Source organism: Clostridium sp. UBA4395 (genome assembly GCF_002390995.1).
GTDB lineage: Bacteria > Bacillota > Clostridia > Clostridiales > Clostridiaceae > Clostridium_J > Clostridium_J sulfidigenes.
Window position 1 is genome coordinate 57,672 of sequence record NZ_DGRF01000050.1, and the last position, 57,671, is coordinate 115,342.

Annotated in this window: 62 protein-coding genes and 1 riboswitch (2 of these 63 cut by a window edge); of the genes, 2 read left to right on the forward strand and 60 right to left on the reverse strand. The window is 31.5% G+C overall.

Annotation, left to right across the window (positions count from 1 at the left end; all coding sequences use genetic code 11):
* The 59 genes from B2694_RS08545 to B2694_RS08835 all read right to left on the reverse strand — a co-directional run.
* Positions 1 to 845, reverse strand: partial view of a fused FliR family export protein/FlhB family type III secretion system protein gene (locus tag B2694_RS08545; protein WP_346885372.1) — the 5' portion only. 991 nt of this gene lie to the left of the window's left edge; only the first 845 of its 1,836 coding nucleotides appear in the window; it begins with the start codon at positions 843 to 845; the stop codon falls past the left edge of the window.
* A gap of 11 nt (positions 846 to 856) precedes the next feature.
* The gene (locus B2694_RS08550; protein ID WP_035129252.1) at positions 857 to 1,126 is read right to left on the reverse strand and encodes a flagellar biosynthetic protein FliQ; all 270 of its coding nucleotides are present in this window, start codon (positions 1,124 to 1,126) and stop codon (positions 857 to 859) included.
* Positions 1,127 to 1,140: 14 nt separating this feature from the next.
* Entirely contained in the window at positions 1,141 to 1,962 is an 822-nt protein-coding gene (gene fliP / locus B2694_RS08555; protein ID WP_035129251.1) for a flagellar type III secretion system pore protein FliP, read from the reverse strand.
* A gap of 32 nt (positions 1,963 to 1,994) precedes the next feature.
* Positions 1,995 to 2,336: a flagellar biosynthetic protein FliO gene (locus B2694_RS08560; protein WP_346885373.1), complete on the reverse strand. Its 342-nt coding sequence runs from the start codon at positions 2,334 to 2,336 to the stop codon at positions 1,995 to 1,997.
* Between the two features lie 7 nt (positions 2,337 to 2,343).
* A complete protein-coding gene (locus B2694_RS08565; protein WP_346885374.1) occupies positions 2,344 to 2,841 on the reverse strand; it encodes a flagellar basal body-associated FliL family protein in 498 nt (165 codons plus the stop codon).
* A 1-nt stretch (position 2,842) separates the two neighbouring features.
* Positions 2,843 to 3,559, reverse strand: a complete 717-nt coding sequence (locus tag B2694_RS08570; RefSeq protein WP_346885375.1) for an OmpA family protein — start codon at positions 3,557 to 3,559, stop codon at positions 2,843 to 2,845.
* Between the two features lie 10 nt (positions 3,560 to 3,569).
* Entirely contained in the window at positions 3,570 to 4,361 is a 792-nt protein-coding gene (locus B2694_RS08575; RefSeq protein WP_346847893.1) for a motility protein A, read from the reverse strand.
* Entirely contained in the window at positions 4,348 to 4,563 is a 216-nt protein-coding gene (locus B2694_RS08580; protein WP_346847892.1) for a flagellar FlbD family protein, read from the reverse strand. Before B2694_RS08580 ends, B2694_RS08575 begins: the two co-directional genes overlap by 14 nt.
* A gap of 101 nt (positions 4,564 to 4,664) precedes the next feature.
* The gene (locus B2694_RS08585; RefSeq protein WP_346877380.1) at positions 4,665 to 5,723 is read right to left on the reverse strand and encodes a flagellar hook-basal body complex protein; all 1,059 of its coding nucleotides are present in this window, start codon (positions 5,721 to 5,723) and stop codon (positions 4,665 to 4,667) included.
* Positions 5,724 to 5,766: 43 nt separating this feature from the next.
* Positions 5,767 to 6,468 carry a flagellar hook capping FlgD N-terminal domain-containing protein gene (locus B2694_RS08590; protein ID WP_346877379.1) on the reverse strand — a complete coding sequence of 234 codons (702 nt, stop codon included), beginning with the start codon at positions 6,466 to 6,468 and terminating at the stop codon, positions 5,767 to 5,769.
* A gap of 11 nt (positions 6,469 to 6,479) precedes the next feature.
* Positions 6,480 to 7,808: a flagellar hook-length control protein FliK gene (locus tag B2694_RS08595; protein ID WP_346885467.1), complete on the reverse strand. Its 1,329-nt coding sequence runs from the start codon at positions 7,806 to 7,808 to the stop codon at positions 6,480 to 6,482.
* A 5-nt stretch (positions 7,809 to 7,813) separates the two neighbouring features.
* A complete protein-coding gene (gene fliJ / locus B2694_RS08600; protein WP_346877378.1) occupies positions 7,814 to 8,254 on the reverse strand; it encodes a flagellar export protein FliJ in 441 nt (146 codons plus the stop codon).
* A gap of 14 nt (positions 8,255 to 8,268) precedes the next feature.
* The gene (fliI, locus tag B2694_RS08605) at positions 8,269 to 9,576 is read right to left on the reverse strand and encodes a flagellar protein export ATPase FliI (protein ID WP_346885376.1); all 1,308 of its coding nucleotides are present in this window, start codon (positions 9,574 to 9,576) and stop codon (positions 8,269 to 8,271) included.
* Positions 9,577 to 9,590: 14 nt separating this feature from the next.
* Positions 9,591 to 10,358 carry a hypothetical protein gene (locus B2694_RS08610; protein ID WP_346885377.1) on the reverse strand — a complete coding sequence of 256 codons (768 nt, stop codon included), beginning with the start codon at positions 10,356 to 10,358 and terminating at the stop codon, positions 9,591 to 9,593.
* Entirely contained in the window at positions 10,342 to 11,355 is a 1,014-nt protein-coding gene (fliG, locus tag B2694_RS08615) for a flagellar motor switch protein FliG (RefSeq protein ID WP_346885378.1), read from the reverse strand. Before fliG ends, B2694_RS08610 begins: the two co-directional genes overlap by 17 nt.
* A gap of 2 nt (positions 11,356 to 11,357) precedes the next feature.
* A complete protein-coding gene (fliF, locus tag B2694_RS08620) occupies positions 11,358 to 12,929 on the reverse strand; it encodes a flagellar basal-body MS-ring/collar protein FliF (RefSeq protein ID WP_346885379.1) in 1,572 nt (523 codons plus the stop codon).
* A 16-nt stretch (positions 12,930 to 12,945) separates the two neighbouring features.
* Positions 12,946 to 13,266: a flagellar hook-basal body complex protein FliE gene (gene fliE, locus B2694_RS08625; RefSeq protein ID WP_346847884.1), complete on the reverse strand. Its 321-nt coding sequence runs from the start codon at positions 13,264 to 13,266 to the stop codon at positions 12,946 to 12,948.
* A gap of 19 nt (positions 13,267 to 13,285) precedes the next feature.
* Positions 13,286 to 13,717 carry a flagellar basal body rod protein FlgC gene (flgC, locus tag B2694_RS08630; RefSeq protein ID WP_084178021.1) on the reverse strand — a complete coding sequence of 144 codons (432 nt, stop codon included), beginning with the start codon at positions 13,715 to 13,717 and terminating at the stop codon, positions 13,286 to 13,288.
* A 2-nt stretch (positions 13,718 to 13,719) separates the two neighbouring features.
* Positions 13,720 to 14,100, reverse strand: coding sequence for a flagellar basal body rod protein FlgB (gene flgB / locus B2694_RS08635; RefSeq protein ID WP_346877372.1), 381 nt, complete (start codon positions 14,098 to 14,100; stop codon positions 13,720 to 13,722).
* Between the two features lie 414 nt (positions 14,101 to 14,514).
* Positions 14,515 to 14,597, reverse strand: a riboswitch (cyclic di-GMP riboswitch).
* A 113-nt stretch (positions 14,598 to 14,710) separates the two neighbouring features.
* Positions 14,711 to 15,556 (reverse strand): flagellin, encoded by an 846-nt coding sequence (locus B2694_RS08640; protein ID WP_346885380.1) that lies wholly within the window; start codon positions 15,554 to 15,556, stop codon positions 14,711 to 14,713.
* Positions 15,557 to 15,690: 134 nt separating this feature from the next.
* On the reverse strand, positions 15,691 to 17,436 hold the full coding sequence (locus B2694_RS08645) for a methyl-accepting chemotaxis protein (protein ID WP_346885381.1): 1,746 nt from the start codon (positions 17,434 to 17,436) through the stop codon (positions 15,691 to 15,693).
* A gap of 162 nt (positions 17,437 to 17,598) precedes the next feature.
* Positions 17,599 to 18,417, reverse strand: coding sequence for an EFR1 family ferrodoxin (locus tag B2694_RS08650; RefSeq protein WP_414632726.1), 819 nt, complete (start codon positions 18,415 to 18,417; stop codon positions 17,599 to 17,601).
* A gap of 88 nt (positions 18,418 to 18,505) precedes the next feature.
* Positions 18,506 to 19,204 carry an acylneuraminate cytidylyltransferase family protein gene (locus tag B2694_RS08655; protein ID WP_346885382.1) on the reverse strand — a complete coding sequence of 233 codons (699 nt, stop codon included), beginning with the start codon at positions 19,202 to 19,204 and terminating at the stop codon, positions 18,506 to 18,508.
* 15 nt (positions 19,205 to 19,219) lie between these two features.
* Positions 19,220 to 20,389 carry a UDP-N-acetylglucosamine 2-epimerase gene (neuC, locus tag B2694_RS08660; protein WP_346885383.1) on the reverse strand — a complete coding sequence of 390 codons (1,170 nt, stop codon included), beginning with the start codon at positions 20,387 to 20,389 and terminating at the stop codon, positions 19,220 to 19,222.
* Entirely contained in the window at positions 20,383 to 21,381 is a 999-nt protein-coding gene (gene neuB, locus B2694_RS08665; protein ID WP_346885384.1) for an N-acetylneuraminate synthase, read from the reverse strand. The genes neuC and neuB overlap by 7 nt, the downstream gene beginning before the upstream one ends.
* Positions 21,374 to 22,009 (reverse strand): acetyltransferase, encoded by a 636-nt coding sequence (locus B2694_RS08670; protein WP_346885385.1) that lies wholly within the window; start codon positions 22,007 to 22,009, stop codon positions 21,374 to 21,376. The genes neuB and B2694_RS08670 overlap by 8 nt, the downstream gene beginning before the upstream one ends.
* Positions 22,009 to 23,061: a nucleotidyltransferase family protein gene (locus B2694_RS08675; RefSeq protein ID WP_346885386.1), complete on the reverse strand. Its 1,053-nt coding sequence runs from the start codon at positions 23,059 to 23,061 to the stop codon at positions 22,009 to 22,011. The genes B2694_RS08670 and B2694_RS08675 overlap by 1 nt, the downstream gene beginning before the upstream one ends.
* 29 nt (positions 23,062 to 23,090) lie before the next feature.
* Positions 23,091 to 24,254, reverse strand: a complete 1,164-nt coding sequence (locus tag B2694_RS08680; RefSeq protein ID WP_346885387.1) for a LegC family aminotransferase — start codon at positions 24,252 to 24,254, stop codon at positions 23,091 to 23,093.
* An 18-nt stretch (positions 24,255 to 24,272) separates the two neighbouring features.
* Positions 24,273 to 25,262 carry an NAD-dependent 4,6-dehydratase LegB gene (locus B2694_RS08685; RefSeq protein WP_346885388.1) on the reverse strand — a complete coding sequence of 330 codons (990 nt, stop codon included), beginning with the start codon at positions 25,260 to 25,262 and terminating at the stop codon, positions 24,273 to 24,275.
* Positions 25,263 to 25,275: 13 nt separating this feature from the next.
* Positions 25,276 to 25,575, reverse strand: a complete 300-nt coding sequence (locus B2694_RS08690; RefSeq protein WP_346877359.1) for a hypothetical protein — start codon at positions 25,573 to 25,575, stop codon at positions 25,276 to 25,278.
* Positions 25,565 to 27,376, reverse strand: a complete 1,812-nt coding sequence (locus B2694_RS08695; protein WP_346885389.1) for a motility associated factor glycosyltransferase family protein — start codon at positions 27,374 to 27,376, stop codon at positions 25,565 to 25,567. Before B2694_RS08695 ends, B2694_RS08690 begins: the two co-directional genes overlap by 11 nt.
* Before the next feature lie 121 nt (positions 27,377 to 27,497).
* On the reverse strand, positions 27,498 to 28,343 hold the full coding sequence (locus B2694_RS08700) for a flagellin (protein WP_346885390.1): 846 nt from the start codon (positions 28,341 to 28,343) through the stop codon (positions 27,498 to 27,500).
* A 188-nt stretch (positions 28,344 to 28,531) separates the two neighbouring features.
* On the reverse strand, positions 28,532 to 28,861 hold the full coding sequence (locus B2694_RS08705) for a hypothetical protein (RefSeq protein ID WP_346885391.1): 330 nt from the start codon (positions 28,859 to 28,861) through the stop codon (positions 28,532 to 28,534).
* Between the two features lie 6 nt (positions 28,862 to 28,867).
* Positions 28,868 to 30,895 (reverse strand): flagellar filament capping protein FliD, encoded by a 2,028-nt coding sequence (gene fliD / locus B2694_RS08710; protein WP_346885392.1) that lies wholly within the window; start codon positions 30,893 to 30,895, stop codon positions 28,868 to 28,870.
* Between the two features lie 12 nt (positions 30,896 to 30,907).
* Positions 30,908 to 31,297 (reverse strand): flagellar export chaperone FliS, encoded by a 390-nt coding sequence (gene fliS / locus B2694_RS08715; protein ID WP_346869900.1) that lies wholly within the window; start codon positions 31,295 to 31,297, stop codon positions 30,908 to 30,910.
* 15 nt (positions 31,298 to 31,312) lie between these two features.
* Positions 31,313 to 31,660, reverse strand: a complete 348-nt coding sequence (locus B2694_RS08720) for a flagellar protein FlaG (RefSeq protein ID WP_346885393.1) — start codon at positions 31,658 to 31,660, stop codon at positions 31,313 to 31,315.
* A 212-nt stretch (positions 31,661 to 31,872) separates the two neighbouring features.
* Positions 31,873 to 32,088, reverse strand: coding sequence for a carbon storage regulator CsrA (csrA, locus tag B2694_RS08725; RefSeq protein WP_147519768.1), 216 nt, complete (start codon positions 32,086 to 32,088; stop codon positions 31,873 to 31,875).
* Positions 32,089 to 32,092: 4 nt separating this feature from the next.
* A complete protein-coding gene (fliW, locus tag B2694_RS08730) occupies positions 32,093 to 32,497 on the reverse strand; it encodes a flagellar assembly protein FliW (protein ID WP_346885394.1) in 405 nt (134 codons plus the stop codon).
* Between the two features lie 316 nt (positions 32,498 to 32,813).
* The gene (gene flgL / locus B2694_RS08735; protein WP_346885395.1) at positions 32,814 to 33,749 is read right to left on the reverse strand and encodes a flagellar hook-associated protein FlgL; all 936 of its coding nucleotides are present in this window, start codon (positions 33,747 to 33,749) and stop codon (positions 32,814 to 32,816) included.
* A 27-nt stretch (positions 33,750 to 33,776) separates the two neighbouring features.
* The gene (gene flgK, locus B2694_RS08740; protein ID WP_346885396.1) at positions 33,777 to 35,465 is read right to left on the reverse strand and encodes a flagellar hook-associated protein FlgK; all 1,689 of its coding nucleotides are present in this window, start codon (positions 35,463 to 35,465) and stop codon (positions 33,777 to 33,779) included.
* A gap of 10 nt (positions 35,466 to 35,475) precedes the next feature.
* Entirely contained in the window at positions 35,476 to 35,886 is a 411-nt protein-coding gene (locus tag B2694_RS08745) for a flagellar protein FlgN (RefSeq protein WP_346877350.1), read from the reverse strand.
* A complete protein-coding gene (flgM, locus tag B2694_RS08750; protein WP_346885397.1) occupies positions 35,887 to 36,174 on the reverse strand; it encodes a flagellar biosynthesis anti-sigma factor FlgM in 288 nt (95 codons plus the stop codon).
* A 121-nt stretch (positions 36,175 to 36,295) separates the two neighbouring features.
* Positions 36,296 to 37,480: a flagellar motor switch phosphatase FliY gene (gene fliY, locus B2694_RS08755; RefSeq protein WP_346885398.1), complete on the reverse strand. Its 1,185-nt coding sequence runs from the start codon at positions 37,478 to 37,480 to the stop codon at positions 36,296 to 36,298.
* Positions 37,473 to 38,468 carry a flagellar motor switch protein FliM gene (gene fliM / locus B2694_RS08760; RefSeq protein WP_346877349.1) on the reverse strand — a complete coding sequence of 332 codons (996 nt, stop codon included), beginning with the start codon at positions 38,466 to 38,468 and terminating at the stop codon, positions 37,473 to 37,475. The genes fliY and fliM overlap by 8 nt, the downstream gene beginning before the upstream one ends.
* Positions 38,469 to 38,494: 26 nt before the next feature.
* Positions 38,495 to 38,893, reverse strand: a complete 399-nt coding sequence (locus tag B2694_RS08765) for a chemotaxis protein CheW (protein ID WP_346885399.1) — start codon at positions 38,891 to 38,893, stop codon at positions 38,495 to 38,497.
* A gap of 16 nt (positions 38,894 to 38,909) precedes the next feature.
* Positions 38,910 to 39,269, reverse strand: coding sequence for a response regulator (locus tag B2694_RS08770; protein WP_346869891.1), 360 nt, complete (start codon positions 39,267 to 39,269; stop codon positions 38,910 to 38,912).
* 17 nt (positions 39,270 to 39,286) lie between these two features.
* Positions 39,287 to 39,880: a chemotaxis protein CheC gene (locus B2694_RS08775; protein ID WP_346885400.1), complete on the reverse strand. Its 594-nt coding sequence runs from the start codon at positions 39,878 to 39,880 to the stop codon at positions 39,287 to 39,289.
* Positions 39,881 to 39,890: 10 nt separating this feature from the next.
* Positions 39,891 to 42,047 (reverse strand): chemotaxis protein CheA, encoded by a 2,157-nt coding sequence (locus tag B2694_RS08780; RefSeq protein ID WP_346885401.1) that lies wholly within the window; start codon positions 42,045 to 42,047, stop codon positions 39,891 to 39,893.
* 11 nt (positions 42,048 to 42,058) lie between these two features.
* The gene (locus B2694_RS08785; RefSeq protein WP_346885402.1) at positions 42,059 to 42,823 is read right to left on the reverse strand and encodes a protein-glutamate O-methyltransferase CheR; all 765 of its coding nucleotides are present in this window, start codon (positions 42,821 to 42,823) and stop codon (positions 42,059 to 42,061) included.
* Positions 42,823 to 43,950 carry a chemotaxis response regulator protein-glutamate methylesterase gene (locus B2694_RS08790; protein WP_346885403.1) on the reverse strand — a complete coding sequence of 376 codons (1,128 nt, stop codon included), beginning with the start codon at positions 43,948 to 43,950 and terminating at the stop codon, positions 42,823 to 42,825. Before B2694_RS08790 ends, B2694_RS08785 begins: the two co-directional genes overlap by 1 nt.
* Before the next feature lie 25 nt (positions 43,951 to 43,975).
* A complete protein-coding gene (locus B2694_RS08795) occupies positions 43,976 to 44,464 on the reverse strand; it encodes a chemotaxis protein CheD (RefSeq protein WP_346885404.1) in 489 nt (162 codons plus the stop codon).
* A 3-nt stretch (positions 44,465 to 44,467) separates the two neighbouring features.
* The gene (locus B2694_RS08800; protein ID WP_346867717.1) at positions 44,468 to 44,926 is read right to left on the reverse strand and encodes a chemotaxis protein CheW; all 459 of its coding nucleotides are present in this window, start codon (positions 44,924 to 44,926) and stop codon (positions 44,468 to 44,470) included.
* An 11-nt stretch (positions 44,927 to 44,937) separates the two neighbouring features.
* Positions 44,938 to 46,701, reverse strand: coding sequence for a FapA family protein (locus B2694_RS08805; RefSeq protein ID WP_346885405.1), 1,764 nt, complete (start codon positions 46,699 to 46,701; stop codon positions 44,938 to 44,940).
* Positions 46,702 to 46,794: 93 nt separating this feature from the next.
* Positions 46,795 to 47,616 (reverse strand): aminotransferase class IV, encoded by an 822-nt coding sequence (locus tag B2694_RS08810; RefSeq protein WP_346885406.1) that lies wholly within the window; start codon positions 47,614 to 47,616, stop codon positions 46,795 to 46,797.
* A 2-nt stretch (positions 47,617 to 47,618) separates the two neighbouring features.
* Complete coding sequence (locus B2694_RS08815; RefSeq protein WP_346885469.1) at positions 47,619 to 48,257, reverse strand: HAD-IB family hydrolase; 639 nt, start codon at positions 48,255 to 48,257, stop codon at positions 47,619 to 47,621.
* Positions 48,258 to 48,397: 140 nt separating this feature from the next.
* The gene (locus B2694_RS08820; RefSeq protein ID WP_346847848.1) at positions 48,398 to 48,790 is read right to left on the reverse strand and encodes a DUF1292 domain-containing protein; all 393 of its coding nucleotides are present in this window, start codon (positions 48,788 to 48,790) and stop codon (positions 48,398 to 48,400) included.
* Positions 48,791 to 48,964: 174 nt separating this feature from the next.
* Positions 48,965 to 52,477: a pyruvate:ferredoxin (flavodoxin) oxidoreductase gene (nifJ, locus tag B2694_RS08825; protein ID WP_346885407.1), complete on the reverse strand. Its 3,513-nt coding sequence runs from the start codon at positions 52,475 to 52,477 to the stop codon at positions 48,965 to 48,967.
* Between the two features lie 224 nt (positions 52,478 to 52,701).
* Complete coding sequence (locus B2694_RS08830) at positions 52,702 to 54,102, reverse strand: MBL fold metallo-hydrolase (RefSeq protein ID WP_346885408.1); 1,401 nt, start codon at positions 54,100 to 54,102, stop codon at positions 52,702 to 52,704.
* Between the two features lie 192 nt (positions 54,103 to 54,294).
* Positions 54,295 to 55,368: an undecaprenyldiphospho-muramoylpentapeptide beta-N-acetylglucosaminyltransferase gene (locus B2694_RS08835; protein ID WP_346885409.1), complete on the reverse strand. Its 1,074-nt coding sequence runs from the start codon at positions 55,366 to 55,368 to the stop codon at positions 54,295 to 54,297.
* Positions 55,369 to 55,742: 374 nt separating this feature from the next.
* Between B2694_RS08835 and B2694_RS08840 the strand changes: the two genes are divergently transcribed.
* Together B2694_RS08840 and B2694_RS08845 are read left to right on the forward strand one after the other, a co-directional pair.
* Positions 55,743 to 55,946 (forward strand): small, acid-soluble spore protein, alpha/beta type, encoded by a 204-nt coding sequence (locus tag B2694_RS08840; protein WP_150845036.1) that lies wholly within the window; start codon positions 55,743 to 55,745, stop codon positions 55,944 to 55,946.
* 128 nt (positions 55,947 to 56,074) lie between these two features.
* Positions 56,075 to 56,266, forward strand: a complete 192-nt coding sequence (locus tag B2694_RS08845; protein WP_035129176.1) for an alpha/beta-type small acid-soluble spore protein — start codon at positions 56,075 to 56,077, stop codon at positions 56,264 to 56,266.
* A gap of 148 nt (positions 56,267 to 56,414) precedes the next feature.
* Here the strand turns inward: B2694_RS08845 and recJ are convergent, their stop codons facing one another.
* On the reverse strand, positions 56,415 to 57,671 hold the 3' portion of the coding sequence (gene recJ, locus B2694_RS08850) for a single-stranded-DNA-specific exonuclease RecJ (RefSeq protein WP_346885410.1). Its footprint extends 519 nt past the window's final position; the window shows 1,257 of its 1,776 coding nt (coding positions 520-1,776); the start codon falls outside the window, past its right edge; the stop codon is at positions 56,415 to 56,417.

Below are 57,671 nucleotides of genomic sequence, written 5' to 3' on the forward strand. Positions count from 1 at the left end.
TTCTTAGCATCTTGAAGCTTTTTAGGAGTAGGTTTTTCCGTTTTATCTCCACTATCATTAGATGCGGAAATTAATATAAAGGGCATCATAGTGAATATTTCCGAGAATATATGCTTAATAGCACCAAAATTTGAAGCTATAATTTTCATAATTAAAGGAATAGAAATTACAAAGGTTGCAAGTCCAACAAAAATCTTGATTGGCATTCCTAGTATCATAGCATTAAGCTGAGGCATAACTCTTGATACCAATCCCAATACAATTTCCGTCATAAGTATTATAAGCATTATTGGCACTGCAATCTTAATCCCAATAGTAAAAAATTCAAATACAACTTGAATAATATATCCCAAAATTTCTTTATTAAAGGTTACAGTCCCTACAGGAACTGAAGTAAAACTATCTATAAGACACTGCACTAAAATAAGATGTCCATCAACTAACATAAATACAGCAAGACAAATCCAGTACATCAACCTTCCCATTACTGATATGTTTTCACCTGCAACTGGGTCAAATAGGCTCATCATAGAAAAGCCCATGGAAAAATCCATAATTTGTCCTGCCATTTGTACAACACTAAACAGTAAATTTACTATATATCCTAGACATATTCCTATAATTACTTCTTTACCTATAAGCACTATTAAAACAAACATATTACTTATTTCTGGTAATGCTTCAGTACTGATTATGGGAGATAAAATCATGGATATAATAAGTCCTACACCAATCTTTGCTATATTTGGTGTTCCTGTTGGGAAAAAGGTTGGCACTGTAAAAATCAAGGATGTTATCCTCATAAACACCATTAAAAAAGCTATAAACATTAAAATATCTACCAACGTTATCCCACCTAAGCTCCTATATTAGAAATTATTGAAAAAATTCTTTGAGTAAAACCTATCACTGTGTTTCCTATAAATGTGGCAGTAATTATTCCCACTATTGCCACAGCTATTATTTTAGGTACAAAGGTTAAAGTTTGTTCTTGTATCTGAGTTGTGGCTTGAAATATACTTATCAAAAGACCTACTGCCGTAGCTGTAAGTAGTATTGGTCCAGCTGCCATTAAAGCTGTCTTCACCATATCCTGTAATATTGCAACCACCATAGTCTGTGTCATATTACATCACCTCTCTAAAATCCTAGTATTAAGGATTGACTTAACAAATTCCATCCATCTACTAATACAAATAAAAGTAATTTAAATGGCAGAGAAATCATAGCTGGCGGTAACATAAACATACCCATAGACATAAGAACACTAGCTGTTACAATGTCCACCAATATAAATGGTATAAATAACAAAAATCCTATTTCAAAGGCTGTTCTTAACTCACTTATAACAAAGGCTGGTACAATTGTATAAAGTGGAACATCATCATAATTATAAGTTTCCTTACCATCTGCATCCTTTTCTACTTTAACAGCGTCCTCTACCTTTCCAGCTTCAAGAAACAACTTTAAATCTTTTACTCTAGTTTGCTTTAACATAAATTCCCTCATGGGCTTTATCCCTTTATCTATAGCAACATCCATTGTTATTTCTTCCTTCATATAAGGCTGAACTGCCTTTTCATTAATTTCTGAAAAGGTAGGTGCCATTACAAAGAACGTTAAAAATAAGGACAACCCAACAATTATTTGTTTTGGCAGTGATGTAGCTCCTATAGCACTCTTAAAGAAAGAAAGTACTGTTACAATTCTTATAAATCCTGTGGTCATTATAAGGATTGATGGAAGTATTGTAAGTACTGTTAGTACTAGTAATAATTTTATATTGTCCACATATTCAGTAGGAGTTTTTGCATCACCATCACCAAAGGATATATTTATATCTGGAATTGGCATGGTATCTCCAGTAGCATAAGCTACTTTACTACTAATTGAAATAACACAAAACACCAGTAGTATTAGCGTTATGGGTTTTATAAACTTTTTTAGATCAAATTTTTTCATATGTATTATCCCTTTATTCCTAAAATAATATTTTACTTTCTCCATTTAAGATACTTGTCTTTAAAAATTTGTTTTAACTCACTACTATTCTTAAATTTAATCATTTCAATTTCTTCATAATCTTCCCCTGCAACTTCTTCTACAATTTCTATTTTTCCTTGAGCTGAAGTTACTAAATAAAATTTATCTCTTATCTTTACAATGAGAAGAGAGTTATCCTTACTAATGGTTAGTCTCTCTACTACTCTCATTGTAGATTTTCTGTTTACGTGACTATATTTCTCAACAGTCTTCCCTAGCCAAAGAATTAATCCTATAACTAATGGGAAAAATATTACAAGTTTTAATAAGGTTAAAATCAATTGACTATCCATATGTCACCTATTGAACAATTATATCTGTGAAGTAAATATTGGTTATCTTACCACTATTTAAAAGCTCATTTGCCTTTACGACTATCTCTTCTTTTAATAAAGCATCTCCCTCTGTTTTGAAATCCGTAGATTTCTTAGCTCTTAATACCTTATTTATACAGTCTCTTATTTGTGGAATCTTTGCTGTAAGTTCTTCTTGCAAATCCTTATTCTCTAAATTCGAACCTAAGGAAATTTTCACCTTTACAAATTTAGACTTTCCCTCATCACTTAAATTTACTAAGAACTCGTCTAAATTTAAGGTAGCTTCCTTTTCTACTACATTACTTTCACTAGTGCCATTACTATTTTTACCTACATTCTTTGTTGCAATGGTATATCCAACAAATACAGCTCCACTTATAAGTGCAAATATTACTATAGCGGTTACTATAACTAGAACCAATTTAGAACTTCCGCCCTTTTCTTTTTCTAACTCATTACCTTTGCTATTTTTTTTGTTCATTTTACTGCTCCTTTACATTAGTTACAACTATAATATTAACTCTTCTATTTTTAGCTCGACCTTCATCTGTATCATTTTTAGCTATAGGTCTATACTCTCCACACCCCTGAGCTGAAAACCTTTGAGGATTTAAAATCTTTTTACTACCAAGAAAATAATCCAGTACGCTTAATGCTCTAGCAGAAGATAGGTGCCAGTTATTTGGCATAGCTGGTGTGTTAATTGGTACATTGTCTGTATGACCTTCAATTATAATCTTGTTATCTACCTTTCCAATTAAGTCACTAACCTTGTCTAATACGTTTTTACTATCTGACCTTAGTTCTGCCTTTCCAGTATCAAAAAGCACCGAATCCTTCATCTGGATATTAAGACCTTTTTCATCTTCATATATTTGAACATCATTCTCTAAATCATTTTCCTTAATATAAGTTAATACATCCTCTAAAATTTCCAAGTCTTCATTTTCTTGAATGTCTTCCACTGTAAGCTGTGGCTTTCCAACTATAGGTACATCACCACTACTTGAGTTAAATTCAAGTATGGACCTATCAGCCTTACCACTAAAAGCACTTTGCATGGCTACAGCTATCTGCTGAAATTTTTGTGAGTCTATAGTTGATAGTGAATAAAGTAAAACAAAGAAGGTTAATAGCAAAGTAACAGTATCTGCATAAGTAGCTAACCACCCATCAGTTTTTATGTCTTTCTTGGCCATAATTATTCACCTACTCTCCTTGATTAACACTACTTAAATACTTTACTCTATCCTCTGGTGATAAATATACTATCATTTTATCTTCAATTACCCTTGGGTTTACTCCTGATTGTATAGAAAGTACTCCTTCAATCATCATTTCCATTTGGTTTACTTCCTTAGATGTTTTATAATTTAGCTTTCCTGCTATAGGAAGTACAACTAAGTTAGCAAGCATTGATCCATAAAAAGTTGTAATAAGAGCCTTACCCATACCTGATGCTAAGTTGTCTGCATCTGATAGGTTAGCAAGCATTTGAATAAGTCCAATCAATGTTCCAATCATACCCATGGCTGGAGCATATGCTCCCCAAGTTGTGAACATAGATGCTGCATCTTCATGTCTTTTTTCTAATTCTTTAATTTCTAAAGTCATAACTTCTCTAATAGATTCAGGTTCAATACCGTCAACTATCATATTTAAGCCTTTTTTAACAAACTCGTTACTAATCTCTTGTATATCCTCTTCTAAAGAAAGTAGTCCATCTCTTCTAGCTTTTTTAGATAAATTAACAAATAGCGCAATATTATCTACCTTAGATGTTCCATCTTCTTTGAAAGCTTGTGCTGCAACCTTGATAAATCTTTTTATTTCATTCATTGGATAAGACATTAAAAGTGCACCGAAGGACCCTCCTACTGTTATAGCTAAGGACGGTACATCAAAGAATAGCTTTAACGATCCTCCATTTAGCATTCCATAAAATACAAGAACAATTGCAATCACAAAACCTATAGCTGTTAACATATCATTCTTCTTCATTACTTTCCTCCAACCGTACATTTGCCCAGTATTTTCGTCTAAATTCTATAACCTTATCAACTATTTCTTTAGAACTTTCTTTAACTAAATACTTTTTTCCATTGACTAAGGTAATTACTGTCTCTGGGATTTCTTCAATTTTTTCAATGTGATTACTATTAAGAATAAATTTGTTTCCATTTAAGGGATTAACCTCTATCATATTCTCCTATACCTCCTATGATATAGTAAATTTACTTAAGCTAAGATCAATATAAGCACCGTCTTAGCCTAAGAAAAATCACATTTACATATTTAAATAGATTATCTTTTTAAATTTACAAGTTCTTGTAATATTTCGTCTGCAGTTGTGATGATTTTACCGCAAGCTTGGAAAGAACGAGTTGCAACTATCATATCTGTAAACTGTGCAGATAAATCAACATTTGACATCTCTAAAAATCCATTTAAAACTTGTCCATAAGCTTTACCATTGTCTTCTCTTGCACCTAAAGCAGCTTTATCAGTATATTTACCAACTCTAGCTAATGGATTTCCTGAGTTTGCTGAAGGAGAATACATATTATTTCCCTTTTGCTCAAGACCTTCATTGTTGGTAAATGACGCCATAGCAACTTGTCCAAGAACAGTGGTACTACCATCAGCAAGAACAGCCTTAATTAATCCATCATTTTCTATAGAGAAACCTTGAATTCTAACATCTTCCCTTCTTCCTGTTGGATTTCCACCAGCATCTACTTCTGGATTTCCATCTTTATCAGTTACCAGCTTAGAAACAGTCTCTGGTATTTTAAGTGCTACTAATTCATTTTGATTAGCATTTAAGTTTTCAGATTCTCCATCTACATAATTAACTATTCCACCTAATGGAGATGTTGCTGTTCCATCACTTATAGCATAACCCATAATTCTATATCCATTAGAATTTAGAAGATTTCCCTTACTATCTACCTTAAATGAACCATCTCTTGTATAAAAACTCTCTAAAGTTGTAGATTCCATACTTTGATCTGGATTAACTGTTATTGTGCCATTTTCTTTTCCTTTAGCTACTATAAAATATCCTGTTCCATCTACAGCTACATCATAAGGTCTTCCTGTTGGTTGCAGACTTCCTTGAGCCATATTTGTTACTATACTTTGTATAGAAACTCCCATACCAACTCTAGAAGGGTTAACTCCTCCTAAGTTTAATCCTGGACCTGATGCTCCCTTATAACTTTGATACATACTATCTTGAAAAGTAACTGAAGATGATTTAAAGGAAGTAGTTCCTGAGTTAGCCACGTTATTTCCTATTACATCTAACTTTTTTTGATTTGCTCCTAAACCTGATATCCCTGAGTACATTGAATTTAGCATATTATACTATCCCTCCGATTCTCTATTTTTTAATATAATTTTATTAACCTTTTACTCCAATTACAGAGTCAAATAAGTAATCTCTAATTTCTATTTTTCCATCAACTTCAACTTCAACCTTAAGCTTGATACCTTCTGCATCCCTATATACTTCTAGCACTTTACCTGTAATACTCTTAGGCTTTACTGGCTTTTCTTCTTCCTTGCCATCTCCCTTAGGCTTTTCTACAGATGTATCTGCTGGCAGTGCTATTTCAACAATTTTACCCATCAATGTTACTGCATTAGAGAAGGTTAAGTTATCCATATTTGGATCTCCTGAATCAATGACATCTGTAACTTGACTATATTCATAATCTGTATACTTTCCATCTACACCTTCCACAGTAACATAAACGTCTCCCTTATGTTTATACACAGCTCTAACTACGCCACACTGAGGTACTCCATTAGCATCTAATGCATCTAAAGCTACAAATTTTCCAGTTAATCCTTGTGCAGAAGAAAGAGTCATTGTAGAATTTAATGAACTCATCTGTTCAAGGGTTGTAAATTGAGCTAACTGTGAGACATATGCAGTAGTATCTTGTGATTGAGTTGGGTCCTGATTAGAAAGCTCAGCAGCTAATATTTTAAAGAAAGAATTTTTGTCAAGTTCTGCCCCTGGTTTTACAATAGGTGTACCATTTTTAGTTTTGTTCCCTTCAACCCAAGGTGCTGTTGTATTATTAGTTGATATTGCCATTTCATCATCTCCTAAACTAGTAAATCTATCTCATTAGAGGCTTTCACATTAGCTTCAGATATAACATCCTCTTCAACTATATTCACCTCTGAACCTTGTCTACCCTTTTCACTACCTCTTTGTCCACCATTTTCATATGCTTTGCCTTGGCTGTTTTCATGAGCAAAATAGGTAGTATCCTCTTCATAAAGTCCTATATCTACTGATTGTATTTTTATGTTGTTTCCATTTAACTTTTCATTTATGTCCTTAAGTCCTAAAGCTAACATCTCTACAGTTTCTTTTGATGTAGCCTTAATCATTGCCTTTAAAGCACCTTGTTCCATACTTACAGATATAGATATTTCACCTAACTCTTTAGGATAAATCTTTACAGTTAAATCCTTAACCCCATTTTTATCCATGTATGATAAAGCTTTTATCACATCATTATTAAGATCACTCTTTGTAATAGCTATAGGCTTTTCACTAGATACTTCTCCTGATTTTTGTACACTATTTTCAAAGTATGACATAAAATCAGCAGCTCTTGTAACCTTTGAATCCTTCTCTTCACCATTAATTACTTTATTCAAAATAGCTGTTTCTTTTGAAAACTTACTATCTTTACTACTACTTTCTTCATTATCTTCTACTACAGCTACTACACTACTTTTTTCTATAACATTAGTTTCCAGTTCTATTCTTCTAGGTATATTTAAAGGCTCATCTTCTTTATTATCATCCTTCATTGAAACTATTTTTTGTAACTGACTTATTAGATCATCATTATCTATACCTTCTTCTGCTGTTAATAGTTTCATAAGACTTTCACTACTATTGTCTAGATCAGTAATATCTTCATTAATTAAAGTTAATAACTCTGTAAGTTTATTTTTCATGTCACTATTAATTGATGCTTCCCTTAATAATTCTAATAGCCCATTTGCACTTTTTTCACTTCCTAAAAGGTCTAATAAAGGTTGTAGTTCCACTTTACCTTCATTTCCACTAATAAGATCAGAAGAAACCATTTCAGCCTTAGAAGGATCCTTCTTATTCAAAAGAGCTATTATTAGATTTATTAGTGACTGCATATCTTCTGAGGTACTTAGCTTTTCACCTTCATGAACTTCCTCAGAGCTCAATATGTAATCCTTTGAAGGCTCTTTAACTTTTTCTTGCTTAATAGAATTTACTGATTTAGTTTTAGAGCTTTCATTATCTGTACTGTAGTTTTTAAGTTCCTTGGAAAATTCCTTATTAGAATATCCTTTATTTCCTTCAGGCTTTTTAACTTTATCACTAGTACTACTGCCTTTATACAGGTCATTTCCAACACTAAATTGTGCCATTTCCATCAAATTTATCGCCTCCCACACTCACGTATAAATCCATAAAGTGCAAATTCATCATTTTGAATTTGTTCTATTCGATTTTCTTCTTTTATAAATGCTGCCTGATCCTTATCTTTTAATATGCCTACAATCTTTTTATTTACTTGAGCAGTAACTAATTCTTTCCTAGTGAGCTTCACTCTTTCTTCATCAGTTTTAAGCTTTTCTTGTGTAATATCAATAGTACTATTTAATAGATTTAAATAATGATGCTGAATTTTTCTTTCAGTTACACTCATGTTATTATTCACAGTAGAGTATCTTTGGAAGCTATCCTCTAGACTTTTAAGTTCTTCTTCTACCCTGTTCTTATCCCTAAGGGCCTCCATAAAAACTATTTTTTTACCATCTTCTTCTTTTTCTCTTAAGTCCAATAACCTTTGTAATTTAAACTTATAAGTTTGTCCCAAAATTTACACCACCTTTATTTAAACATATTAATAAGCATGTCTTTACTAGCTTCAATTTCGCAACCTTCTTTTATTTCTTGAGTTAAAAATCCATTTATACTATCTATATACTCAATGGCCATATCTATTTTAGAATTACTTCCCTTTACATAAGCTCCTAGATTTATTAAATCTTCTGCTTCTTTATAAGAGGCCATTAAATCTCTAGCAAGTGAGGCAGCCTTTATATGGATTTCCTCTGCAATTTCTGGCATAAGTCTAGATACACTTTTAAGTACATCTATGGCTGGATAATGATTTTTAGTAGCTAACTCACGGCTTAATACAATATGTCCATCTAAAATACCTCTTACCGCATCTGCAATTGGTTCATTAAAGTCATCTCCATCAACAAGGACGGTATAAAAAGCTGTAATAGATCCTTTATCAGACATACCGCTACGCTCAAGAAGTTTAGGTAACATTGCAAAAACCGAAGGAGTATATCCTTTAGTAGCTGGAGGCTCTCCTATAGCAAGACCAATTTCCCTTTGCGCCATAGCAAAACGTGTCACAGAATCCATCATAAGAATAACCTTTAATCCTTTATCTCTAAAGTATTCCGCAATGGCTGTAGCAGTAAATGCACCCTTTAGCCTAACAAGAGCTGGTTGATCAGATGTAGCACATACTACTACAGATTTCTTTAACCCTTCTGGACCTAGATCTTTTTCTATAAAATCTAAAACCTCTCTACCTCTTTCTCCTATTAGGGATATTACATTTACATCAGCCTTAGCTTCTCTAGCAATCATTCCCAGAGTAGTACTTTTTCCTACCCCTGAACCAGCAAAGATACCAATCCTTTGTCCTTCACCGCAAGTAAGAAATCCATCAATGGCTCTTACCCCTGTAGGAAGAACTTCTTTAATCCTTCTTCTCTTCAATGGGTCTGGTGGCATAGCTTCCAAGGGATAGTTCCTATAAAGATACAATTCCTTTTCATCTAAAGGATTCCCAATTCCATCTAAAACTCTTCCTAAAAGTTCATCTGAACACTTTATACTTAACTGCTTTCCTGTCCTCTCGACTCTACATCCAGGAGATATTCCTATTAGATTTCCAAGGGGCATAAGAATTAAATTCCCATCTTTAAAACCTACTACTTCACAGACTATAGTTTTATTTTCCTCATTATATATGTGGAAAATTTCCCCTACAAAACCCTTAACTCCTTTTACTTCAATGGTAAGACCTATTATGTTTTTAACTACGCCTTCCATATGATTAAAATTTGTTTTACTAATACTTTTTTCAATGTCTCCTATATTCAAATTAATCATAATACCATCTTCCTCTATGCTTCCATGAGAATTTCCTTTAGCTTCTCTATGCTCCCCTTAATAGTAAAGGTGGTTTTTCCATCATCCTTTTCAACAACTAAGGTTCCATAATCTAAATAATTATCCTGTAAAACCACTACTTCTCCTCTGATGCCCATACTATGCTTGAATTCTTCTATCTTTGTCTCTATTTCTTCTAAATAGTTAGGCGCTACCCTTATAATTATCATCTTGGCATTTTTCTCTTCAGATAGGATGTTGAAAAGTAATCCATTTAGTGCTTCCTTACTTTCAAGCTCCTTTTTAAGCATATTTTCTACGGCATTTACAATAATTTTTCTAATGCCCATTTCCTTAGACTTAAGAAATTTATCATACTCTTCCTTAGCTTGATAAAGAATAAAATTTGCATTTTGAATTATTTCTTCACCTTTTTTTACTCCTTCATCATAAGCCTTGTCATAGCCCTCTTTATAACCAATACTATTGCCTTCTTCATAACCCTTATTAAATCCATCTTCCTTGGCTTCATATAGGAGCTCTTCTACTTTTTCCTTTGCATCTGCAAGAATAGCTTCGCCTTCTTTATGGGCATTTTTAACTATTTCTTCACCTTTTTTCTTTAGTTTTAGATACTCCTCCATGCTCCTAGGATTAGTATCATCAAGGTCTATAGTCTCCTCTACTATTGGAGCTGGCTCTATATAAAAGTCTGTATCTATTGCCTTGGTTCCATTTTCACATACATTAACACTTTTTATTACCCTATAAGATGAGTGCATCGTCTCCACCTCTTACAATTGTTATTTCTCCAGCTTCATCTAGTCTTCTAATTAACGCAACAATTTTTTGCTGAGCTTTTTCAACATCCATAAGTCTTACAGGTCCTAAGAATTCCATATCTTCTTTCAATGTCGCTGCTGCACGTTTTGAAAGGTTTCTTGATATAGTTTCTATTACTTGTTCTGAAGTACCCTTTAGAGCCATACATAGCTCTTTATTATCAACTTCACGTAAAATTCTTTGAATTTCCACATCATTGATAGTAATAATATCCTCAAATACAAACATAGATTCCTTAACTTTATCTGCAAGTTCCATATCTTCCCTTTCAAGACCTTCTGTAATGTTTTTCTCTGTAGTCCTATCAACTTGGTTAAGTATATTAACTAAAGATTGAACTCCTCCTATAACACTACTTTCACTAGTAACCACTGAAGATAGCTTACTATTTAATACCTCTTCAATTTCCTTCACTACCACCGGATATATATTATTCATAGTGGCAACTCTAAAAGCAACTTCACTCTGCAATTCAGATGGAAGTGCAGACATTATCTGTCCTGCTTTGTCCGGCTGTAGATGACAAAGTATTAATGCTATAGTCTGAGGATGTTCTCCTGAAATTACATTCATAAGCTGAGTTGCATCAGCTTTTCTAGCAATAGAAAAAGGTCTAAACTGCTGTGAAAACTCTGTAACTCTCTCTAGAATATCGTTGGCCTTTTGAGTTCCTAAAGCTTTTGATAAAACACTTCTAGCATACTCTACTCCACCTTCAAGAATATAATCCTTAGCCTTATTTAATTCCATAAACTCATCTAAAATAGCTTGTCTGTCTTCAGCTTTAACCGAAGACATATTAGCAATCTCATAGGTTATCTTTTGTATATCTCTTTCATTTAATCTTTTTATTATTGCTGCAGATGCATCTGGTCCCAAAGAGATAAATAATATTGCTGCCTTTTGAATACCTGTAAATTTTTCTGTTTTAGCCATTACTATCTCCCTTCTTCATCAGTCATCCATGATTTTATAATATCCGCTACCTGTTCAGGTTTCTTTTCTGCATATTTTTTAACTTCTTTCATGATCTTTTCTCTTTCAGTTTCTGCTTCTAAATCTAAATCTTTGTATAAATCCGCCACTGTTTCTAAAGTTTCATCTCCTATAACTACATCTAGCCCTTCTATAGCCTCTTCATCTTCTTCTTCATCTTCTTTTCTCTTACTTCTAATAATAGAAACAACTACAATAATAAGTATAAGTGCTATAACTGCTCCTACTCCTAAAGCAATAAGCTTAATCCTTCTAGATTTTGCTTCGGCTTCCTTCATAGCCTTAATTTCTTCTTCAGCTTGTGTTTTATAATCATCATTAAAGGCTAAACTTTCAACTGAAATTCCATCACCTCGTGCCTCATTAAAACCAATGGCATCAGATATTAAATTTTTTATAGTATTCTTAGTTGCATTATCTATATCTCCATTTACAACTACAGATGTGGTAATTCTCTCCAATTGACCTGGTGCCTTCACAACTGTTTCTTCACTCTTAGTATTATTAAAATTTCTTGTTTCTTCCGAATAACCTGCTTTTTCAGTATCTTTTTCTGCATCTTGCTCATTAGTCATATTATTATCTACAGTACTTCCTGAAGTATTTTCAGTACCCTTACTATTGTCTTTAATAATATGCTCACTTACTACTGCGGATCCCTTTGGATCATATGTAACATTATTCTGCTTTACAGCGTCAAAATTGAGCTGTGCATTTACAGATACTTTTACATTATCTTTATATATCGGTTCTAATACATTTAAGATTTTCTTTTCATATTCTTTCTCAACTTTTTTAGTTGAATCAATTTGATTTTCTGTACTAGTAGCCTGGGTTCCTTTTTCATTATCAAACAAACCTTCCGTTAATAACTTTAGATTGTCTGATACTATTGTAACGTCTTCCTTATCTAAGTTTTCCACACTACCTGTTACTAAGTGTACAATAGCTTTAACTTGCTCTGGTGAAAGTTCATTTCCTGGCACTAACTTTACCGTTACTGAAGCACTAGCAGGAGTTGGTTTAGTTACAAAGGCTGAGTTGTTTGGTAAAACTAAGTTTACTTTTGCAGCCTCAACTTCTTCAAAACCCTTTATAGTTCTTTCAAGTTCTCCAGAAAGTGCTCTTTGATACATTATTCTTGATTCTTCATCTGTAGCCCCAATGCTACCCTTATCAAAAAGTTCGAAGCCTTGGCTTCCTTCTGTTATTTGAACCTCTGACAGCATTTCCATTCTCAGTTTATCCACTTGAGACTTTTCAACTAAAATAGAATTTCCTTCTATTTTGTACTTAGTTCCTTTGCCCTCTAGATTGGCTATAATCTTTCCTGAATCTTGGGAATCCATATTTGAAAATAAAACTGTATACTTTGGTTTAAGTGATACATAAAGTAGTGTTCCTACTGCTATAAAAGTCACCACCGCAATTATCACTAAAGCTATCTTTCTAGTTTTCGACATGGAATTCCACTTATCTTTTATCTTCTTCATTAGCTCCGATAGCTTACTCATCTAATCCTTACCCCCATTATACTTGCATATTATTAAATTCCTTATAAGCATCAACTAGCTTATTTCTTATTTGAATAGCAAGCTCTAGGGACATAGATGCCTCTTCTGTAGCTAATACTACTTCATGGATACTTTTTTCTCCTGCAATATATCCTGTTACATTGTTATCTGCTTCAACTTGTAGATCGTTGACTTTTTGCAATTCATCCTTTATAACAGCTGCAAATCCTGTGCCACTTGAAGTGCTATTCTCTTCAGTATCCTTTTCTTTTACCCCATAAATTTCCCTTAGCTCATTTTGAAAAATTGTTGCATTTGGTATGTAATTGTTCATCATAAAGTACTACTCCCATCTTTTATTTACCTATTTCTAAAGTTTTTAAAAACATACTTTTTTGTGCGTTCATTGCATTGACATTGGCTTCATAAGCTCTACTTGATGCTATTAACTCCACCATTTCATTGGAGATATTTACATTTGGCATAGTTACAAATCCTTCTTCATCCGCATCTGGATGACTTGGATTATATACTTTAATAAGTTCTGATTCATCATCTACAATGCCAACTGCTTTAACTCCATTTAACTTGTCCTCTACTTTTCCATTGCTTTTATTGTAGGCTTCCTTTAAGTTCTCTTGAAACATAGCAATCTTTCTTACATAAGGTTTCCCATCTTTTCCTCTAGTAGTTCCTGCATTAACAATATTAGAAGAGATAGTATCCATTCTTAATCTTTCTGCAGTAAGACCACTAGCTGAAATTCTCATTCCTCTAAATGCCTCCACTTTTAGTTCCCTCCTTTTATAACTCTACTTGTACTATTTAGCTTTCCACTGGCAAATCTAACTAAAGATTCATACATCATAGTATTAGCAGCTTGACTTGTCATTTCTGTTTCAATATCCACGTTATTACCATCTTCCCGCATAGATGCACTGTCATCTCTTTTAACTTGTACATCTTTGCTTCCAATACCTATATGTTTTTCATTTGTAGTTTTTAAATTACCATTAGCTGTTGACTCTTCCATAACCTGTTCGAAGGGAACATAATATCTCTTATAGTTTTTTATATTTACATTTGCAATATTATTAGCAATAACCTTATTAGCCTCAACAGTTACATTCATAGATTTTTTTAGCAATCCATATACTTCATTTTGTGACATTTTATACCTCCATTTTCCACTTAAACATACTTAATGTTTATAAATTAGACATAAATACTTAAATCCCTTCTTTTTTTTGTTAGTTATACGATTTTTTATTTATTTTATACACTTTAAACTTACTTTAAATAGAAATAAATCTACAAAATTCATCATTAGTAAAAAATAGTATGGTAAAGATTGAATAATAATGGTTACATGTAATCTTATGTAAAATACTCATTGTAAAACATGAACCTGGGTAATCATTTACAATATGGTATATTTTATAAAGCCAATTGCAACTTTTATATGAAAAACTATAAATTTTATATAAAAAAAGCTACTCAAAAAGAGTAGCTTTTAATTACAACAAGGTTAAAATAAAAATATTATTTACTTCTATAATACCTAAAACAAAAAGTATACTTACTCTTTGGCAACTGGCTGGCATACCCTTAGGCTTAGCCCCTATAGCTTTGCGTCACTAACTTTCGTCAATTTTGCCTATTTAATTTTTTCACATATCTGCATTATATACTATATTTTTCTTCCATTCAACCTTTTAAACGTAAATTATTTACTTTTTACTTAAAATTCCTTATTTACTACACGAAATTACTTTTTTTCTCTACCTATTAGGATATACATTGCTCAATATTTGTAGAATATCCTGTGGAAATTCATTACTTTGAGCCATCATAGCCATACCTGATTCCACTAAAATTGAGTTTTTAGCATATTCAACCATTTCTAGTGCTATATCAGTACCAGTAATTTCTCCTTCTGCTCCTTCAACCTTACCTACTATTTCACTGGTATAATCTGCAGTAGACTCCATTCTATTACTTAGAGCTCCATACTTTCCTCTTCCAGAATTAAGCTTATCTATAGCATAATCTAAGCGTTCTAATCCATCATTCATATTCTCCACACTTATTTTATTGCTACCATCAGCATTCACAAGTCCTAATCCTGTAGATGTGAAATTATATGTTGGCAGTTTAGTTACATAATCACTAGTTGCTCCAATAAGTAGATCTACTGTATCTCCTGGATTATTTTTATCGGCTAATAGCTTTACACCATTCATCTCCGTATTATTAGCAGTATAAGTTATATGTTCTAGATTCTCATCTATTTCCTTTTGAATAACTGCTCTATCTTCCGGCGTAGTTGCTCCTCCAGCTTGAACCATAAGTTCTCTAGCCCTTTGTAAGGCTTCACTTATACTTTGCATACCACCATCCATGGTTTGCATAAGACTTACACTATCTTGAATATTTCTAGTGGCCATTTGAAGACCTCTAATCTCTAACTTCAACTTATCACTCTTAGCCTTAGCATTAGGATCATCTCTATATGTCTGTATCTTATTACCTGAACTAATACTACCATAAGCCTTAGACTGAGCTACTAAATTTTTAGTATAGCTATTAAATATCCTCATAGCGGACATATTTCTACTTAATCTCATTATCTCACTCCCTATGGGGGCAAACCCCACTAAACTTTTTATATTCTTATTATCGAAGTATAGTGTATATACTTTAGTTAATAAATATGAGCTATATTGAAAAAAATTCCATGGGGTCTGACCCCGTGGAATATTTATACTGTAAATTTATTGATAATACCTTGTAGTTCATCTATAATATTTACCAATCCTTCACTACCATTGGCTATTTCTTCGATACTTGCTGATTGTTCTTCTATAGCTGCTGAAGATTCCTCAGTTCCTGCTGCATTTTCTTCTGCTATAGCAGATAGATTTTGCATTAAGTCTACAAGCTTTTCTTTATTTTCATTCATTTTTTCTGATGATTCATTAAGCTTATCTATAACATTATTAGTTATTTCTATAGAATTTGATATTCTATGAAATTTTTCTTCAGTTTTTTCTACACTTTCAGATTGGGAATCAATTATCCCTTTTACTTCTTTCATTCTATTTACTGCATTTTCAGATTTTAATTTTAACTCTTCTATTACAGTTTTGATTTCTCCTGTAAAATTATTAGATTCTTCAGCAAGTTTTCTTATCTCTTCTGCTACTACGGCAAAACCTCTTCCATGCTCTCCTGCTCTTGCTGCTTCAATAGCTGCATTCAAAGCAAGTAGATTTGTTTGTTCCGATATAGACTGAATCATTGTACTTGCCTTTTCTATCTTTTCTGCACTTTCGTTATTACTTAATATAATCTCATACACCTGTTTAGAAGCATTATTACTTTCTCCCGTTTTTAATACTAAATCTTTTAATATAATAAAACCTTCTTCTTTTTCCTTTTCTATATCCTTTGCTGCGTTATTTAATTCCTCTGTATATTCTTTATTCTCTTCTAATAAACTACCCATTTCTTCTACACTTAAAGCTGCTTCTCCTGTATCTTGAGCTTGGCTACTTGCTCCACTAGCTATATTTTCTATAGTTCTTGATATCTCTTCAGAAGCTATGGCTGATTGTTCTGCTGTTGCTGTTAGTTCCTGGGAAGTTGCCACTACCTTTTCTGCACCTTCTGAAGTTTTTATAACAAAGTCTCTTACATTGTCCTCCATAACCTTCAGAGAATTTGCCATAATTCCTATTTCATTTTTCTTTTTCATATATTTTAATGTTTCATCTTTTTCATTAAACTTAAAATCTAAATTTGACTGTTTTTTTATAGTATTAGTTAAAGCAACTATAGGTTTTGTAATTGATGCCCCTAAGCTATAGCTTATAGCAACAGATATAAGTAGTCCAATAACAATTACTATAACTACCGATTTTATGGTAGATAATACCCCTTCATTATATATATCCAAAATAGATTCTACAGATTTACCAACATAATAAATACCAATGACTTCATTATTATCACCAAAAATAGGTGCATATTTTGTCATATACTTTTCACCTAAAATATCAGCTTCTCCAAAGTATTCATTCCCCTTTGAAATCTCTTCATAGGTTTTACCACTAGCATCCAATTTTGTTCCAATAATTCGTTCCCCTTTATCATCTCTAATTGTGGTCAAAACTCTCACATAATCCTCACCAGACTTAGCAAAGACAGTAGCAAGTATATCCATACCTTCCGCTAATTCGTCAATAAACTCATAGTCACCATCAATTGGCTTACCATTAGAGTCTATAAGTTTCCCATCATCATTAAGACTTAATGTACCAAACTGTTCCTCAAGATAAATCTCAAGCATATTATAACCTGAACCTATTGCATCTTCTGATTGTTTGTTTATAATATTTTTAGTAACCTTAAATGACTTAAAAAGACCCATAAACATCATAGACAACGAAATAATTATAATAATAGTAAGAATAATAGTAGTTATTTTCCATTTTAAGCTTTTCATAAGTTTAATCCCCTCTGTCACAAAATTTTAGCAATATATAATTAAAATTAATAATATTATCGATATTTAATATAATAACTTTATGTTTTTTTAAAAACTTTATCACATATAAAAAGCATTAACAGCTATTATTAGCCATTAATGCTTTTTTCAATTATCTGTTTACAAAAATAATTCTGGTTCTTTTCTATGTATAAAATTTATTTCTAATTCTTCTTTATGCTTTAAATATCCAATATCATCAAAATACTTTGCTTGTACAGGACATTTTTTAATACATGCACAACATTTAATGCAAATTCCATTAACTTTAGTCACATCTTCAAGCTCAACAGAGCCCATGGGACAAACACTAGCACAAAGTTTACAATCTATACAACTATCCTTAGTTTTGGGCTTCACCTTTCTTATATCAATAGGCTCTCCCTTTTCATCCCTAGGCATATAATAATTTTTATAGGGCTTTTCTCCATTAATAAATAGACCCTGTCCACCTTCTTCAGCAACAATTTTACTATATATTTTATCAGCAAAATCCCTAACTATATCCATATCCTTTTCATCAGGTCTATTCTTAGCCAAGGTTTTAGAAAAAGAATGCTGTCCTATAAATCCAGCCCCTGCAATAACCCTAAAGCCATCTAGTTCTAATATATCACTTAACTCTATTAAAGCATCATCATAATTTCTATTTCCATAAACCACTACTGCAATAGCCAATGCACCATTACCTTTAATAGAATTTAAATACTTTAAAAGCACATTAGGTACTCGCCCTGCATAAACTGGAACTCCCACAATAACAATATCATCCTTTGAAAAAGATACAGATTTCTCCCTTATCTTTGGTAAAGTAAATTCAATATTATTTATGCTTTCCTTTAGGTTCATGGCTTCCGAAAGTCCTTTTTCTATACCAGATATTACCTTTTTGGTTGTATCTGTAGCACTAAAATATAATGTATTTAGTTTATAATGCAAAATTATCACCTCTTAATGAATGATATACTAGTATGAAGATTCCATAGTATTATATTGAGTTACGTTTAACCCAGCAAAATTAGCTTAATTAAAGATCTTGAGTCATAATATATTCCGCAATTCTAAAATCTAGCTCTGTATCAATATCTATTGAGCTTTTTCTACTCATAATGTATGCTTTACTTTTCTTTCCGTAGAAATCCCTTTCGCTTAAATATTTTTCAACATTAGATATATATATTGAACCATTTATACGATAATACTTTTTGTCATCTTGCCTTCGAGTTGCACTGTTTTTATTTATAAAACCTTCTAAAGATAAACTATCACTCAATGTATTATATATACTTAAAGAATGTTCAGCTTCACAAACACTTACTACAGAATCTAATTTATTTTCTATTAATAAATCTACTGATTTTTTTATGTCTGAAGCTTTTCTTAACGGTGAAGTAGGTTGTAACAACATAAAATAATCATATACTTTCCCTAACTCCTTTAATCTTTGAATGGTATACACAATCATATCTGTACTACTAGCTATGTCACTAGCTAATTCATCTGGTCTTAAAAATGGTATACTTGCTCCATATCTTTTAGATATACTTGCATACTCTTCTGAATCAGTAGAAACAACTATATCGGTAAATATATCACTTTCAATAGCTGCTTCAATGGTATATGCTATTAATGGCTTATCATTTAATAATTTAATATTTTTATGTCTTAGTCCCTTAGAACCGCTTCTTGCAGGTATTATTGCTAAGATTCTTTTATTACTATACATTTATACCTTTACCTTTCACATCATATTTATATCGTAAAAAGTTTTTTTTAACTCTATCTCTTTGCTTAACGCTTTTTTTATTTCATATAGTATTTTGTTAGATGTATCTCCATCTCCATATGGATTTTCAATCTTTGATATTTTATCTTTAAATTCTTTACTTAGTCCTCTTTTTATTGCTTTAATAATATCACTTTTAATAGGGTCACAATTGATTACTGTTTTAGCTTGCAATCTTCCCTTTTGTCTATCACCAATATTTATAGTAGGGATATTAAAGGAAGGAGCTTCTATAATTCCACTAGATGAATTTCCTATTACCATACTACAATACTTCATAGCACTTAAATATTTTAGTTGTCCCATAGAAACAAAACCAATATATTTCTCTGGGTTTTTAGATATAAATTCATCTATCTTTCTATTTATTTTTCTCCCCTCATTATCAGAATTAGCTTTTGTAATTATAAATTTCATATCATCAAATTCTTCTAAAGCACCTAACAACTCTGTAATCTGTATCTCTGCTAATCCCTGTTCTAGTGTAACTGGATGAAATGTAACAAGGGCAAATTTTTTATTCAAAGCAAAATTTATACTTTTTTCTATTTCTTCCTTGGATAATAATTTTAATTCTTTAATATTTTCTATTCCTATAGCTCCAACATTGAAAACTCTATTAGGCTCTTCCCCTAACTGCATTACCCTCTTTCTATAACTTTCAGTACTTGTAAAATGAAGATAACTCAATTTAGTTATGCAGTGCCTAAATACATCATCCTGTGCTCCCTCGGTTATCTCTCCTCCATGTATATGTGCTATAGGAACATTAGCTACCATAGATGAAATACTTGCAGCCAATATTTCATATCTATCACCAAGTACAATTACCATGTCAGGCTTAGTTCTATTAATATACTCACTAAAGCTAATAATAGCTAATCCCATTGCTTTTGAAGTAGCTACATGTGAATCTGAACTTAGTAATATTTCTATTTTTTCATCAATAACTATGCCATCTTCTTCAATCAATTTATATGTAAGTCCAAATTCTGTTGACATGTGCATTCCTGTAACAACTAATTTTAAATCTATCTCTTTATCATCTATCATTTTCATTATTAACGGCTTCAGTAATCCATATTCAGCTCTTGTTCCAGTAATCACACATATTCTTTTTACCATTGAATTAGATCATCCTTTCTATAATCTTTTTTAGAAACCATACCAATTATAGTGTGCCACATCTTGGGGTTTATTCCATTTGCAGGTCTCTTAACAGTTAAATTTTTTTCTGTGAACACTTCACCGCATTTTATATCTACACTAGCAACGATACTTTTCCTTACTATCTTCTTATTTTCTTTTTCTACAGTGGTGGGATACTTGATTCCATCTCCAAGAGCCTTTTCTATATTTCTAATAGACTTAATCATCATCCTAAGCTCATCTGGATTTAAACTAGCTAAATGATCAGGTCCTTCCATAGTTTTGTCAAGTGTAAAATGTTTCTCTATTACCTTTGCTCCCATTGCTACAGCTGCAATTGAAACCTCTATTCCCTCTGTATGATCAGAGTATCCAACATCAACCTTAAATGCTTCTTTTATTGTCTTCATTGCTTTCAAATTTACATCATTCATATTAGTAGGATAATCTGTATTACAATGTAATACAATAATTTCATTATTACCATTATTTCTTAGAGTGCTTAAAGCAAATTCTATGTCTGATAAATCACTCATTCCTGTAGATAAGATAATCTTTTTACCTGTTCTAGCTACCTTTTCAAGGTAAGGGACATTTTCTATTTCTCCAGACGGAATTTTAAATACTTCAACTCCCAAGTTATCTAAAAACTCTATACTTTCTATATCAAATGGTGATGATAAAAACATTATATGTCTCTTTTTACAATATTCCATCAACTCTCTATATTCAACGTAATCCAATTCTAACTTTTTCAGCATTTCAAACTGTGAAGTCTCTTCGCTTAAATTTCTTACTTGATATTTAGCTTGTTTAGCATTCTTAGTCACTAAATTTTCCGCTTTAAAGGTTTGAAACTTAACTGCATCAGCTCCTGCTATTACTGCTTCATCTATTAACTTTTTTGCTACTTCAACACTTCCATTATGATTAACACCAGCTTCTGCAATAATAAATACCTTATTCATATTCTTTCCCCCTTGCTGGATTTCCATATACTTTAGATGTTTTATCTATTGAATTAATTACTACGGATCCTGCTCCAATTACAGTACTTTTGACTACACTTATTCCCTCAATAATAGTAGCATTTGTTCCTACATGACAATACTTTTCTATGGTCACTCCCCCGCTCAAAGTTGCTCCTGGAGCAATATGTACAAAATCTCCAACTAGGCAGTCATGCTCAACTATAGCTCCTGTATTTATAATAGCTTGTTTTCCTATTATAGCTTCTGTATTAACTATAGCACCTTTTCCTACAAAAGTTCCTTCACCTATACTACATTCTTCAGATACAATAGCCGTTTTATCTATTATAGTTGGAAATTTAAATCCTATTTTACTTAGCATATTATATAAAGTAATTCTTAACTTAGGATTTCCAATACTTCCAACTGTAATAAATGCATATTCAATACCTTGATTATGCATTTCTTGTAATATATCATCCGTTCCAATTATCTTAACATTAAGTATTTCACCTTTGTCAACAGGATCTGTAATACCTACTATTTCAAATTCATTTTTACTTCTTATGGAGTCAATGACACTTTTACAGTGACCTCCTCCGCCTACTAATACAATCTTTTTCATTAACCTTCCTCTAATCTTTTCATCATTTCTTGCATTTCATCTGGTTGTCCCATATCCATCCAAGCTCTCTCTGTTATTGGATAAACTCCAACTTTCATTCCTTTGTCCATACATTCTTTTGCTATATCAGGTAAGTGAATAAATGTATCCTTTTTTATTAACTGTAGTGCCTCAGGCTCTATTATGTACATTCCTGTATTAGTTAAAAATGAATACTCAGGTTTTTCTACCATACTCTGTATATTACCTTCTTTATTTAAATTAACTACCCCATAAGGTATTACCATATTTTTAACTGCACATACCATGGTAATAAAATTTTTATTTTCTTTATGATAATCATACATAGCTTCATAATCACTATCTATTAATATATCACAGTTAGATACAAAAAATGTGCTCTTTATTTTATCTTTAAGATAATAAAGGCTTCCTCCAGTACCTAGTGGTTTTTCTTCTTCTATATAATAAATATTATAATTCTTAATTACTTCTTCAAAATATGCTTTAATCATATTTTTTTTATAATTAACTGTTAAATAATATTCATTACATCCAAATCCCTTAAATCTATTAATTATTCTTTCTACTATAGGTATATCACCAATAGGTATAAGAGGCTTAGGTAAAATTTTAGTGTAAGGATATAATCTAGTGCCTAACCCTCCAGCCATAATTACCACTGGTATATCTAATGAAGGCTTCTTCTCAACACTAGACATATCCAAGTCATTCCAAAATATTATTGATTTTACTTCACCTTCAATACTAACTACAGGTATAGAACTAATTGAATATTTCTTCATAAGTCTTTTAGCTTTATCTCTCTCTGTTTCTGTTATATATTTAGGCGAATAGTTCGCAATTTCCTTTACAGGTGCCGACAAATCCCCACTCTTTAAAATCCATCTTCTTATATCACCATCTGTAAGTACAGCCTTTAACTTATTATCTTCTGTTATAAGTAAAACCTGCTTGGCAGTTTTATCTAAAACCTTAGCAGCTTGTCTTATATTTATCTCTTCATTTATCATTATATCCTGAATATTCATAGTTATATCTCCCCATACTTAATAATGCTTTAAATACTATTCAAAACACTAATAACATAATTAACTTCTTCTTCTGTTAAATTGCTACTACATGGAATATTTATCACATTTTCTAAATAATAATTAGCTCTATCTATTTTATAAGCTCTTGATTCTCTATAAGGTTTTTGAGTATGAATTAAATTCCATATTGGTCTTACTTGTATATTCTTTTCTTTAAGATATGGAATAATTTCTTTTACTTTTAATGGATATATATCATTATTTATTAATAAAGAATAAAACCAATAATTGGGTTGTATATTTTTATTAAAATCAAGCATTGTTAATCCTTTAGTATTTTTCAATCCATTATTATATAACTCATAATTTTTTTTCTTAATTTCTATAAATTTATCTAATTGTTCTAATTGCGCAACCCCTAGTGCTGCTTGTAAATTAGTCATTCGATAATTATATCCTATTTCATCATGTATATAGTAAAGTTCATCATCTTTAGCTTGCGTGGAGAGGTATTTTCCTTTTGCTAAAAGTTCCGGATGATTAGATACTATCATCCCACCTCCGCCAGTGGTAATTATTTTATTTCCATTAAACGAGTACACCCCAAAATCACCTATAGTTCCCGCATACTTTCCAATATATTTTCCTGAAATGAATTTAGTTCCTAATGCTTCTGTTGCATCCTCTATAACTTTAAGGTTATATTTTTGTGCAATATCCATTATCCTCTCTATATTTACACTATTACCAAAAACATGAACTACAATTATGGCTTTTATATGCTTCCTACTAAGCTTATTTATTAATTTCCCACCAATAAATTCACACTCTTCTTCACAAAACATTTTTAGTTTATTAGCATCCATTGTTAATGAATCATCACAATCCATAAATATAGGTTCTGCTCCCATATATCTAACAGGATTTACTGCTGCAATAAATGTCAATGTAGGAACTATGACTTCATCTCCAGCATCTACTCCACTTAAAATTAACGATAAATGAATACCAGCAGTTCCACTTTGACAAGCAACGGCAGATTCAACATTAAGATATTTAGCTATGCTATCCTCAAATTCATTTATATATGCCCCACCAGTAGATATCCATTCTTTTTCTACTGCATCTACTACATACTTTAATTCATTTCCTTTTAAATTAGGTACTGAAAGCGGAATAAACTTCTTCACTTAGCCCATCTCCTTTAATTAAATATTATATATGTCAGCTTTATACTTAGCTAAGTTTTCTGGTTTTCTAAACCATTCTATAGTTTCTCTAATTCCTTCTTCAAAAGTATAACTAGGCAACCAATTTGTTAACTTCTTAATTTTTTCATTTGAACCTAATAATCTATTTACTTCACTTTTATCAGGTCTTAATCTTTGATCATCACATACGATTTTTGCATTTGGATTTATTTGTCTTATCATTTCCTCTGCTAATCTTCCTATGGATACTTCATCTTGAGTAGCTATGTTTATCTCTTCACCTATGGTTGTATCTGATTTAGCAATTTCTATAAATCCTCTTGCTGTATCCTTAACAAAATTAAAGTCTCTTGTAGGTATTAAAGAACCTAATTTTATTTCAGTTTCTCCAGATAATAATTGGGTAATTATTGTTGGAATAACAGCTCTAGCTGACTGTCTTGGGCCGTATGTATTAAATGGTCTAACAATAGAAATCGGCATATTAAAGCTTCTATAAAAAGATTCAGCTAACCTATCTGCACCTATCTTGGTTGCTGAATAAGGAGATTGACCCTGATATGGGTGCAATTCGTCTATAGGTACGTACTGGGCTGTTCCATAAACTTCTGACGTAGAAGTTACAAGTATCCTTTCAGTCTCCAAGTCTCTTGCAGCTTGTAGCACATTCAGAGTTCCTTTTATATTAGTATCAACATAAGAATCTGGTGAATGATAACTAAAAGGAATTGCAATTAAGGCTGCAAGATGAAATACTTCATCTACTCCTTTCATAGCTTCTCTAACTCCATTAGGATCTCTTATGTCTCCTGTAAACACTTCAATTTCCTTTAACTTATCTTTAGACAATGTATCTAACCAGCCCCATGAATTAAATGAATTATAATATGTAAATGCCTTAACATCATAACCTTCTTCTAAAAGTGTTTCTGTAAGGTGACTTCCAATAAATCCATCTGCTCCTGTTATTAATACCTTTTTACTCATCTAATACACCTCATTAACTTAATTGTTCTATAACTTTATTTATTTCTGGTATAATCTCATATTCAAACATATCACTCATTAAGATTAAATCATTGTTTTTTAGGGCTTCTAATATCTCTTTAAGAATTTCATTGAATTTTTCTATATTAATACAATTACTATTTACTTTTATAGCTTCTGTCATAAATATTTGTATATATTCAAGTATACTTTCAAACACTTGAGTATTTATTTTACCTCCATTGTTTCTTGTTTCTTCATTATTTATACTAATAAGTTCTACTAAATTTTCTGCAAATTCCTTAATATTCACTGTAAATTTCCCCTTTACATATAGATTTTCTTTCATTTTTTATATATTTTAATGCATATTCAGCTTCATTTAACAAATTTGAATATAGTATTTTACTTTTTTCATATATCTTCTTAGCCTTACTTAACTCTGTATCTTCATTTCCAATTTTATAATCTGGATTATATAAAACTATATTAATAGTATCTGCAAATAAATATTCTATAAATCTAATTTCTTTAGGTATTTCTCTTATAAATTTATCTGTATCTTCTAAAATCTTTAATGAGCTCTTTAATATTTTATGTTTACTAGTAAAATTATTATAATACTTCTCATTATGTTTTATAGCTTCTATTAATTTTATCTCTAACTCTTTTAAATAATTTATAGCACAATCAATTATTTCTATAACTTTATCATCGCTTATACATCCAATCATATTTTCATAATTAACAGATATATGATTCTTATCTATTACATTATCAAACATAACTTTATTATCCATAAATTTTTTAATCTGTGTTCCCTTAATATTTGCTCCGCCTTCTGTGGAATTAGTAAATTCTATTTGAGGGTTCTCCTTAATAATTTCCTCAAATTCTTCTCTAAAAAAATTTAATGTCATACTTGTTCTTACCTTATTTCCATATATATCTTCCACGTACGGACTAAAGTTATCAGCTACCTTAGTGATATCTTCTTTATCCTTATATTTTTCTTGTACAAATTCAGCATTTTCTGCATGAACCTTATCATCTGTATATGCTAAATCCTGACCTAAAAATATTATAGGATTACATCCCATATACATAGCTAATTTTGTACAAGTATGTGCAACAGATGAATGAGTAAAATTATAATTAGGATTTTCCACTATATCATTTATCCAAGGTGCATAAGGATAGAACACTCTATTTCCTTTGTGTAATTTCAGAACTTTATTAGGCAAAATCTCTGAATGTACTAATGTTACTTCTTCTTTATTAATAACTTCATCAACCAATTCATAAGATAATTCATGGGCATCTATTATAGATAGAAAATCCGCTTTTATTCCTTCTTCTATTAGAGTTCTCCATGTTCTTCCACCAGTAAAAATCACAGCCTTATCTTCAAACTGTTTAAGTTGACTTATGTTCTTGGATAGTGATGGTCCTGCTGATACTATAACTGCTGGTTTACCACTATATGCATTTTTCATATTCACTATATTTTTACTTTTACTTAAATATTTAAGACCAGAAATGGTAGATTCAAACCAAATCTTAGAAAAAAATATATTGGTGTTTCTATTAATAACTCTTCTTCTTGTGACGCTTCTAATAAGCTCATAAATATTATGAACTTCTGCAGGATATGCATTCCTATAATTAGGGTATTCTTGAACTACAAAGGATTTTAAAGCAATGCTTCCAATATACATTTCTAAATACTTTAAAAATTCATCTGTCATAGAAATTATTGCTATGTTTTCATACTTATTTTCTTTTCCATAGATATATTTATTATAAACCTCAATATTAGGTTCGATTATAATCAGCTTATTATCTTCCTTAATTAAAGGCTCTATTTCTTCTATGTACTCTCCAGTTCCTAATCCAATGATTATACTATGTTTATCACCATTACTTAAAATAAAATCCTTTATTGAATCTATGTCCCTTTGAACAGAATATTTACTTCCTAAATAAATACTTTTTCCCTCAGTAAATATTCTTAGTATTTTTTTATTATCTTTACTTATTTCTTCATATACTTCATATTCTATAGCTTTATCTATATTATTTTGTGTTAATCTATTAATAGCTATATAAACCACTCCTTTTTTATGTCACTTTTCTATATATCACTATTATCGTTGTTTCAAACAAAAACTTAAATACTCTACACAAAAAAGGCACCGATAAATCGGTACCTTTTAAAAATAACCCAGTTCTAAATTATCTTAATAATTGAAGAACTCCTTGTGGTTGTTGGTTAGCTTGAGCAAGCATAGCTTGTGCAGCTTGTTGTAAAATGTTGTTTTTAGAGAAATTCATCATTTCTTTAGCCATATCAACATCTCTAACTCTTGATTCTGCAGCTGTTAAGTTTTCTGATGAAGTATTAACATTAGCAATTGTATGCTCTAATCTGTTTTGCATTGCTCCAAGTTTTGCTCTTTCTCCAGAAACAGTATCTATTGCAGTGTTTATAGTATCTATCATTGCTGTAATACTAGCTGCACTAGTAGCAGATGATATAACTATTTTTCCAGCACTTACTCCTAAAGCAGAAACTGTCATAGTTGCAATCTTTAAAGTAACAGTTTGTTTTGAGTTAGCTCCAACTTGTAATAATACTGAAGCATTACTATTAGTTCCTGATAAAGATCCATTGATAAGTTTTTTCTTGTTAAACTCTGTTTGGCTTGCTATTCTGTTGATTTCATTTTGTAATTCTGTAATTTCTTTACCAATTTGAGCTCTATCATCTTGGATATTTGTATCACTTGATGCTTGAACTGCTAATTCTCTCATTCTTTGAAGAATGTTGTGAGTTTCATTTAAAGCACCTTCTGCTGTTTGAATTAAAGAAATACCATCTTGAGAGTTTCTAGAAGCTTGCTCTAATCCTCTGATTTGTCCTCTCATTTTTTCAGAAATTGCTAATCCTGCAGCGTCATCTCCAGCTCTGTTTATTCTTAAACCTGAAGATAATTTCTCCATAGATTTACCTGCTGAAGTAGTGTTGATTCCCATGTTTCTGTGTGCGTTTAACGCGTTCATGTTGTGATTGATTATCATAATTAATTCCTCCTTGATTTTAACGGACATCCTTGTCCTTATATATTTATAACTTCTTTGATAGAAGTATATAACTAGATATGTTTCTCATGAGTTTATTCTAATTTTATCTTCTAATATATTTATCGGTAGGTTCAAGATGAACTTTACACTTTTTTTATTTTTTTATCAATTTTTATTTTTTAATTTTATATCTCTTTATTTATAAAATTAATACCATTAAATTTATTTTCATATGCAAAAGCAGCCCTTTTACTTTTTTTTAATTGAAAAATTTCATCTTTTATTTTACTTCTTTCTTCATTAAGAATATTAAAAGCTTCTTTTTCCACAGTTAATAAATTTATTTCTTCTACTACTTTCTTTAATTCTTCTTTTTTTATATTCATACCGTTCATTTCTTCTATTATTTCTGTTCTCTCTTCTAGAAATTTATCGGCTTCTTCATCATTTTTTATAGCTTCAATAAACCTCTCTGTAATTTCTTTATACCTTAAAAGCAATTCTTTTAATTCCATAATATACTACATTCCTAATTGAGATGTAAGATAACTTTGCTGTGCATTAAGCTTATTCATCATAGATTCTATGGTTGCCCATTTAGAATATAGCTGCTGTTCTCTTTTAGCAAAATCCTTCTCCATATCTTCCATCTTTCTATCATATTTTTTTATAGCTTTTGTTATCTCACTATTAACTGATGAAGCTGAACCTTCTATACCAACTTTTTTAATTAAACTTGATGATATACTTACAGTTTCATTATATAGTATGCCTTTTAACCTTTGAGCAACGCCCGTTGACTTATTCTTTTCTAGGGCAGATAAACTATCATCTGATGGTGGAATTGAAATAAATAATTTCATTACATCTTCTAAATTATTTTCTAAAGCATTAGTAAGTTTATCTTCATCTATAACAAAAGTTCCATTTTTAGTTCCTTGATAGTCTGCAACTGGTTTAATACCAAACTTCTCTAAATTTCCATCTACTCCATCTACAAGACCTCTCATAGCACTCTTCATAGAGTTTGCTATTCTTGATACATCAGAATCTTTATATAACTGTCCTTGCTTAACCTTTTCATTCCAAATTTTTATCTCATTCTCTGACATTTCTTTCTTCTGCTCATCTGTTAATGGCATATAGTTTTTATTTCTTTTTTCTATAGTTAAGGTGTTAAGCTTTTCCATAAGTTTATTATAATCGTTAATAAAATTAACAAGCTTATCTTTTACCCCAGCAGCATCATTTTTACCATTTACACTTATCCCTTCTGCCGGTATTTCTCCTGTAAATTTAAAAGTCATTCCATCTAAAGTTAACGTATTAGAAATACCAGTATGGGTAAACACTCCACCTTTATCATCTTTTACTACTATTTCAGCGTCTGCGCCTTGTGATGACATTGTTGTACCATCTAATATACCTACATCAACTTTACCATCTGCTCCAGCTTTGGTAGAAGTAAATATAATCTTACTTGTATCAACTTCATCTAACTTAGCAGTTACTTTTATGTTTTGTTCTTTTAATACCTTATTTAAATATTCTACTTCTTGTCCATCAACTGCTTTAGATAAGTCAATAACATTTCCATTAATAGATATAGTTTTCCCTTTTATATCAGCTGCATTTAAAGTATTAGTAGTATAAGTAGCATTTATTCCACTAGTAAAAGTTCCAGTATTACCACTTATTTTGATATCAGGATCTTCAACTTTATTCCCTAATACTGTGCTACTAAAAGTAATATTGCCACTGTCATCAATTTCCGCAGTTAACTTTTTATCTTTCAATTTACTCTGTAATAATTTCTCTATATCATCATTAACATTTTCAGGTGTAATATCAATAGTTACTATTTCACCATTTATATTTATTTCACCATTAGCATCTTTTAAATCTTGAACTGTAAAACCAGTTACAGTTGCAGCTGTTGCATTTATCCCATCTACTATAGTTCCTACTGATGAACTTGTCCCACCTATAGTAAAGGTGCTATCCTTACCTAAAACTGTAGATTCAAAGATAAATCCACTTTGATTTCCAGCTTCTGTTCCTGCAAAATCACTATACCTAACAGATACGTTCATTCCTGCTGCTTTTAATTCTTTATTTAGATTTTCAGCCCTTGCTTTTGCTGTATCACCTTTTAAAGTAAATTCTTTTCCATTTATCACAAGACTATTACCTGAATCTAATCCCTCTGTCACTATTGCCTTAGCTGCTGTGGCTGCATTTCCTGTTACTGTATAATTTCCTGGCTTTACATCACTACCACCAGTTACAGTTAACACATTTTCATTGGATGATTGAAATTTTACTGTTGACCAATTCTTACTTAAAAGTAAACTATCTGTTTTTGCCACATCAAAATACTTATCATAAAGTTCCTTTGATTCCTTAATTAAGTCTCTGTAAAGTTGTTGTTTTATCTCCATTATATCCTTTTGTTGCTTCTGTTGTTGAATTTTAATTCTATAGGGTTGCATAGTTTCCTTGACTAATTGGTCCATATCCATTCCTGTAGCAAGTCCTGTTATTCTCATACTTAATCCTCCTTATCTTTTTCCTTTTGAAACTTCATATGCCTCTTGCCATGTGTTTCTTACTTCTTCTATAAGTGGCATAACTTCATCTATAATTTTTACATCCTTTTTAATGTTTGCCTGGAAAAGTCTTTCTTTTATAAACTCATATATCTTATACATATTCACTGCCCATTCACCGGCATTTTGATCTAAAGTAATCATAAGCTCTGTAAATATATCTTGAGTTTTCACAAGATTTTCATGACTACTTTTTACATCTTTATCTAATATAGCTTGTCTAGCCATTTTAGCAAATTTTACAGCTCCATCTAAAAGCATTAATAACAATTGCTCCTTAGAAGCATAATTAACACTATTACTTTTGTACGCGTTATATGCATTAGCACCTGCATTATACATTTTATCTCCTCCAGTTTAGGCCTTTTTGTCTACAAGTATCCCCACCATTTCACACATTTTAGCAACCATGTCTAGAATTTTTTTTGGTGGTACTTCAAGTAATACATCCTTTGTTTTATTATCTATTATTTTTATCATTATTTGGTTAAATTTATCATGTACCTCATACTCTGCATGGATATCTTCGTCTTCCATAAATTTATTAAGTTTATCAACTGCCTTATGAATCTCTTCTAATTTATAATTTTGATTTTTATCTATAGCTTCCTGTGTCGTTGCATTATTTTGTGATATAGGTTGAACTTCTCTTGCTGGAGTTACACCTTCCATGGTTCTTCCAACATTAACTCTACTAACTTCCATATTAATTCCCCCAAATTATAATATTTTATAATAAATTTTTCGGTAAAGTATATTAATTATCTTCCCTGATATATATACTTAACCTCTCAACCCCGCACTATGACAACAAATAGTTATATAGTTAACTAGTTTTATAGCTACATAGTTTTATATTTATATAGTCATATAGTTAAATTTGTGAATATTTAACTATTTGGGGGTTATGTATAAAATTATTTTTTTATTTTAGGTAATAGCTCCATGTTTATTTTAGAAGCATTGATGTTTTCTTCTCCTACTTCTTTATAAAGTTCACTTCTTAATATTTTAACTTCCTTAGGTGCATTGATAGATACCTTAACAGAGTTATCGTCAATTTTAACTATAGTTATCTCTACATCGTCTCCAATTTTAATTCCTTCACCTGGTTTTCTTGTTACCACTAGCATACTATCACTCCTTTATTAAGGGATGTTTAATGCTATAGTTTTCCCTATCTAGAATCATTTGATACCCTAGGTTATTTTTTAGATTTATTATAATAGGAGCCTTTAAATTAGTAGTTATCTTCTTAACATCACTATTAAGAGTAACCGTATTTAAAATCAAAACATCTTCAGGAGCTTCTATCTTAAGAGAATTTATAACAGCCTCCGTTAACTTAACTTCATAATCCACTTTAAAATCAAAGGGAACTATAGTAACAAAGCCAATATTCTCATCCTCTGTAGACTTAAGGGTCTTAAAAGGCTCTGACCCTTCTATCTCCTCAAGAACAAAAGTTTTTAAACTCTCAAACCCCGGCAACCCATTATTAAAGGTAATAACATTCTTATCTTTTTTCTCTGCGGTCATCATAACACCTCTATCTTTATTAATTACTGCCTATCTACTATCAACTTTTACGTGACTTTGTTTTATTTAAAAATTCTTTGTAGTGACAAGGATAAGTAGCGCAGAAGCAATGAAAATTTTAATTTTAGAAACTCTTAGTAGTAGCGTTGTAAAATTACCGTAACTCTTGCCACTGACGGCAAGAGACGAACACTGATCCAGGATGGCGAATAGTGAGGGTAGGTAATTTCACAAAAGCGTAGACTTAGAGTTTCTTAATGTAAAATTTGCTTCAAGCACTTATCTGGCACGGAAAAAAATTTTCATAGCCTACAAGTCTTTATAAAAAGTCCAGAATTGATGGCTGAAGGACTTTGGAGCTAGTTTGTAGGGATGCTACGTAGATGGTTCTTGCTACAGCCATCTCCATACTCTTTTCCATGAAATCTATATCTTCATTTCCAGATAATATTTCTGTAAGGTTTTCATTTTGTGCTGTATTTAGATCCTTAGCGCTTTCCATCCTATTTTGCACAGTACCAACCTTAGCACTTATACTAATCATATTTTCTATTACCTTATCCATCTGATCCAAGTTTTCTCCTACAACCTTAGACTTACCATTTACATCACTCAAGTTATTTAGAAGGTCATCAAAGAATTGTGTAACTTCAATATCATTACCTGCTTTGTCCTTAAACTTTAAAACTTCTACAGCATTTACATTGTAATCCACTTTAACCCCTGAAGATATCTCTACTTTTAGAGATTTATTTATAATATTTTCATCTCCTGATATACTTATGGAATTTTCACCTGTTACCCCATCTAAATTTACTTCTACTGGTTTTGAAGCTCCATCTTTACCACCAAAGATATACTTTCCATCAAAGCTAGTATTTAAGATCTGTCCAAATTCTGCTACTCTCTCATTTATCTCTTCTTTAATAGCAGTAAGTTCTGATGAACCATAGGCAGCATTTCCAGAAGATACCATAAGTTCCCTTATTCTTTGAAGACACTTAGTACCATTGCTTAGAGCTGTGTCTGTGGTATCCATCCAGTTTATAGTATCCTTTATATTAGTGTTATATTGTTTATTAGCATTTATTTCTGAATACATCTGCATGGATCTTGCTACTTTAAAAGGGTCATCTGAAGGTTTTGAAAATACCTTACCAGTATTTAATTGCTTTTGTATTTTGTTTAAGCTATTTAAGTTAGTATTCATATCACCTAAAAAGCCACTAACCATTACACCATGAGTTATTCTCATTTTATCACCTCTATATCTTCACTATTTCTATCTAACTAGACCAATTACTACATCAAGGAGTTGATCTACCGTTGTTATTACCTTTGCATTAGCTTGGAAGGCATGTTGGAATTGTACAAGATTTATAGCTTCCTCATCTAAGGATACTCCTGAAGTTGAAAGTCTTCTTTCAAGAAGCCCCCTTAATAAAGTATTTTGATTTTTAACAATTCTTGTAGCTTCCTCAGACTGAACTCCTAACTTATTTATAGTATTTTTAAAGAATCCCTCTACCTTGACTCCTCCATCTATAGTATTAAACTTTGGTACCTCACCTCCAGCAGTAGTACCTAGATGTTCCTCTACAAAAGCTTTATAGTCATATACTGAGCCATCCTTCTTTTTACCACTTTGAATACTATCTATATTAAGGCCAAAGTCTCTTAGGCTAGCCAATGCTAATGCTCTATCTCCATCAGTAGAACCTGAACCCTTACTTGCTCCAGCCTGAATTAGCATAACATTCTTTAGGATATCTGAATTCATTGTTATATTTCCTGCTGTAATACCATCATAATCAAGAGGGTCATTTCCGGAATTAACAAAGAAGGCATACTGTTCACCTGCTGGAATCCCCTCTGTATGAATTGCATTTACTGCAAATGCTAAAGTCTTTGCCAAGGTATTAACTTGTTCGATGTAACTTTCAGCATCTTCGTGAATTGATTGAAGTCCACCTAGTCTTCCTGAGGATGGATTAAATATTTGATCATTATTTAATGCTCCACCTGTAAGATTTACACTTCCATCTTCTTCAGTAACAAGTACTCTTCCATTATTTAAATTTTCATATTGCTCATCAGAAATGGTAACTCCTGTTAATGTAACCTTATTTTTATCTGAAGTCATATCTCCATTTTTATAGTATTCTATATCATAACTTCCATCTGGATTTTTTGTTAGTTTATTTACAAATCCTAATTTATTAATATCTTGAGAATCTTTATTTCTTATTAGATTCATAGAGTCATTATCTTCTGGTTTACAAGTAATTCCATTAAGTATTTGATTTCTAGTATCGATACCAAACTTTATACTTAGCTCATCTAAAAGTAAATCTCTGCTATCTAATAAGTCATTCGGATTGTTCCCTGCAATGGTAACAGTTATTATTTCTTTATTTATAGAATTTAATTGATCAAGAATAGTGTTTACTTCAAAAAGGTTGTTTTGTATTTCTTTAGCTGCATTATCCTTAGTATCATTTAACTTCTTATAAGTATGATTTAATTCATCTGCTAAAGCTTTTGCCTTTTGAGCTACTACTGTTCTAGCATCAGACTTTTCTGGATTCTTAGAAAGAGTTTGCCAAGCATCAAAAAACTCCGACATAAGTTCTGACATTCCTGTATCAGAAGGTTCATTAAAAATACCTTCAATTTCTGATAAGTAATCTTGTCTAACACCATAATTTCCAAGAAGAGAACTTTCCTTTCTTATTTGAAAATCAAGAAACTGATTTCTTGTTCTTTCAATGGAACTTACTGTTACTCCTGTACCAATCTGTCCTACGCCCCCTGCTATAGTTTGAGGTCTTGCTGTTTGAAGTACAATATGTTGTCTTGAAAAACCTGGCGTATTAGCATTTGAAATATTATGGCTAGTTACATTGATATATTGCTGTTGAGCAAACATACCGCCCTTTGATGTATTTAATGTTGCAAATAATCCTGACATAACCTTCTCCTTATCTCTTTATTTTTCCATATCCATTATAAACTACCGGCTCTTTTTTAGGACTTATCATAGCTAACATAGAATTTGTATAGCTAAGACTTTGTTTTATTAGTAGTTCATTAGTTTCCTTTTGAATTACTAAAGCATTAATAGCTTTAACCATCTCATCATATATATGAGTAATTTCCTTTTCATCTACTTCTTCTACTATTTTTTTAATAGATTCTTTACCTGTTAAGCTTCTTCTCAAACCTTCAGCTCTTGCTAAGTTTCTACTACAATCATCAATATCTTTAGTTATAGCTTCTAATTTAAACACATCTTGAAGAACCAATAGTTCATGTTGAGCTTCTAAAATATCTATAAGAGCCTTTATTGCCTTTAGCTCTTCTTCTAATATTCCTTTAAGCTGGTTTTTCATCTATTGTCCACCTTTCCCATATGCCATCATAGCCTTAGCCAAAATCTGTGAATCCACAGTATAGGTTCCTTTAGAAACTCTACTTTTTATCTTTTCTACTTCTTTATCACTGATACCAACACTTTCTTCTTCTAATGCTAATTTATTCAAGCTCTTTCCTAAAGTTGAAAGCTGACAAGTATCCTTAACCATATCCTTGTTTGATTTAGAATTTTCTGCTTTAGCATTTTCTTTAGTCTTATAGCTATTTACATATAGAGCGTGAATATTTCCATTATTAATTTTCATGTTTTCACTCCCAACTACTTCTCTCTACCTTTATACTCGAACCTATTTAATTAAAGTTTATAGGGTTTTTTAGTAAATTTTTTACAAACTTGTTATTGCCTCATTAATAGAAAAAAAGTCTTTACTTAGAAAGACTTTTTACTCTATCTTCTCCACTAGCAATTTCAGTAATTTTAACACCAAAGTTTTCATCTACTACAACTACTTCACCATGGGCAATTCTTTTACCGTTAATAAAAATGTCTACTGGTTCCTCTGCTAGTTTGTTTAATTCAATTAAAGAACCTCTAGTAAGAGCTAGAATATCTCTTATATTCTTCTTTGTTCTACCAAGCTCTACTGATAATTCTAATGGAACATCTAATATTAAGTCTATATTTTTAGGCATTTCTGCACCTCTAATTTCTTCTAGTTGTCCAAAGGATGCTTGCTTCACGTTAACAGGTTCTTCATGATTTTCTACAATTCCTTGACTTTGAACACTGTAATTATTTTCATTTCTATTAGTGTCTTTTGAAGCTATTTCATTAGCTACAACTTCATTATTTATAGAAATTTCTTTAGGCTCAGCTACAACTTTCACTTCATTTGATGCCTTTGTAGATTCTGATGCTGATGAACCTTCCTCAGTTCCCATCATAATACTTACAATTTTCTTAGCTGTAGCAATTGGTAATATTTGAACGATATTACTATCTACTAGATCACCTATAGTCATTCTAAAAGAAACATTCACTATTTCTTCGTCTGCAGATATATCTGTAGATATTTCCTCTGAATTTTCATCACAAACAGAAGATATAGGAGGTGATATATTTACCTCTCTACTGAACATAGTTGCCATGGAAGTTGCTGCTGAACCTATCATTTGGTTCATAGCCTCCTGAACAGCACTTATTTCTAATTCAGAAAGTTCACTTGGTGTCTCTACAACACCATCTCCACCCATCATTAAGTTTGCTATAACAGCTGAATCTTCAATATTTATTATAAATAGATTTCCCCCAACTATTCCACTGACAAATTGAACATCTAATACTATATTAGGTGTTTTAAAGCTTTTTTTCAGCTTATCTAATGTACTAAGAGTTATAGTTGGAGTTGTAATATTTACAGGTTTACCAACTACAGCTGAAAGCGCTGTGGCTGCTGTACCCATAGATATATTTCCTACTTCACCTAATAAATCCTTTTCTAAATCTGATAATTCCTCAGCTGGTTCATTAACTGGTTCAGTTTCCGAAGAACCACCATCTCCATTTAGAAGTGCATCTATTTCCTCTTGTGAAAGAAACGAATTATCCATCATTCTCAACTCCCTTGTCAATATATTCAATTATTTGAACTGCCTTATTCTTACCCTTTAATCCTGGTTTAGCTTTAAATAGAAGTTCATCTTCAACATAAATATCAACTGTACTATCATAACTTCTATCTAGGGTAACAATGTCTCCTGTAAATAAATTCAAGAAGTCATTTACGGAAATCTTCGTTTCTCCAAGGACAGCCTTCATTGCTACATCTACATTTTTTATAGTTTTGTTTATATTTGCTTTTACCTCTTCACCTTGTTCATTATCTATGGTGCTGAACCAATTTTTTATAACCAAGTTGTCTAAAACTTTTTCTATGCTTAAATACGGAATACATATATTTATAAGTAAACTTGTATCAAACATATCTACACTAAAAGTTACTAATGCTACAGGCTCATTAGGAGCTAGAATTTGATTCAATGCTGGATTAGTTTCTATACTATCTAGAATTGGCTCTACTTCCATTACATCTTCCCAAGCTAACTTTAACTTAGAAATCATCTCCTGATTAACATGCTTAATAATGTTTTTTTCTATATCTGTGAGTTCCTTAAATTTAGGCTTTTTGTCTCCACTTCCTCCAGCTAGAACATCAAATATTCTAAGGACAAATTCCTCGTTAGTCTCTAATATTATTTGACCATCAAGGGGAGGCATTCTAAACAAATTAAGCACAGTGGTGCTTGGAATAGAATGTATAAATTCTTCATAGGTTATTTGCTCTACACTTTCTATCTTCACCTTAACATTACTTCTAAGCTGAGCTGTTAAGTAGTTAGATACTATCCTTGCATAATTATCGTGGATAACTTCTACTGCTCTAATAACATCCTTAGAAAACTTTTGTGGTCTTTTAAAATCATAATTTTTAATTTTAACGTTTTCTTCATCTTTTTCAATGTCACTTGGTTCTAAGTCACCAGAAGACAAGGCAGATAAAAGTGCATCTATTTCACTTTGCGATAAGGTTTCTGCCATATTCTACCTCTTTCTACCCAGTGGGTCTATTGTAGTAGTTTATCAATATCAATCATAGTTAATATTCTATTTTCAAGATTTATAAGTCCTTTTATAAAAGGCCTATTTTTATCTTCATGAACTCTTTTAATCATATCTTCTTCCACATTCATAACTTCTTCTACATGGTCTACAGTTATTCCAACCTGCTCACCATCTAAATCTATTACTATAATGTTATTATTGTTTTCATCACTTACATTCATACCTAAAAGAAGATTAATATCTAATACGGAAAGTATACTTCCCCTTAGATTTATAAGCCCTTTAATATATTTTTCCGCTTTGGGAACCTTTGTGATTTTCATTAGTCCGTTTATTCCTTGAACTTTGCTTGTCTCTACTGCGAATTCTTCGTCGCCTATTGTAAAAACCACAACTTGCACTAAAATCCCCCCCATATTATCCTAATACTTTTTTTATAGCTTCAAGTACCCTGTCTGCTTGGAATGGTTTAACTATAAAATCCTTTGCTCCAGCCTTTATAGCATCCATAACCATGCTTTGTTGTCCCATTGCACTACACATAACTATCTTTGCACTTGGGTCAAATGCTTTGATTTCTTTAACTGCTTCTATTCCATCCATCTCAGGCATTGTAATATCCATGGTCACTATATCTGGTTTTTCTGCTTTATAGATCTCCACTGCCTTAATTCCGTTATTAGCTTCTCCAATAACTTCATATCCATTCTTCTCTAAAATATCCTTAACCATCATTCTCATAAAAGTCGCATCGTCTACTATTAATACTCTTGCCATTTTCTACATAACCTCCGTTAATTTAATCCTAATGATTCTAATATTCTTTCCAAAGACCCTGGCGCTGGGATAAAATAAAAATCACCTCTTAAGTCTTCATTCTCCTGAGAAAATCCTGTTTCTATATCTAATACATAGTCATTAAATTGACCAGATTCAATGAAAGTTGTGGAAAGCACTGCTGTAAGCATGTCCTTTGCTACTGCTGGTACCGACGGGAATAGCCTTAAATTAGTCATTTGACTTATGGCATTCATATAGGTTGCAAATATTATGTTACCTATTTCTCCAAGGGCTGAATAACCTAGTTCATTTAATTCATCTCCCTCTTGCTTTCCAACTAGCATTTCTGCAATCTTCATCATTGTAGCTGTATCAAACATAAATAATATATTTCCTGGGGCTTCACCAAGAACTCTTGCAATTACCGCATAAACTACAGTTTCTTCATCTACCCTTTCAAAAATATCCTCTAAGGAAATAACATTTACCCGGGGAACTGATATTTGAATCTCTTTCCCCAAAATTTGCGCCATGGCTGTAGCTGCATTTCCAAGACCTATATTGCCTATCTCTCTCAATGCATCTATTTGTAACTCGGTAAACTCCATAGCTCTCCTCCTAAATAAGTGCTGCTACATCTAAAATTAAGGTTACTAATCCATCACCTAATATGGTAGCTCCAATATATTCTTTTGTGGATTTTAGTATATTTCCAAAGGTTTTAATAACTATTTCCTTTTGTCCTAATAATGAATCAACTACTAAGGCAACTTCATTTTCGCCAACCTTTGCAAGTATTACGTATTTTTTCCCATAATCCTTACTTTCTATATCTAATTTATCATTAATTCTTACTAATTTAAACACCTTATCATTATATACCACAATTTCTTTATTATTTGTTCTTTTAATTTCCTCTGGATTATATTCCATAACTCTATCGATAAATCCTAAGGATATAGCCATAGTCTCTGTTCCAATCTTAACAAGTAAGGATTGAATTATTTGTAGAGTTAAAGGTAACTTTATTATAAAGGAGGTTCCTTTTCCTTCTTCACTGAATACATCTACGGTTCCTCCAAGGCTTGAAATTTTTGTTTTTACAACATCCATTCCAACTCCTCTTCCTGATATATCAGTAACTACTTCATTAGTACTAAACCCTTGAGAGAAAATAAGATTTTTTATATCATTATCACTCATCCCTTCAGTATTAATACCAACTTTCTCTGCCTTAGCCTTAACCTTTTCTACATTGATACCACTACCATCATCTTCTACCTTTATAACAGCCTTGGTACCTTCAGAATAGGCAATTAATTTTATCTTTCCAGCTGCTGGCTTACCTTGACTAATTCTTTTTTCTGCTGACTCAACTCCATGGTCTGCAGCATTTCTAAGTAAATGTATTAAAGGTTCACCTATCTCTTCAATTACAGTTCTATCAAGCTCTGTATCCTGTCCTTGAATTTCAAAATCGATCTCTTTATTTAGTTCCATTGATAAATCTCTTATCATTCTTGGGAATCTATTAAATACTACATCTAAAGGTAACATTCTAATCTTCATAACTAAATCTTGAAGATCAGTAGTAGTTCTTGCTACTTCTTCTAAGGTTTCATTTAATTCCACAATCTTATGATTAGCACTTATTTGCTCTAATCTAGTTCTATGAATTACTAGCTCAGATACCATATTCATAAAGTTATCTAATCTTTCTAAATCCACTCTAACAGATTGTCCAACACCTTTATTTTTATGTTTTACTGGTTGTTTTTTATTTTCCGCTTTGGTACTAGGTGCTGTTTCTACAGTTTTTGCTTTAAGATTATTTTTTGAATCCTTCAGCTCTACTACTTTGTTAGAATTTTCTTTGTCTTTAGCAATTTCATCAGTATTTGCAGCCTTAGTACTAGTAGCTAAAGCTGTGGCAGCAACTTCATTAGCTCCTTTAGCATCGCTAGCATTTTTACCATTTTTAACCAAGTAACTTATATCTCTTACATCAACTTGCCTTATTTCAGATATTCCATTAATAGAATTTCTTATTATATCCTGAGATGTTTCTGTTACAAATACTAAATCAATATCAAAATCAAAATTTTCACTTTCTAAGTCTTCAAGCTTTGGATTTGATTTTAGGATTTCTCCATTCTCCTCTAAAGTCTGAAATAAAATAAATGCTCTAGCAGATTTCAAAATAGTTTTTTCATCAAGTCCAACATGAACATGGAAGGTATTGAAATTATTCTTTAAAGCTTCCTTTAAGGTATCAATATCATATTCATCAAGACCTAAGTCTACAATCTCCTCACTGCCAATTATATCTTGTACCATTTCTTTATCTTTATTGTGAATTACCTCTGATGAATTTTCTTCCTTTGGGATGCTTTCATTTCCATCTGCTATCTTTACTAGCTGAGTTACAATGTTATTAATCTCTAAGTCTCCATCACCTCCATCAGTAATATCCCCTACCATGGATTCTAAAATATCTAAACAATTAAACAATACTGTTACCACTTCATGGGTTACTTTAAGTTGTCCCTCTCTAAACTTAGAAAGTACATCCTCCATCTTATGGGTAAGTTCTGCCATTTTAGTATAACCCATAGTAGCAGCCATTCCTTTAATGGTATGTGCAACTCTGAAAATCTGATTTAATATTTCCATATCTTCCGAATCATTTTCTAATATAAGTAATGACTCATTTAATAGTTGTAGATTATCACTTGACTCTTCTAAAAACATAGATAGATATTGAGAAGTGTCCATATTACCCCTCCTTAAATTTTCTTATAGATAAATGTTGAAAGTTTCTCAAAACCAAAATTTTTATATCCATATATACTTTCTGTAGCACCTATAAATAATAAACCTCCTGGATTTAATGCTTTAGAAAACTTTTCATAAATTTTTTCTTTTACTTCATTAGTAAAATATATAACCACATTTCTACATACAATTATGTCAAAGCCACCTTCATAGCTATCTAATATAAGATCATGTTTTTTAAAGGTTACTAGATCTTTTACTTCCTGGTTAATTATAAATTTTTCCCCCTCATGTTTAAAATACTTATGAAGCTTAACTTTAGGTATGTTTTTAATATCTCCGATTACATACTCCCCTGCTTTTGCTCTTATTAAGATGTTAGTATCTATATCCGTAGCTAATATCTTATGCCTAACACTAGGAGACATCTCCTTTAGCATCATAGATATAGAATAAGGTTCTGCCCCAATAGAGCAAGCTGCACTCCATATTTTTAGTGGTCTGTTATAGGATAATTCACTTTTTATAAAATTTTCAAGTTCCTGAAATATTTGTGGGTTTCTATAGAACTCTGTTACATTTATCGTAACATAATCCAAAAACTTTTCCCTTATGACCTTATCTTTTTTTATTAATATCATATATTCATCTAAATCTTTAGCTCCAGCTCTAGACATAATAGTAAGTATTCTTCTATGTAACTGAGCTGATTTATAGCCAGACAAATCTAAATTAAACTCTCTTAATATAAAACTTTCAAACTTTGTAAAATCCATTAATTCTTCACATCCCCCAGTACTATATTAGCTATTCTTTTACTAATATCATAAAGTGGAATAACTTCGTCTATCATATTAGTGTCATAAGCTGCTTTAGGCATTCCATATATTATACAAGTAGACTCATCTTCTGATATAGTGGCTCCACCTGCTTTTTTAACTTCTATAATTCCATCAGCCCCATCTCTTCCCATGCCAGTGAGGATAATCCCTAATAAATTCTCTCCATACACCTTAGCTCCTGATATAAATAGCTTATCTACAGCTGGCCTTACTCCCCACATTGGAGGTTCTAAATTTAAGGTTATAGTTTTGTTTCTATTTATCTCCATATGTTTACCACCAGGTGCTATATATACAACATCCTTTTCTATGGACATACCTTCCCTGGCTTCCACCACCTTAACCTTAGAAAATTTATCAAGTCTTTCAGCAAATGCTTTTGTAAAGCCTTCTGGCATATGCTGAACCACTAATACAGGAACTCCTAATTTTTCTGGAAGGTTTGTAATGACATTAAATAATGCCTTAGGACCACCTGTAGATGCCCCCATTACAATTGCTGAGATTTTTTTATCACCTATCTCTTTACTTCTTATAGCTTTAGGCATTGAGTCGCTTTCTCTTATTTTCAATACTGTAGAAACTCTATGTATTTCTCTTTTTTTATCTTCTTTAATGTCAACATCTTTTGTGTTACTAATGGAAGAAGTCTTTCTAACAAATCTGATGCCTCTTATTTTTGAAACTAAAATTTCTCTAACTACATTAATGTTTAAAGAAATTGAACCTGATGGTTTTGGTACAAAATCTATAGCTCCATTTTCTAAACATTCCATAGTTTCCTCGGCACCATCTTGTGTTAAACTGCTAATCATAATAACTTTAGTAGGTATCTTTAACTCCATTATTTTCTTCAAAGCTTCTATTCCATTCATCTTTGGCATTTCAATATCTAAAGTGATAACATCTGGAACCTGCTTTTTTAACTTTTCTAAAAGATCTTCTCCATTTCTTGCAATTGCTATCACTTCCATGTCATCTTCCATATTTATCATGTCTGATATCATCTTTCGCATTAAAGCGGAGTCATCTACAACCATAACTGAAACCTTTTGTACCATATGTAATCACTCCATTCATTAATTTCTATATAATTTTAATACCTTCTCCTACAGTTTTTACATATAGCTCCCCTGTTACTGTATCAAAGGTTATTGTTCTTCCTTTAGTTCCTCCAATTTCTTCACTATCTATAGGTATCTTTCTAGCCTTTAATATATCCTTAACTGCTAGGCTATTTCTAGCACCTATATCCATATTAACCTTACTGTCTGCAAAGTTAAACATAGACGCTCCACCAGCAATCTTGGCTCTTAGATCCTTTTCTCTTGCACCATTTTCTACCATTTTTTTAATCAGAATAGGTATTGCAAGATTAGCAAACTTTATTTCATTTGCTATCTTATTAAACTTTTCACTGTCTGGAAGCATAATATGAGCAAGGCCTCCAATTCCACTTTTTTTATCTATTATGGCAATACCAATACAAGAACCTAGCCCAATTGTCATAAGTCTATCTGGACATTTGGCTATTTTATAATCTGCAATGCCTACTTTTATCTCCTTGTATTCCATAGCTTACCTTTCTATTTTCTCCTTTTCATCCTTTGAAAGAAGTTCATTTAAATTTAAAAGTAAAATAATAGTATTTTTGTTCTTGTCTTTTATTATACCCTTCACATATCTCTTCGATATATTAGAAGATATATCTGGTGTGGGTTCTAAGTCCTCAACTTTCCTAGATATAACTTCATTAACAGCTTCTACTATAACTCCCATGGCACCATCTTCGTTTCTAGCAACGATTATTGAACCATCCTTTTCTTTATCTTCCAGATTATATATTCCAAATTTTTTAGCTAAACTAATAACTGGTAATATTCCATCTTGATAATTTATAACTCCCTGTAAAAAATCTTGTGAATCTGGAATTTTTGTTGGCTCTTCATAGTTTAGAATACGTTCTACCTCTCTAATATCTGCTGCAAAGCACTGGTCTCCTAATCTAAACACAAGTAATTTAAATTCCTCTGCCACTTTTACCCCTCCTAAATTTTAAACTTATCAACAATTAAATCTCGATTTTTATCTATATATACATGAACATTTTTGCATGTTTCATCCATTATAGTTTCCATATTTCCAACTATAAACTTAGTATTTAAGTAAGCAACATCACAATAAATATGTCCTTCCTTACCTACTACGACCTCCGTCATAACCCCCGAAGGTGAACCTACTACCTTAGCCTTAATTTCACTTTCCGCCTTAACTTTTCCACCTCGAAGCTCGCATTGACCTTCTCCTGTAAAATATATACCCTTTTCTGCATAAACATTGGATTTATAAACACCTTTTCCATTTATTGTTAAACTACCAGAGCAAAATACTGTACAATCTTGAATGTACCCTATTGTAGCATCTGAATTAATATCTTTCATAGCTTCTATGGCCTTTATTTTCTCTTCTGCTAAAGTTTTAACCTTAATTAGTTCTTCTACACCACTTATTAACATGTAGTTCTTATTAGCATATTTAATCTTTAACACTCTAAATAATTCATTGTTATTATCATTAATTTCAACCATTGTATTTAACACTTTATTAATTATCTTTGTTATCAAATGAAATTTACTCTTTATAACAAGGCCTATAATATCACAATCTCTTATATTCCCCTTTATATCTCCACCTTCTTTAACAGCTATTACAGCCTTATACAAGCTATGAAAACTGTCCACTATGGCAGATAACTCTTCTAAATATCCTTTAAACTCAGAGAACTCACTTCTAATCTTTATGGTAGATGAAATTGCACTACCAATAATTTGCATATCTCCCTCTGACCAAAGACTACATCTTACTGCATTTCCCTTTATAATTATGGTATTTCCTGATTTAACCTTCATACCTTCTTTAACATCAGCATTAATAATTACATCGCCTATAAAATTAATATCCCCTGTAGTTATATCTACATCACTAAGAACCTCATGAACATTATTAACCTGAAAAATACATCCCTTTACTTGAGGTTTTCCCTCCATTGTAGACACTATAGTATCCTTATCCTTAAATTTGCATCCTGATTTTACCATCATGTCCTTAACTTTTCTTTTCTTTGGTTGGATAGGTTGTGAAAATAGGTTAATACCTATGGTACCTTCTTTTCCTACAGTACGTTTTGCAAGGATATCATCTTTCTTCACACTTGTTATACTACCTATAGATTTAAAATCTACATTACCACTTTGGTCACTTTTAAATCCTTTATGGGTACTAGTATCAAAATATACTTCTAATACATCATCTATAGGTTCAATAGGTTCCTTCCCCCTAGCAACTACAACATTTTCTATCTTGTCCATATTTTTTATGTCATCTAACATCTTATTGTCAATCCCATAAACTATGTTCTTATCTTTAAGTTCTTTTAATAATTCATCCCTTGTATATTTAGGTGGAAACTTCTCTCCTTTTACCTTTGCATTTAAGGTAATCATAGGTGCTTCTGGTGTATCTTCTAAAGTATAAATTACTTCCGGACTATAGTTTATTGATATACTAGCTATCATTTTATCTTCACTAATATTTATATTCAATTCCCTTATTGCCTTAGATTCATTAAAAATTATATCTATCTTACTTTCAGAGCTAACTCTTGCTCTTCCTTTTACTTCTTGTTCATCTACAAATAAACTAACATCCTTGCCCTTTACAATCCAAGGACCTTCAGAAATATTTTCTTCATCAGTAATAATCAGTTTGCCATCAAGTACTTTTGCAGTTCCCCTTAATGTCTTATTTTCCACATTATCACCCCTAATACATAATACAGATCATTTCCTTCTAAAATACAAAAACAATACTATAATATATTATCGTATTGTTTTTGACATACTTTACTATTTACTTGTTTTATAATTCTTTAAGTTTCTTGTAATTAATTCTTCAAACTTATCTTTTATATCATAAATTCTTTTATAAATTTTATCATATTTTATAATACCTTCAACTTCATTTATAGGTAGCACCTTAGGAGAAGTTCCAGATATAAATAATCCATCTAAATTTTTTATATGTTCATAATGAATATTTTCTTCTCTTACCCTTAACCCTAGTTCTTCACAAGCTTTTATTATCTCACTTCTAGTTATTCCTGGAAGTACCCCTTCTACTGGGGCTGTAATTATCTCATCGCCTTTGATCATAAATATATTAGACTTGCTCCCCTCTGTAACGTACCCTTTACTATTTACTAAAATAGCTTCATAACTGCCACTAGCATCTATTTTTTCATTAACTTTTCCCCTAAAGGAATTATCTATAACCTTTGCATTAGGATTATGTCTTTCTCCAAAATAAAGAATAGTCTTTACTCCATTACTATACATATCCTTAGTTGGATAAGAATGCTTTATAAAAAATATAAATAGATTATCCTTATTTATTACAAGCTTTAAATTACCATTTTCAACTCTGTTTAGAGTTATCAACTTCCCTATGTACTCCTTAATCTTATCCATAGATATAAGTTCTTCTTTTTTTTCTAACTTCAAAGAATTTTCAAGCCTAGCTAAATGTTCATCTAAAAACAGAGGATCTCCATCTATAACCCTTATAACTTCATATATACACTTACCCTCAACCACATATATATCTTGAAATTCCTCCATTTCATAAGCTTCATCATTTTTTATAAAGTAATCATTTATACAATTCTCCATAATTATCGCCACCTTAAAATCTCTAATTCATGATTCTTCTTATAATTTATTAAATATCCCTTGCCCACTAACTTCAAAAGAGGTAAATCCGAAAGAGAATCAGAAAACATATAGGAATTTTTAAAATCCACTTCTATATTGTCTTTTTTTAGTTCCTCCATTAATCTTTTTACCTTTGCTTCACCTTTGCAATTTTCCCCTAAAATTTTAGGATTAAATTTTCCTTCATCAATATGAAATTTAGTTCCAACAACCTTATCTACTTCTTTTATACTATAAAATTCATTAACATAAAACTCAGGAGAGGCAGAAATTAAATATATCTTATAGCCCTTTTCCTTAAAGTCCTTAATTGCTTTAATTGCATCTTCATACAATATGCTCTCTATCTTTTCCTTATAAAAGCTTTTCACTAGCTTCTTTAAGTCTTCCTCACTGGTTCCTGCTAAAAATCTCAAAAAATTTTCCTTAGTTCTTCCAGCATTATAAACCTTTAAACCATAAAAAATACCAGTTATTATATGTGATGGTAAATACCTAAGTAACTTCCTATCCTTCTTAAGCATATATTTATATAATTCTATAGAAGTCTCCTTTTTAGTTAATGTATAATCAATATCAAATATAGCTAGTTTTTCCATGTGAAATTGACCTACTTTCATGTTATTCTTAACCCTTGATCATCCATTCCATATCCTTCTTAATATATTATTTCCATAGGAGAATATGGAGTAACTAAGCATAAAAGCCGCTATATAAATAGCGGCTCTTAAAAGTTTAATTAGTTTTCACTATTTTCATTTGCAAGTAATTCTTCGTAATATGCTTTTGCTGCATCATACTCTGAATCTTCTGGTACAACAAGTTCTCCTACTTCATCATCACCAACTACTTTAAATAAGTATATTGAACCATCATCTGGATTTTGTACTAAGGCATATTCATTTTCTTCAAATAAAAACCCATCAACTATTTCACATTGAGTTACATTCCCTTCTTCATCTTCTAACTCAACGAACATTGCTTCGTGCTCTCCGCATCCACAACCACACTCTTCGTGCTCATGTTCATGGTCATGTCCTCCACAGCAGCATTCATGACTTTCTTGTTCATGTCCTCCGCAGCATCCTGTTTCTTTTTTATCTTCATTATTTCCACAACAGTTATTTCCCATATTAATAGCCTCCTTAAATAATACTCCTCTTCATTGTACCCTTAATCTTCATATTTTAGAAGTGTTTTATAATATTTTAATACAAAGTTTTTATTTTTATCCAACAATTATCCTAATTTTCCATAAAGAAAAGGGCTGCCCCAAAATGGAGACAACCCTTTAAATTATTTAAAACTATTGTTGAGCTGCAAGTTTTTTATAAGATTCTAATCTTTCTTTTGCATCTTGTTCAGTCTTAACAAATAATTCCTCAGCTACTTCTGGGAACATTTTTTGAAGTGATGCATATCTTACTTCGTTTAATAAGAAGTCTCTGAAAGATTCAGTTGGCTCTTTAGAATCTAAGCTAAATGGATTCTTACCTTCTTCTTTAAGAGTTGGGTTGAATCTATATAATCCCCAATATCCGCAAGCAACAGCTTTTTTAGATTCTAATTGAGTATTACCCATTCCTGTCTTAATTCCATGGTTGATACATGGAGCATAAGCAATTATTAAAGATGGACCTTTATATGCCTCTGCTTCTCTTATAGCTTTAAGAGTTTGAGCTTGGTCAGCTCCCATAGCTATTTGAGCAACATATACATATCCATAGCTCATTGCCATCATTCCAAGATCTTTCTTCTTAGTTCTCTTACCTGAAGCTGCAAATTTAGCAATTGCTGCAGTTGGAGTAGCTTTAGAAGATTGTCCACCAGTATTAGAGTAAACTTCTGTATCAAATACAAATACATTTACATCTTCGCCTGATGCTAGAACGTGGTCAACCCCGCCATATCCGATGTCGTATGCCCAACCATCTCCACCAAAGATCCATTGAGATCTCTTAACGAAGAAGTCTTTGAATTTATATAACTCTTCCATTGTTTCGCAGCAAGTTTTGTTTGCTTCGATTAATGGAAGTACTTTCTTAGTAGCAGCTTTTGAAGCTTCTGCATTATCTTTATTCTCTAACCATTCATTTAAAGAAGCTTTTAACTCTTCATTACAACTTGTTGATACTGCTTTTTTAACTAAGTCAGTAAGTTTTTCTCTTTGGTGATTAGCACCTAAGAACATACCTAAACCGAACTCAGCGTTATCTTCAAATAATGAGTTAGCCCAAGCTGGTCCTTTACCTTCTTGATTCTTAGTGTATGGAGTTGAAGGAGCACTTCCTCCCCAAATTGAAGAACATCCTGTAGCATTAGCTATCATCATTCTGTCTCCAAATAATTGAGTTATAAGCTTAGCATATGGAGTTTCTCCACAACCTGCACAAGCACCTGAGAACTCTAGAAGCGGAGTCTCAAATTGGCTACCTTTAACTGAAGCAACACCTAATGGATTTTCAGGTTTTTTCATTTTAACTGTGAAATTCCAAGACTCTATTTGATCCTTTTGAGTATCAAGAGGTTTCATAACTAAAGCTTTTTGTTTAGCTGGACAAACTTGTGCACAGTTTCCACAGCCTGTACAATCTTGAACAGCTACAGACATTGTGAATTTTAAGCCTTTAAGTTGTCCGCCTTTTGCATCTGCAAGCTTAACAGCTGCTGGTGCATTAGCAAAATCTTCTTCTGTTCCAATAGATGGTCTTATTGTAGCATGAGGACATACATAAGAACATTGGTTACATTGGATACAATTTTCTGGAATCCATTCTGGTACGTTAACAGCTATTTCTCTCTTTTCATAAGCAGCTGTTCCATGGTCAAAAGTACCATCTTCTCTTCCTTCAAAAGCACTTACAGGAAGTTTGTCTCCTTCTTGTCTATTCATAACTTCAACTATGTTTTTAATGAAGTCAGGAATATCCTTCTTACATTCATTTTTATCTTCTGCATTTTTCCAAGCTTCTGGAACGTTAACTTTAACTATAGCATTAACTCCAGCATCTATAGCATCATTATTCATTTTAACAATTTTTTCACCTTTTTTACCATAAGATGTTTGAACTGCATCTTTAAGGTATTTAATAGCTTCATCTACTGGAATGATTTCAGCTAATTTGAAGAAAGCAGCTTGACAAATCATGTTAATTCTTCCGCCAAGACCAATTTCTTGAGCAACTTTTACAGCATTTATTGTGTAGAAGTTTATGTTATGCTCAGCAATATATCTCTTCATTGATGCTGGTAAATGTTCTTCTAAATCTTTTTCATCCCAAATACAGTTTAATAGGAATGTACCACCATCTTTAATTCCAGCTAATACATCATAGCTATTAACATAAGATTGGTTATGACATCCAATGTAGTTAGCTTGGTTGATTAGGTATGGAGATTTAATCTCTTCTTTACCAAATCTTAAGTGAGACATTGTTACTCCACCAGATTTTTTAGAGTCATAAGCAAAGTATGCTTGAGCATACATGTCTGTATGGTCTCCTATAATTTTTATAGCACTCTTATTAGCTCCAACTGTTCCGTCAGATCCTAATCCCCAGAATTTACACTCAACAGTTCCTTTAGGTGTAGTAGCTATAGTTCTTGTAATGTCTAGTGATGTATTTGTAACATCATCAACTATTCCTATAGTGAATCCATTTTTAAGTTCTTCTTCTTTTAAGTGATCGAATACAGTAACTATTTGAGATGGAGTAGTATCTTTTGAACCTAATCCATATCTTCCACCAATAATAACTGGTCTTTCAGCTCTATCATAGAATGCATTTCTAACATCTTGATATAATGGCTCTCCAGCAGATCCTGGCTCTTTTGTTCTATCTAATACAGCAATCTTTTTAACTGTTGCTGGCATATGTTTAAAGAAGTGTTCTAATGAGAATGGTCTATATAAGTGAACTTTAACTAGTCCAACTTTTTCTCCCTGAGCTGTTAAGTAATCAACTGTTTCCTCAGCAACATCACATACTGAACCCATTGCAACAATTACTCTCTCTGCATCTGGTGCTCCATAGTAATTGAATAGGTGGTAATCAGTACCAATTTCTTTATTGATCATTTCCATATATTTTTCTACAACTCCTGGAATTGCATTGTAGAATGGGTTTGAAGCTTCTCTAGCTTGGAAGTATATATCAGGGTTTTGAGCTGTTCCTCTAGTTACAGGATTCTCTGGGTTTAAAGCACTTGCTCTATATGCATCTACTGCATCCCTATTTAAGAATTTTCCTAGAGTTTCATAGTCCCAAGTTTGAATTTTTTGTATTTCATGTGATGTTCTAAATCCATCGAAGAAATGTAAGAATGGAACTCTACCTTCAATAGATGCTAAGTGAGCTACTGGAGCAAGGTCCATAACTTCTTGAACGCTATTAGTAGCAAGTAAAGCAAAACCTGTTTGTCTTGTAGCCATAACGTCTTGATGATCTCCAAATATGGATAAAGCTTGTGCTGCTAATGCTCTAGCACTTACATGTAAAACACCTGGCAGTAATTCTCCAGCAATCTTGTACATGTTTGGAACCATAAGTAATAATCCTTGAGATGCTGTGAAAGTAGTTGTTAATGCACCTGCTTGTAGTGAACCGTGAACTGCTCCAGCTGCGCCTGCCTCTGATTGCATTTCCATTATCTTTAGCTTTTGTCCGAATACATTTTCTCTACCTTGTGCTGCCCACTCATCACAGTGTTCAGCCATTGGTGATGAAGGAGTAATTGGGTATATAGCTGCTACATCAGTATATGCATAGGCTACGTGAGCTGCGGCGGTGTTACCGTCCATAGTTTTCATTTTTCTCATTGTAAGCAACCCTCTTTCTTCTATAAATATTTTATTAGCAAACTCATAATCTTATTTTTTCTTTGTGAAAATGCTATCATGAATTCACTTATATTTAGCTATTTCTCTAAGACATATTAATGCCAAACTAAAGGTTTGGTAATGTTTAACATGACCTTACATTTAAATTATACCTTAATTTTATTAAAATTCAACCCTAAAAATTAGCACACTTTGTTAAGTTTTTAATTAATTTCTAAGGGAAATTCATCCAAAAAATCCGGTATAACCACGGAATAATTTTCACTTTTTAATTTATTAGTGAAGGATTCAATATTTTTTCCTTCACCATGAACTAGAAATATTTTCTTAGGTTTTTCCTTCATACTACTTACCCAATTATATAGTCCAGCCTTATCTGCATGACCTGATAGTCCATCCATATAATAAACTTTTCCTTTAACCTCAATGTTCTCACCTTGGAGTTTAATTCTTTTATTTCCTTTTAACAATTTATTCCCAATGCTTTGGTTCCCTTGATAGGAGGTAATTAATACGCCACACTCTGGTCTAGGAAGATTATTTCTTAGATGGTTAGCTATTCTCCCCCCATCATAAACTCCTCCAGCTACAATAATTATGGATTTTGACTTAACTTCATAAACCTTCTTTCCATAATCACTACTTTCAACAAAATGCAGTCCTTTAAAGTTCAATGGATCATCACCTTTTTCTATAAGAGCCTTAGCCTTCTTATCAAAGTATTCTTCATACTTTCTAAATATTTTGGTAATTCCTGCCGCCAAAGGACTATCTATATATACATTACAGCCCTGCACCTGTCCACTTTCTATAAAACTATTTAGCATGTATATAATCTCCTGGGTTCTTCCTAATGAAAAACAAGGAATTATTAAATTTCCATCACCCTCCATGATATCCTTTACAATTTCTAGGAGTTTTGCATAATTATCTTTTTCTTCATGCATCTTATCTCCATAAGTACTTTCAAGGATTAAAAAATCTCCCTGGAGTTCTTTTTCTGGATTATTTAAAATATCTCTATTAATATTTCCTATATCTCCAGTATATATCAATTTAATCCAACTTTCACCACAATTTTTGATTAAAATTTCACATATTGCAGAACCTAATATATGACCTGCATCTCTAAAAATAACTTTTATATCCTCTTCCAATAGGATTTCCTCATTATATCCGTAGGTATAAAAACTTTTTAGAGCTAGTTCCACATCCTCTTCATCATATAAAGGACTTAAAGCTTTAACTCCCTTGCCATGTCTAGAAAGATTTTCAAAATAAGTTTCCTCCTGTTGAATCCTAGCAGCATCCTTAAGTAAATACCCACATAATTCCTTAGTAGGCTCAGTACAAATTACCTTCCCTTGAAATCCTAACTTAAAGAAAAGAGGTATCCTACCACTATGATCCACATGACTATGAGATAGCACAATATAATCAATTTCCTTAGGATCCACATTCAATATATCATTACTATAAGACTTCAAATCATTACTTTGAAATAAACCACAATCTAAAAGTATTTTTTTATTATTAACAGTAAGTAAATGACTAGAGCCTGTAACACACTTAGTAGCTCCTAAGAACTTTAATTTTATCTCCATAAACACTTCTCCTATCTTTCCTAATGATTAATATATTTATTATTATTCACTAACACCATAGGATTTTATGTATTGACTATTTACCTATAAAAAAATTTCCCTATATAACTATTTATATAGGGAAAATTTTATATATTTAACTATTTAACTAGTTAACTAGTTGTTGCCATAGTGTGGGTTTCAGGGTTTTTCTTATTTTCTTTTACAGCTTTCTATTAGATCTATTATTTTTCCAAGGCTGTCCCTTTGTTTGCTTTTGCTCATGTTTTTAATATAAGTTTCTTTATCTTTGTTAACTTCATCAATAGCTTCTAAAAGAGTCAATGCATTTAAATTTTCTTCCTCTATAACTTTACTATATCCTGATTTATTAAAAGACTTAGCATTTAAAATTTGATCTCCTCTACTTGCCTTAGCTGATAGGGGTATTAGAATATTAGGTTTCTTTAAAGCTAAAAGCTCAAATATAGTATTAGATCCAGCTCTAGAAACTACTATATCTGCCAATTGCATTAAATCTGATAACTGTTCTTTAATATAATCAAATTGAGCGTATCCCTCAACTACATTTAAACTCTTATCTAAATTACCTTTTCCACATAGATGTATTACATTAAAAGTTTTAAGTAGGTCCTGTAACGCTTCTCTAATACATTCATTTATAATTCTTGAACCTAAGCTGCCACCAGTAACTAAAATTACAGGCTTATCATCTTTAAATTTACAAAATTCCTTAGCCCTTGTTTTGCTGCCCTTAAATAGTTCACTTCTAATTGGTGAACCTGTAAGTACAGCTTTCTTTTTATTAACATGGTCCATAGCCTCTTCAAAGGTAACACAAATCTTTGTTGCATAGGGCATGGATATTTTATTTGCTAGACCAGGTGTAATATCTGACTCATGTATTATAATTGGAGTTTTATTAAAATAAGCTCCTAACACCACTGGAACTGATACAAATCCTCCCTTTGAAAAAACTATGGCTGGTTTTTCTTTTTTTATAATTGACTTTGCTTCAAAAACCCCTTTAATAACCTTAAAAGGATCTGTAAAGTTCTTTACATCAAAATATCTTCTTAACTTACCACTAGAAATACTATGATATTTAATTTTTTCTGCTTCTATAAGTTTTCTTTCTATTCCATGTTCAGTACCTATATACTGTATTTCATATCCTAGCTCCTTTAGCTTGGGCACAAGTGCGATATTGGGAGTTACATGTCCAGCTGTTCCTCCACCTGTCATAATGATTTTTTTGTTACTCAATTTAAAAGTCCTCCTACAAATTACCTAGTAAAAGCTTTAATAGCTTTGAAATATTTAAAATAAAAATATCTAAGCCTTAGACGAGTATATGTAATCTCGCTAAAGCTAAAAATAATGTTATTACTATATAGATTTTATAGATTTTTATTATAATATGTTTTTTATTATATTAGATATATTATGCTCCTTATTAAGTTATGCCACATATGAAGACAAATGTAAATATAAAATATGAATTTTATATTAAAAACTATTGAATATATACATAAAAAGGTAATTGCTCATAATCTTTCATATGTTTCCACCCATTCTCTTAAATAATCTTCTTATATCCGGGTACAATACTATTATCAAAACAAAGGAGGTGAAAATACATGTCAAACAATAATAATAATTCTAATCAACCAGCAGTACCTCAAGCTAAAGCAGGTTTAAACAAATTTAAAATGGAGGCTGCTCAAGAAGTAGGAGTTAATCTTAAAGAAGGATATAACGGAGACCTAACTTCTAGAGAAGCTGGATCAGTTGGTGGTCAAATGGTTAAAAAAATGGTTGAAGCTTACGAAAAAAATCTTTAATCAAACATTTGTAAGTAGCGTGTGGTAAGTTTATTATTTAAGAAGTTAGCAAAATTTGTTTAAATAATAATAGGTTCACATTAATATGTTTGTTGACTTCTACTAATTTATTGGAGGAGGAATATAAAATGACAAGCAAAAGTAGATTATTAGTACCAGAAGCTAAAGCAGGTTTAGACAGATTTAAGATGGAAGCAGCTCAAGAAGTTGGAGTTAACCTAAAAGAAGGATATAATGGTGATTTAACTTCTAGAGAAGCTGGATCAATCGGCGGACAAATGGTTAAAAAAATGGTTGAAGCTTACGAAAGAAATTTATAGGATATATTAATATCTGAATAAATTATTTAATAGTAAGTAAACCCTAAATAGGAGATGCATCTTATAGGTGCATCTCTTTATTAATGGGATTTTAACTTTTAATTGACTCTCATATAAAACTTTTAATTACCTTTTACATCTTATACTTTTAGTTGCATTTTATATCTTTAAGTTTTAATTGCACACTTCTTCTTCCCATATATTCATTTATATCTGGCTGAAATAATATATTTAGAAATAGACCCTTCGGTCTTATATACCCACTTCCAATATCTCCATATTCATCTCCATAGACATCTTTTAAAATCTCAATAACCTCATCTCTTTTATTGAAATATAAACCATCTATCAGATTATTGGTACCTTCCACATTAAATCTAAATTTAACATGCTGATATTCACTTCCTAAAAATCTTATATCTGCCACTAAAACTCTATTAACCTTTAGAATTGGCGTTGGATTTCCCTTTCCAAAGGGCTCTAATAACTTGAATTCTTCTACAACCTGTTCTGTTATATAATTTAACTTTATGGGAGAATCTACTCTCATTTTAGAAGCAAGATCTTCCTCACTTAAATAGCAGTTTTCATTTAATAATTGTCTAAACTTTGAAATATTTTTTTCTTCTATGGAAAGTCCTGCTGCCATTGGATGTCCACCAAACTTGCTTAGTAAATCCTTACATTTTAGCATTTCCTCAAACATATTATATTCTTCAATGGATCTACCTGAACCCTTTGGCATATCTTTTCCCTGGGTTAAAACAAAGGTTGGCTTCCCATACTTTTCCTTAACTCTGCCTGCTACAATTCCTGCAATACTCTCATGGATGTGCTGGTTATATACTACAAGGACTCTATCATTTATCAAAGAAGACCCTTCTATGTCAGCACAAACTTGTTCCACACTTTCAGTGGTAAGATCTTGCCTTTCCTTATTAAGATTAAAAACCTTTGTAGCAATATCCATAGCCTGACCCATATCTTCACAAAGTAGTAGATCTAAGGATAGCTCAGCAGTTTCTAGCCTTCCTGTAGCATTGATACAAGGACCAATGTTAAATCCTACATTATAACAAGTTACCTCATCCTTTATATCAATTATATGTTTTAAAGCTTTTATTCCTAAATTTCTTGTATTAGAAAGTATCTTTAGCCCTTCCTTTGCAATGATTCTATTTTCATCCATTAAATCTACCACATCGCATATAGTGCCAATGGCAGCTAATTCTAGAAGATCATCAGTATTTTTATCCTTCATATTCATAGCTCCATATAAAGCTAAAGAAAACTTATAAGCCACACCGGCTCCACATAAAAGTTTAAAGGGATAATTACAATCCTCCTGCTTAGGGTTTATTAAGGCATCACTACTTGGAATTACCATCTTTCTTTCTCCATCTAT

Bases quoted from the DNA above. Each gene is read 5' to 3' on its own strand.
- fliD (WP_346885392.1), bottom strand. From the start codon at position 30,895: ATGAGAATAACAGGACTTGCTACAGGAATGGATATGGACCAATTAGTC.
- neuC (WP_346885383.1), bottom strand. From the start codon at position 20,389: ATGGTAAAAAGAATATGTGTGATTACTGGAACAAGAGCTGAATATGGA.
- B2694_RS08785 (WP_346885402.1), bottom strand. From the start codon at position 42,823: ATGGATTTTACAAAGTTTGAAAGTTTTATATTAAGAGAGTTTAATTTA.
- B2694_RS08770 (WP_346869891.1), bottom strand. From the start codon at position 39,269: ATGGCAAGAGTATTAATAGTAGACGATGCGACTTTTATGAGAATGATG.
- B2694_RS08795 (WP_346885404.1), bottom strand. From the start codon at position 44,464: ATGGAATACAAGGAGATAAAAGTAGGCATTGCAGATTATAAAATAGCC.
- csrA (WP_147519768.1), bottom strand. From the start codon at position 32,088: ATGCTAGTGGTAACAAGAAAACCAGGTGAAGGAATTAAAATTGGAGAC.
- B2694_RS08830 (WP_346885408.1), bottom strand. From the start codon at position 54,102: ATGGAGATAAAATTAAAGTTCTTAGGAGCTACTAAGTGTGTTACAGGC.
- B2694_RS08815 (WP_346885469.1), bottom strand. From the start codon at position 48,257: ATGGAAAAACTAGCTATATTTGATATTGATTATACATTAACTAAAAAG.
- fliI (WP_346885376.1), bottom strand. From the start codon at position 9,576: ATGATTAATTTGAATATAGGAGACATTGAAAAAAGTATTAGTAAAACA.
- B2694_RS08790 (WP_346885403.1), bottom strand. From the start codon at position 43,950: ATGGTACAAAAGGTTTCAGTTATGGTTGTAGATGACTCCGCTTTAATG.
- flgB (WP_346877372.1), bottom strand. From the start codon at position 14,100: ATGTCACAAAATGAAGTATATGGATTGCTAAAAAAATCTATGAATGTA.
- B2694_RS08585 (WP_346877380.1), bottom strand. From the start codon at position 5,723: ATGCTAAATTCAATGTACTCAGGGATATCAGGTTTAGGAGCAAATCAA.
- fliW (WP_346885394.1), bottom strand. From the start codon at position 32,497: ATGATGACCGCAGAGAAAAAAGATAAGAATGTTATTACCTTTAATAAT.
- neuB (WP_346885384.1), bottom strand. From the start codon at position 21,381: ATGAATAAGGTATTTATTATTGCAGAAGCTGGTGTTAATCATAATGGA.
- B2694_RS08640 (WP_346885380.1), bottom strand. From the start codon at position 15,556: ATGAGATTAAGTAGAAATATGTCCGCTATGAGGATATTTAATAGCTAT.
- fliS (WP_346869900.1), bottom strand. From the start codon at position 31,297: ATGTATAATGCAGGTGCTAATGCATATAACGCGTACAAAAGTAATAGT.
- fliG (WP_346885378.1), bottom strand. From the start codon at position 11,355: ATGGCTAAAACAGAAAAATTTACAGGTATTCAAAAGGCAGCAATATTA.
- B2694_RS08700 (WP_346885390.1), bottom strand. From the start codon at position 28,343: ATGATAATCAATCACAACATGAACGCGTTAAACGCACACAGAAACATG.
- B2694_RS08675 (WP_346885386.1), bottom strand. From the start codon at position 23,061: ATGAATATTCAGGATATAATGATAAATGAAGAGATAAATATAAGACAA.
- B2694_RS08670 (WP_346885385.1), bottom strand. From the start codon at position 22,009: ATGAAAAAGATTGTATTAGTAGGCGGAGGAGGTCACTGTAAAAGTGTC.
- B2694_RS08780 (WP_346885401.1), bottom strand. From the start codon at position 42,047: ATGGACACTTCTCAATATCTATCTATGTTTTTAGAAGAGTCAAGTGAT.
- B2694_RS08775 (WP_346885400.1), bottom strand. From the start codon at position 39,880: ATGGAGTTTACCGAGTTACAAATAGATGCATTGAGAGAGATAGGCAAT.
- flgK (WP_346885396.1), bottom strand. From the start codon at position 35,465: ATGTCAGGATTATTTGCAACATTAAATACATCAAAGGGCGGTATGTTT.
- fliE (WP_346847884.1), bottom strand. From the start codon at position 13,266: ATGATGAACAATTACATACCAAATGCAACAATTTTTCAAAATGAGCTA.
- B2694_RS08610 (WP_346885377.1), bottom strand. From the start codon at position 10,358: ATGCACTCATCTTATAGGGTAATAAAAAGTGTTAATGTATGTGAAAAT.
- B2694_RS08655 (WP_346885382.1), bottom strand. From the start codon at position 19,204: ATGTATAGTAATAAAAGAATCTTAGCAATAATACCTGCAAGAAGCGGT.
- B2694_RS08685 (WP_346885388.1), bottom strand. From the start codon at position 25,262: ATGAGTAAAAAGGTATTAATAACAGGAGCAGATGGATTTATTGGAAGT.
- B2694_RS08595 (WP_346885467.1), bottom strand. From the start codon at position 7,808: ATGGAAATGGCACAATTTAGTGTTGGAAATGACCTGTATAAAGGCAGT.
- nifJ (WP_346885407.1), bottom strand. From the start codon at position 52,477: ATGAGAAAAATGAAAACTATGGACGGTAACACCGCCGCAGCTCACGTA.
- fliY (WP_346885398.1), bottom strand. From the start codon at position 37,480: ATGGATAATTCGTTTCTTTCACAAGAGGAAATAGATGCACTTCTAAAT.
- B2694_RS08745 (WP_346877350.1), bottom strand. From the start codon at position 35,886: ATGAAAAACCAGCTTAAAGGAATATTAGAAGAAGAGCTAAAGGCAATA.
- fliF (WP_346885379.1), bottom strand. From the start codon at position 12,929: ATGAGTAAGCTATCGGAGCTAATGAAGAAGATAAAAGATAAGTGGAAT.
- B2694_RS08840 (WP_150845036.1), top strand. From the start codon at position 55,743: ATGTCAAACAATAATAATAATTCTAATCAACCAGCAGTACCTCAAGCT.
- B2694_RS08820 (WP_346847848.1), bottom strand. From the start codon at position 48,790: ATGGGAAATAACTGTTGTGGAAATAATGAAGATAAAAAAGAAACAGGA.
- flgM (WP_346885397.1), bottom strand. From the start codon at position 36,174: ATGAAAATTAATAATGGAAATATTCACGCTCTATATGTAAATAGCTAT.
- B2694_RS08550 (WP_035129252.1), bottom strand. From the start codon at position 1,126: ATGACACAGACTATGGTGGTTGCAATATTACAGGATATGGTGAAGACA.
- fliM (WP_346877349.1), bottom strand. From the start codon at position 38,468: ATGGCAGAAACCTTATCGCAAAGTGAAATAGATGCACTTTTATCTGCC.
- B2694_RS08570 (WP_346885375.1), bottom strand. From the start codon at position 3,559: ATGGCCAAGAAAGACATAAAAACTGATGGGTGGTTAGCTACTTATGCA.
- B2694_RS08590 (WP_346877379.1), bottom strand. From the start codon at position 6,468: ATGGCAATATCAACTAATAATACAACAGCACCTTGGGTTGAAGGGAAC.
- B2694_RS08845 (WP_035129176.1), top strand. From the start codon at position 56,075: ATGACAAGCAAAAGTAGATTATTAGTACCAGAAGCTAAAGCAGGTTTA.
- B2694_RS08575 (WP_346847893.1), bottom strand. From the start codon at position 4,361: ATGAAGAAGAATGATATGTTAACAGCTATAGGTTTTGTGATTGCAATT.
- B2694_RS08810 (WP_346885406.1), bottom strand. From the start codon at position 47,616: ATGGAGAATTGTATAAATGATTACTTTATAAAAAATGATGAAGCTTAT.
- flgL (WP_346885395.1), bottom strand. From the start codon at position 33,749: ATGAGAATAACTCATGGTGTAATGGTTAGTGGCTTTTTAGGTGATATG.
- B2694_RS08565 (WP_346885374.1), bottom strand. From the start codon at position 2,841: ATGAACAAAAAAAATAGCAAAGGTAATGAGTTAGAAAAAGAAAAGGGC.
- B2694_RS08580 (WP_346847892.1), bottom strand. From the start codon at position 4,563: ATGATAGAGGTTAATCCCTTAAATGGAAACAAATTTATTCTTAATAGT.
- B2694_RS08705 (WP_346885391.1), bottom strand. From the start codon at position 28,861: ATGGAATTAAAAGAATTGCTTTTAAGGTATAAAGAAATTACAGAGAGG.
- B2694_RS08720 (WP_346885393.1), bottom strand. From the start codon at position 31,660: ATGGAAGTTAGTAGAGTTAATGTTGGAAGAACCATGGAAGGTGTAACT.
- B2694_RS08560 (WP_346885373.1), bottom strand. From the start codon at position 2,336: ATGGATAGTCAATTGATTTTAACCTTATTAAAACTTGTAATATTTTTC.
- fliP (WP_035129251.1), bottom strand. From the start codon at position 1,962: ATGAAAAAATTTGATCTAAAAAAGTTTATAAAACCCATAACGCTAATA.
- B2694_RS08645 (WP_346885381.1), bottom strand. From the start codon at position 17,436: ATGAAAAGCTTAAAATGGAAAATAACTACTATTATTCTTACTATTATT.